Annotated in this window: 61 protein-coding genes, 1 tRNA gene, 1 other RNA gene, 1 pseudogene and 1 other annotated feature (2 of these 65 running past the window's edge); of the genes and pseudogenes, 14 read left to right on the top strand and 50 right to left on the bottom strand. The window is 56.5% G+C overall.

Annotation, left to right across the window (positions count from 1 at the left end; translation table 11 throughout):
• The 10 genes from yabN to glmU form a co-directional block, all read right to left on the bottom strand.
• Window positions 1–292: the beginning of a bifunctional methyltransferase/pyrophosphohydrolase YabN gene (gene yabN, locus Q7F15_RS20050; RefSeq protein WP_171567209.1), read on the bottom strand. Its footprint begins 1184 nt before the window's first position; 292 of the gene's 1476 nt are visible here — the first part of the coding sequence; it begins with the start codon at window positions 290–292; its stop codon lies off the left edge, out of view.
• A gap of 30 nt (window positions 293–322) precedes the next feature.
• Window positions 323–1960: a putative polysaccharide biosynthesis protein gene (locus Q7F15_RS20055; RefSeq protein WP_171567208.1), complete on the bottom strand. Its 1638-nt coding sequence runs from the start codon at window positions 1958–1960 to the stop codon at window positions 323–325.
• A 142-nt stretch (window positions 1961–2102) separates the two neighbouring features.
• Window positions 2103–2645 (bottom strand): stage V sporulation protein T, encoded by a 543-nt coding sequence (spoVT, locus tag Q7F15_RS20060; RefSeq protein WP_171567207.1) that lies wholly within the window; start codon window positions 2643–2645, stop codon window positions 2103–2105.
• 273 nt (window positions 2646–2918) lie between these two features.
• On the bottom strand, window positions 2919–3977 hold the full coding sequence (locus tag Q7F15_RS20065) for a peptidylprolyl isomerase (protein ID WP_171567206.1): 1059 nt from the start codon (window positions 3975–3977) through the stop codon (window positions 2919–2921).
• Between the two features lie 36 nt (window positions 3978–4013).
• Complete coding sequence (gene mfd / locus Q7F15_RS20070; RefSeq protein ID WP_304414838.1) at window positions 4014–7562, bottom strand: transcription-repair coupling factor; 3549 nt, start codon at window positions 7560–7562, stop codon at window positions 4014–4016.
• 143 nt (window positions 7563–7705) lie between these two features.
• Window positions 7706–7936: an anti-sigma-F factor Fin gene (locus tag Q7F15_RS20075; protein ID WP_171567204.1), complete on the bottom strand. Its 231-nt coding sequence runs from the start codon at window positions 7934–7936 to the stop codon at window positions 7706–7708.
• 115 nt (window positions 7937–8051) lie between these two features.
• Window positions 8052–8618: an aminoacyl-tRNA hydrolase gene (gene pth, locus Q7F15_RS20080; protein ID WP_171567203.1), complete on the bottom strand. Its 567-nt coding sequence runs from the start codon at window positions 8616–8618 to the stop codon at window positions 8052–8054.
• A 295-nt stretch (window positions 8619–8913) separates the two neighbouring features.
• Window positions 8914–9537 (bottom strand): 50S ribosomal protein L25, encoded by a 624-nt coding sequence (locus tag Q7F15_RS20085; protein WP_304414839.1) that lies wholly within the window; start codon window positions 9535–9537, stop codon window positions 8914–8916.
• A gap of 89 nt (window positions 9538–9626) precedes the next feature.
• Window positions 9627–10577 (bottom strand): ribose-phosphate diphosphokinase, encoded by a 951-nt coding sequence (locus Q7F15_RS20090; RefSeq protein WP_171567201.1) that lies wholly within the window; start codon window positions 10575–10577, stop codon window positions 9627–9629.
• A gap of 24 nt (window positions 10578–10601) precedes the next feature.
• A complete protein-coding gene (gene glmU / locus Q7F15_RS20095) occupies window positions 10602–11984 on the bottom strand; it encodes a bifunctional UDP-N-acetylglucosamine diphosphorylase/glucosamine-1-phosphate N-acetyltransferase GlmU (protein ID WP_171567200.1) in 1383 nt (460 codons plus the stop codon).
• Window positions 11985–12251: 267 nt separating this feature from the next.
• On the opposite strand from glmU, the gene Q7F15_RS20100 reads away from it, so the two are divergent.
• Window positions 12252–13268 carry a CobW family GTP-binding protein gene (locus tag Q7F15_RS20100; protein WP_171567199.1) on the top strand — a complete coding sequence of 339 codons (1017 nt, stop codon included), beginning with the start codon at window positions 12252–12254 and terminating at the stop codon, window positions 13266–13268.
• A gap of 121 nt (window positions 13269–13389) precedes the next feature.
• On the opposite strand, the gene spoVG is transcribed toward Q7F15_RS20100, so the two are convergent.
• From spoVG to metG, 12 genes and pseudogenes are all read right to left on the bottom strand, one after another.
• Entirely contained in the window at window positions 13390–13677 is a 288-nt protein-coding gene (gene spoVG / locus Q7F15_RS20105; protein ID WP_029098031.1) for a septation regulator SpoVG, read from the bottom strand.
• Window positions 13678–13866: 189 nt separating this feature from the next.
• Window positions 13867–14250 (bottom strand): RidA family protein, encoded by a 384-nt coding sequence (locus Q7F15_RS20110; protein WP_171567198.1) that lies wholly within the window; start codon window positions 14248–14250, stop codon window positions 13867–13869.
• Window positions 14251–14257: 7 nt separating this feature from the next.
• A complete protein-coding gene (gene purR / locus Q7F15_RS20115; protein WP_171567197.1) occupies window positions 14258–15088 on the bottom strand; it encodes a pur operon repressor in 831 nt (276 codons plus the stop codon).
• 58 nt (window positions 15089–15146) lie between these two features.
• A complete protein-coding gene (gene ispE, locus Q7F15_RS20120) occupies window positions 15147–16025 on the bottom strand; it encodes a 4-(cytidine 5'-diphospho)-2-C-methyl-D-erythritol kinase (RefSeq protein WP_304414840.1) in 879 nt (292 codons plus the stop codon).
• Window positions 16026–16113: 88 nt separating this feature from the next.
• On the bottom strand, window positions 16114–17271 hold the full coding sequence (locus Q7F15_RS20125; protein WP_171567195.1) for a YdcF family protein: 1158 nt from the start codon (window positions 17269–17271) through the stop codon (window positions 16114–16116).
• Window positions 17272–17542: 271 nt separating this feature from the next.
• Complete coding sequence (locus tag Q7F15_RS20130; RefSeq protein ID WP_029098035.1) at window positions 17543–17725, bottom strand: small, acid-soluble spore protein, alpha/beta type; 183 nt, start codon at window positions 17723–17725, stop codon at window positions 17543–17545.
• A 171-nt stretch (window positions 17726–17896) separates the two neighbouring features.
• Window positions 17897–18169, bottom strand: coding sequence for a biofilm formation stimulator Veg (gene veg, locus Q7F15_RS20135; protein ID WP_029098036.1), 273 nt, complete (start codon window positions 18167–18169; stop codon window positions 17897–17899).
• Window positions 18170–18433: 264 nt separating this feature from the next.
• Window positions 18434–19335, bottom strand: a pseudogene (rsmA, locus tag Q7F15_RS20140) (16S rRNA (adenine(1518)-N(6)/adenine(1519)-N(6))-dimethyltransferase RsmA).
• A complete protein-coding gene (gene rnmV / locus Q7F15_RS20145) occupies window positions 19332–19886 on the bottom strand; it encodes a ribonuclease M5 (RefSeq protein WP_171567358.1) in 555 nt (184 codons plus the stop codon). Before rnmV ends, rsmA begins: the two are co-directional and overlap by 4 nt.
• 151 nt (window positions 19887–20037) lie before the next feature.
• Entirely contained in the window at window positions 20038–21123 is a 1086-nt protein-coding gene (locus Q7F15_RS20150) for a resuscitation-promoting factor (RefSeq protein ID WP_171567359.1), read from the bottom strand.
• Window positions 21124–21568: 445 nt separating this feature from the next.
• Window positions 21569–22348: a TatD family hydrolase gene (locus Q7F15_RS20155; RefSeq protein WP_171567361.1), complete on the bottom strand. Its 780-nt coding sequence runs from the start codon at window positions 22346–22348 to the stop codon at window positions 21569–21571.
• Between the two features lie 20 nt (window positions 22349–22368).
• Window positions 22369–24399 carry a methionine--tRNA ligase gene (gene metG / locus Q7F15_RS20160; protein WP_212132618.1) on the bottom strand — a complete coding sequence of 677 codons (2031 nt, stop codon included), beginning with the start codon at window positions 24397–24399 and terminating at the stop codon, window positions 22369–22371.
• 44 nt (window positions 24400–24443) lie between these two features.
• Window positions 24444–24697, bottom strand: a binding site (T-box leader).
• A 446-nt stretch (window positions 24698–25143) separates the two neighbouring features.
• Between metG and Q7F15_RS20165 the strand changes: the two genes are divergently transcribed.
• On the top strand, window positions 25144–25395 hold the full coding sequence (locus tag Q7F15_RS20165) for an AbrB/MazE/SpoVT family DNA-binding domain-containing protein (protein WP_029098042.1): 252 nt from the start codon (window positions 25144–25146) through the stop codon (window positions 25393–25395).
• Window positions 25396–25867: 472 nt separating this feature from the next.
• On the opposite strand, the gene rsmI is transcribed toward Q7F15_RS20165, so the two are convergent.
• The 12 genes from rsmI to Q7F15_RS20225 form a co-directional block, all read right to left on the bottom strand.
• On the bottom strand, window positions 25868–26752 hold the full coding sequence (gene rsmI / locus Q7F15_RS20170) for a 16S rRNA (cytidine(1402)-2'-O)-methyltransferase (protein ID WP_212132619.1): 885 nt from the start codon (window positions 26750–26752) through the stop codon (window positions 25868–25870).
• On the bottom strand, window positions 26749–27054 hold the full coding sequence (locus Q7F15_RS20175) for a GIY-YIG nuclease family protein (RefSeq protein ID WP_171567364.1): 306 nt from the start codon (window positions 27052–27054) through the stop codon (window positions 26749–26751). The genes rsmI and Q7F15_RS20175 overlap by 4 nt, the downstream gene beginning before the upstream one ends.
• A complete protein-coding gene (locus tag Q7F15_RS20180) occupies window positions 27005–27772 on the bottom strand; it encodes a tRNA1(Val) (adenine(37)-N6)-methyltransferase (RefSeq protein ID WP_029098045.1) in 768 nt (255 codons plus the stop codon). The genes Q7F15_RS20175 and Q7F15_RS20180 overlap by 50 nt, the downstream gene beginning before the upstream one ends.
• Before the next feature lie 114 nt (window positions 27773–27886).
• Window positions 27887–28252, bottom strand: coding sequence for a DNA replication initiation control protein YabA (gene yabA / locus Q7F15_RS20185; RefSeq protein ID WP_171567365.1), 366 nt, complete (start codon window positions 28250–28252; stop codon window positions 27887–27889).
• 49 nt (window positions 28253–28301) lie between these two features.
• Entirely contained in the window at window positions 28302–29117 is an 816-nt protein-coding gene (locus Q7F15_RS20190; RefSeq protein ID WP_171567366.1) for a PSP1 domain-containing protein, read from the bottom strand.
• Window positions 29118–29120: 3 nt separating this feature from the next.
• Window positions 29121–30101 (bottom strand): DNA polymerase III subunit delta', encoded by a 981-nt coding sequence (holB, locus tag Q7F15_RS20195; RefSeq protein ID WP_171567367.1) that lies wholly within the window; start codon window positions 30099–30101, stop codon window positions 29121–29123.
• A gap of 10 nt (window positions 30102–30111) precedes the next feature.
• Entirely contained in the window at window positions 30112–30558 is a 447-nt protein-coding gene (locus tag Q7F15_RS20200) for a YaaR family protein (RefSeq protein ID WP_171567368.1), read from the bottom strand.
• Window positions 30559–30648: 90 nt separating this feature from the next.
• Window positions 30649–30978 carry a cyclic di-AMP receptor DarA gene (gene darA / locus Q7F15_RS20205; RefSeq protein ID WP_029098050.1) on the bottom strand — a complete coding sequence of 110 codons (330 nt, stop codon included), beginning with the start codon at window positions 30976–30978 and terminating at the stop codon, window positions 30649–30651.
• A gap of 140 nt (window positions 30979–31118) precedes the next feature.
• The gene (tmk, locus tag Q7F15_RS20210; RefSeq protein ID WP_171567369.1) at window positions 31119–31760 is read right to left on the bottom strand and encodes a dTMP kinase; all 642 of its coding nucleotides are present in this window, start codon (window positions 31758–31760) and stop codon (window positions 31119–31121) included.
• A gap of 7 nt (window positions 31761–31767) precedes the next feature.
• A complete protein-coding gene (locus Q7F15_RS20215; RefSeq protein WP_304414841.1) occupies window positions 31768–33255 on the bottom strand; it encodes an aminotransferase class I/II-fold pyridoxal phosphate-dependent enzyme in 1488 nt (495 codons plus the stop codon).
• Window positions 33256–33360: 105 nt separating this feature from the next.
• Entirely contained in the window at window positions 33361–33537 is a 177-nt protein-coding gene (locus Q7F15_RS20220) for a sigma factor G inhibitor Gin (protein ID WP_171567371.1), read from the bottom strand.
• Between the two features lie 48 nt (window positions 33538–33585).
• Complete coding sequence (locus tag Q7F15_RS20225) at window positions 33586–34596, bottom strand: Rossmann-fold NAD(P)-binding domain-containing protein (RefSeq protein WP_212132620.1); 1011 nt, start codon at window positions 34594–34596, stop codon at window positions 33586–33588.
• A gap of 427 nt (window positions 34597–35023) precedes the next feature.
• On the opposite strand from Q7F15_RS20225, the gene Q7F15_RS20235 reads away from it, so the two are divergent.
• Window positions 35024–35542: a hypothetical protein gene (locus Q7F15_RS20235; protein ID WP_304414842.1), complete on the top strand. Its 519-nt coding sequence runs from the start codon at window positions 35024–35026 to the stop codon at window positions 35540–35542.
• Between the two features lie 4 nt (window positions 35543–35546).
• On the opposite strand, the gene Q7F15_RS20240 is transcribed toward Q7F15_RS20235, so the two are convergent.
• The 10 genes from Q7F15_RS20240 to hmpA form a co-directional block, all read right to left on the bottom strand.
• Complete coding sequence (locus Q7F15_RS20240) at window positions 35547–35813, bottom strand: pro-sigmaK processing inhibitor BofA family protein (RefSeq protein WP_171567375.1); 267 nt, start codon at window positions 35811–35813, stop codon at window positions 35547–35549.
• Window positions 35814–35816: 3 nt separating this feature from the next.
• On the bottom strand, window positions 35817–36053 hold the full coding sequence (locus Q7F15_RS20245; protein ID WP_171567376.1) for a DUF2508 family protein: 237 nt from the start codon (window positions 36051–36053) through the stop codon (window positions 35817–35819).
• Between the two features lie 15 nt (window positions 36054–36068).
• Window positions 36069–37043, bottom strand: coding sequence for a CPBP family intramembrane glutamic endopeptidase (locus Q7F15_RS20250; protein WP_304414843.1), 975 nt, complete (start codon window positions 37041–37043; stop codon window positions 36069–36071).
• Window positions 37044–37151: 108 nt separating this feature from the next.
• Complete coding sequence (gene recR, locus Q7F15_RS20255) at window positions 37152–37748, bottom strand: recombination mediator RecR (protein WP_171567378.1); 597 nt, start codon at window positions 37746–37748, stop codon at window positions 37152–37154.
• A gap of 13 nt (window positions 37749–37761) precedes the next feature.
• Window positions 37762–38073 (bottom strand): YbaB/EbfC family nucleoid-associated protein, encoded by a 312-nt coding sequence (locus tag Q7F15_RS20260; RefSeq protein ID WP_212132622.1) that lies wholly within the window; start codon window positions 38071–38073, stop codon window positions 37762–37764.
• A gap of 33 nt (window positions 38074–38106) precedes the next feature.
• Window positions 38107–39804: a DNA polymerase III subunit gamma/tau gene (gene dnaX / locus Q7F15_RS20265; RefSeq protein ID WP_171567380.1), complete on the bottom strand. Its 1698-nt coding sequence runs from the start codon at window positions 39802–39804 to the stop codon at window positions 38107–38109.
• A gap of 125 nt (window positions 39805–39929) precedes the next feature.
• Window positions 39930–41363 (bottom strand): PAS domain-containing sensor histidine kinase, encoded by a 1434-nt coding sequence (locus Q7F15_RS20270; RefSeq protein WP_171567381.1) that lies wholly within the window; start codon window positions 41361–41363, stop codon window positions 39930–39932.
• 199 nt (window positions 41364–41562) lie between these two features.
• Window positions 41563–41828, bottom strand: an RNA gene (gene ffs / locus Q7F15_RS20275) — signal recognition particle sRNA large type.
• A 70-nt stretch (window positions 41829–41898) separates the two neighbouring features.
• The gene (locus Q7F15_RS20280; protein ID WP_171567382.1) at window positions 41899–43644 is read right to left on the bottom strand and encodes an HD-GYP domain-containing protein; all 1746 of its coding nucleotides are present in this window, start codon (window positions 43642–43644) and stop codon (window positions 41899–41901) included.
• Window positions 43645–43893: 249 nt separating this feature from the next.
• Window positions 43894–45114, bottom strand: a complete 1221-nt coding sequence (gene hmpA, locus Q7F15_RS20285) for an NO-inducible flavohemoprotein (RefSeq protein WP_171567383.1) — start codon at window positions 45112–45114, stop codon at window positions 43894–43896.
• 262 nt (window positions 45115–45376) lie between these two features.
• On the opposite strand from hmpA, the gene Q7F15_RS20290 reads away from it, so the two are divergent.
• Window positions 45377–45685, top strand: coding sequence for a DUF4870 domain-containing protein (locus tag Q7F15_RS20290; protein ID WP_171567384.1), 309 nt, complete (start codon window positions 45377–45379; stop codon window positions 45683–45685).
• A 137-nt stretch (window positions 45686–45822) separates the two neighbouring features.
• A complete protein-coding gene (locus tag Q7F15_RS20295; RefSeq protein WP_304414844.1) occupies window positions 45823–46386 on the top strand; it encodes a hypothetical protein in 564 nt (187 codons plus the stop codon).
• 50 nt (window positions 46387–46436) lie between these two features.
• Here Q7F15_RS20295 and Q7F15_RS20300 read toward each other — a convergent pair.
• Window positions 46437–46528: transfer RNA gene (locus tag Q7F15_RS20300), tRNA-Ser, on the bottom strand.
• Window positions 46529–46670: 142 nt separating this feature from the next.
• On the opposite strand from Q7F15_RS20300, the gene Q7F15_RS20305 reads away from it, so the two are divergent.
• Entirely contained in the window at window positions 46671–47405 is a 735-nt protein-coding gene (locus Q7F15_RS20305; RefSeq protein ID WP_212132626.1) for a pseudouridine synthase, read from the top strand.
• On the opposite strand, the gene tadA is transcribed toward Q7F15_RS20305, so the two are convergent.
• Together tadA and Q7F15_RS20315 are read right to left on the bottom strand one after the other, a co-directional pair.
• Window positions 47402–47881: a tRNA adenosine(34) deaminase TadA gene (gene tadA, locus Q7F15_RS20310; RefSeq protein ID WP_212132637.1), complete on the bottom strand. Its 480-nt coding sequence runs from the start codon at window positions 47879–47881 to the stop codon at window positions 47402–47404. The genes Q7F15_RS20305 and tadA overlap by 4 nt on opposite strands.
• Entirely contained in the window at window positions 47881–48477 is a 597-nt protein-coding gene (locus Q7F15_RS20315) for a nitroreductase family protein (RefSeq protein WP_230077862.1), read from the bottom strand. The genes tadA and Q7F15_RS20315 overlap by 1 nt, the downstream gene beginning before the upstream one ends.
• Before the next feature lie 130 nt (window positions 48478–48607).
• Between Q7F15_RS20315 and Q7F15_RS20320 the strand changes: the two genes are divergently transcribed.
• The 6 genes from Q7F15_RS20320 to Q7F15_RS20345 all read left to right on the top strand — a co-directional run bounded on the left by Q7F15_RS20320 (window position 48608) and on the right by Q7F15_RS20345 (window position 54325).
• Window positions 48608–49111, top strand: a complete 504-nt coding sequence (locus Q7F15_RS20320; RefSeq protein WP_304414845.1) for a DinB family protein — start codon at window positions 48608–48610, stop codon at window positions 49109–49111.
• Window positions 49112–49277: 166 nt separating this feature from the next.
• On the top strand, window positions 49278–49778 hold the full coding sequence (locus Q7F15_RS20325; protein WP_171567388.1) for a ribonuclease H-like YkuK family protein: 501 nt from the start codon (window positions 49278–49280) through the stop codon (window positions 49776–49778).
• Between the two features lie 249 nt (window positions 49779–50027).
• Window positions 50028–50885, top strand: coding sequence for a glucose PTS transporter transcription antiterminator GlcT (glcT, locus tag Q7F15_RS20330; RefSeq protein ID WP_212132628.1), 858 nt, complete (start codon window positions 50028–50030; stop codon window positions 50883–50885).
• Between the two features lie 147 nt (window positions 50886–51032).
• Window positions 51033–51530: a PTS sugar transporter subunit IIA gene (locus Q7F15_RS20335; protein WP_171567390.1), complete on the top strand. Its 498-nt coding sequence runs from the start codon at window positions 51033–51035 to the stop codon at window positions 51528–51530.
• A gap of 330 nt (window positions 51531–51860) precedes the next feature.
• Window positions 51861–53303 carry an N-acetylglucosamine-specific PTS transporter subunit IIBC gene (gene nagE / locus Q7F15_RS20340; protein ID WP_171567391.1) on the top strand — a complete coding sequence of 481 codons (1443 nt, stop codon included), beginning with the start codon at window positions 51861–51863 and terminating at the stop codon, window positions 53301–53303.
• Between the two features lie 107 nt (window positions 53304–53410).
• Window positions 53411–54325, top strand: coding sequence for a DUF7916 family protein (locus tag Q7F15_RS20345; protein WP_304414846.1), 915 nt, complete (start codon window positions 53411–53413; stop codon window positions 54323–54325).
• A gap of 64 nt (window positions 54326–54389) precedes the next feature.
• Here Q7F15_RS20345 and Q7F15_RS20350 read toward each other — a convergent pair whose 3' ends face one another.
• Window positions 54390–54584 carry a hypothetical protein gene (locus Q7F15_RS20350; protein WP_171567393.1) on the bottom strand — a complete coding sequence of 65 codons (195 nt, stop codon included), beginning with the start codon at window positions 54582–54584 and terminating at the stop codon, window positions 54390–54392.
• A 62-nt stretch (window positions 54585–54646) separates the two neighbouring features.
• The gene (locus Q7F15_RS20355; RefSeq protein ID WP_171567394.1) at window positions 54647–54865 is read right to left on the bottom strand and encodes a helix-turn-helix domain-containing protein; all 219 of its coding nucleotides are present in this window, start codon (window positions 54863–54865) and stop codon (window positions 54647–54649) included.
• Between the two features lie 164 nt (window positions 54866–55029).
• Between Q7F15_RS20355 and Q7F15_RS20360 the strand changes: the two genes are divergently transcribed.
• Together Q7F15_RS20360 and Q7F15_RS20365 are read left to right on the top strand one after the other, a co-directional pair.
• On the top strand, window positions 55030–55386 hold the full coding sequence (locus Q7F15_RS20360; RefSeq protein ID WP_230077596.1) for a helix-turn-helix domain-containing protein: 357 nt from the start codon (window positions 55030–55032) through the stop codon (window positions 55384–55386).
• Between the two features lie 105 nt (window positions 55387–55491).
• Complete coding sequence (locus Q7F15_RS20365) at window positions 55492–56028, top strand: ImmA/IrrE family metallo-endopeptidase (protein ID WP_212132630.1); 537 nt, start codon at window positions 55492–55494, stop codon at window positions 56026–56028.
• A gap of 129 nt (window positions 56029–56157) precedes the next feature.
• Here the strand turns inward: Q7F15_RS20365 and Q7F15_RS20370 are convergent, their stop codons facing one another.
• Window positions 56158–56369: the 3' portion of a winged helix-turn-helix transcriptional regulator gene (locus Q7F15_RS20370; RefSeq protein WP_304414847.1), read on the bottom strand. It continues 121 nt past the right edge of the window; only the last 212 of its 333 coding nucleotides appear in the window; its start codon lies off the right edge, out of view — the gene reads right to left on this strand; it ends in the stop codon at window positions 56158–56160.

Raw genomic sequence — 56369 nt, forward strand, 5'->3', positions numbered from 1 at the left:
GCGGATGACCGGGCACAGCGTAGACAATGCTGCCCTCCTCTGCCGTTTTTGCCAGAAGCGTCTCGACAATCCGTTCGTACACCTCTGCAAATGTCCCGTGCTGTTCGTAAATCTCGTCGAACGACTCGTAGGCGACACCCTCCGCGGCCAGACTGGCCACCACCGGGTGCTCCCGGGTTCTGAGGTAGAGCTTTTTAGCCTGCTTCAATGTACGGTAGACCCCGTACGGCAGTTGTTCCAAATCGCCCGCGCCGAGTCCGACGACCGTAATCGTGCCCGCCGCATCACTCATGCGCCGTCCCTCCTTGTTTTCCTTCTCAACTCATTGTCCGCGCAGCAGACCAATCCGTTCCAGCAGCGCAACGATCCGTGCCCCCTTCGGCAGGAAGCGGAGATCGTCCCGCGTCAATCCGCCCGTTTTCAACAGCGCCAGCAAATAGACCACTGCGCCACACCCGACCGCTAACAGGGCCGTAAGCGTGTAGGCAAGCCGGCTGGACGAAAGCGCGCCGGGCGCCAGCATCATGCATCCCCATTCCACCACAAGCACGACGACGGACATGATCAGCACCGACAAAAACGGCTTCTTGGCAATCTGCCGCAAACCGATGCGCGCCTTGGTGTACTTGACGACTCCCAACACGTTGAGCCCCATGGCGACCAGATACGCCATCACAGTGGCAAACGCCGCCCCGGCAATGCCCCAGAACGGCACCAGCGCCAGGTTCAGCACCAGTTTGAAGACGACTCCGATCAGCAGGTTGCGGGCCGGGCGCATCACCCGTCCCATTCCCTGCAGGATGCCGGCACTGGCGATGCTCAGCGTGGCAAACAGGATGGTAAAGGCCTGGATGGCCAGCGCTTCCGTCCCTTTGTCGTCGCCGTAGAGCATGATGTTGACCGGCTCTGCCAGCAGCGCCAGTCCGACCGAAGCCGGCAGTCCCAGCAAAAAGGTGAGCCGGATCGCCACTTCCGAACGGCCGGCAATCAGCCGGTACTGCCGCTGTGCCGCCGCCTCGCTGATCGCCGGAACCAGCGCCAGCGAGAGGGAAGTGGCGAAAAACGTGCCAAACTGAATCAACGGCTGCCCCCGGTCATAGGCGCCCTTTGCCACTTTCGCCAATTCTTCCTCCATGCCGCTCCACTGCAGCATGTTGACGACGGTCAGCGAGTCCACCAGCGGGATCAGGGGCAGCACCAGCGCCCCCATGCAGATTGGCAGGGCGTAAAACAACAGGCTTTTCAGCACCTGCCGGTTGCCCCAGACAGCCACGTCGGCCGATTGGGTCACGCCCTCCCCGATCGGTCCGGACTGCTTGTCCCTTTTCCAGTACCACAACAGGACAAGCACCGCCGCCACCGCCCCGGGAAATGCGGCGAAAACTGCGCCCGTTCCTGCCAAATAGGCGTCCTGGTAGACGCTCATGGCCCAGAAAGCGGCCAACAGAATGAAAACAACCCGGATCAGCTGTTCAATCACCTGCGATACCCCGGTCGGCATCATGTTTTGATGTCCTTGAAAGTACCCTCGCAAAATGGCTGCCATCGGCACGATCGGCAGCGACCAGGCGACCGCCCGTAGTGGGGTGACCAGGTGTTCATCCCCCATGAAGCTGGCGATCAGCGGTGCTCCGCCGTACAGCAGCGCAAAGAAAAAGAACCCCAGCACCACAAGTGTGACGCTGGCAACGCGAAACGCCTTGCGCGCGCCAAGCACATCCCCGACCGCGATGCGTTCGGAGACAATCTTGGAGATGGCGATGGGAAACCCGGCCGTCGCCAGGATCAACAGCGTGGTATACAGCGGATACACCTGCATGTAGACGTACAAGCCGATGTCGCCGGCAATATTTTGGTACGGGATGCGGTACACTGCACCCAGCAGTTTGGAGACCAGCCCGGCTGCCCCCAATATGGCCGCTCCTTTTACAAATTGGACGGATGCCTTTTCCTGAGCCATGCGCGTGATGTTCTCCTCTCAAAACACAAACTGCGTCCATTATATCACAACCGATCAACGGGAAGAAAAGCGGGGGATTGACGCGTCCTCCACCTCCGGACGTAAAAAAAAACAGCCCCGCCGCACGAGGCTGTTTGACGTGTTACTGCTCCATCTGCTTGGCCAGGAAACCGGCCGCTGTCTCTGCCATTTTCATTTCCAGATCGCCCATCTTGGTCCCCTCGTTTTTCGTGAGGAGAATCACCGCACCAATCGGGTCGCCGCCGGCCACGATCGGCGCGATCACAAAGGACCCGTACGTTTCTTGCAGGTCGCGGCAAATTTCATACGTGCCCGAATTCTTTTCGACGCGCGTCTTCCGCTCTTCCAGGCATTTTTCCACGATGCTGCCGATCGGCTTCTCCAGGTACTCCTTCTTGGATGCGCCGGACACGGCGATGACGCTGTCGCGGTCGGAAATCAGGATGATATGGTTCAGGCTTTCGTACAGCGAGTCAGCGTATTCCTTGGCGAAATCACCCAGTTCTCCGATGGGCGAATACTTCTTCAGGATAACCTCCCCGTCGCGGTCCACGAAGATCTCCAGCGGATCGCCTTCGCGAATGCGCAGGGTGCGACGAATCTCCTTTGGTATCACGACCCGGCCGAGGTCGTCGATGCGACGAACAATACCAGTTGCTTTCATGTCATGTTGCCTCGCTTTCGTGAGAAGTGGGTTGTGAAAGAGTTGGTGGTTACCTGTATTTTTTCCTCAGATTCTCATTTTAACGACGAGTGACGACTGCAACATTTTCCAGTTTGATTTTGTTACTCTCCCCCGGGCGGTAGCGAGTGACTATAGTATTCGCCGGAGCTTCAAGAATATGCGAGAAAACGAAAAAACAGGGAACCTGAGTTCCCTGTCAGACTGAAGACGTTGCATTTCCAGGCCAAAAGGCCTGCACTCAAAAGACCCGTCCTATTTGGCCTGTTCCGCAGGCTGTTTCACTTCCGGAAGGTTGTACTTGGTAATCAGCTTGTCCAGCTCGGTATTGCCGAATTTGTCGTACTCCTGCTCCAACGCCTGCGCGCGAAGCTGTTCCTTCATCTCGTCAAAGCTCTTTTGTTTCCGGCTTTCCACCTTCATTACATGGTAGCCGTAATCAGTTTTTACCGGATCACTGATTTGCCCGATTGGCAGTTTCAGGGCCGCGTCCTTGAACTCCGGCACCCATTGGCTCACGTCGGCGTCTTCGTACAGACCGCCCGTGTCCTTGCTGCCCGGGTCGTCGCTGTGCTCTTTGGCCAGTTTGGCGAAATCCTCCCCTTTTTTCAGGCGGGCCGCCAGATCGTTGGCCAGTTTGAGCGCTTCTTCCGGTTTCCGATTTTCGGTGGAGATCAGGATGTGGCGGACAGAGGCGACGGTCAGCGATTCCTTGCTCATGCCGTCGTACATCTTTTTCAACGCCGCGTCATCAATGTTCTTTTTCAGCACGTTGATCGAGTTGTTGATGAGCGTCATCTGATCGATCACGAGATTCTTGGTGACGCCCTGATTCTCCATCAGCTTGTCAAACTTGGCATTGTCGTTGCCCAGGAGGCTGAGATACTGCTCTTTGATCTTGTCGAAGCTCTTCTCAGCCGTCTCCCTGGACTCTTTCTCGATCGCAGCGTCGGCTTTGGCGGCCAGGATTTTCGTCGCCGTGAATTCACGGGCGAACGTTTTTAACATCTCCTGATCCGCCACTTCGATCATTTGCCCCTGCATCGGATTGAGGAAGTTAATCACTCGCAGGAACGTCTCAAATTCCTTCCCGCTGAGCGTGCCTCCCTGGTACTCGACGACAGCGGCATTTTGATCCACTTTGAACGGCAGGTTCAGCTTGGGAAACTGCGCCAGCGGATCGTTTGCCTGGTCACCTGCTGCTTGGTTCTGGTTGGTCTGGTTGGAAGCATCTGTGTTGTTGTCTCCTCCGCATCCGGTCAGCAGTGCCACGACCAGGACGGCGGAAGACAAAATGGCTACAGATCGTTTCATGGAATGGCTCTCCCTTCCCGAAAAGCCCGTTCTCCCTCAGGAGACGGTGCTTTCCGTACTGGTGTCCTTGCGCACCAAGTGAAATTGACGCAGCAGCTTTTCGACAAGCTGCACGCCTTCATCTTCCCGTAACCCTTTTACTTTAACAGTAATGACGATCTGTTGTCCACCCGAGAGCCCCAATCGCCTGTTCCAATTGCTGGCCAGTGCGAACAACGCGCCGCCGTCGATGTTGTTGTTCTGGCTGGGATGCAGATACAGTTTGATCTCGTCCGGATTTTTCTGGCTGATCTCGGTGATGTGGTGCTTGAGCGCGTACACCCGCAGGCGTGAGATCGTGAGCAGGTTCTCCACCGGTTTCGGCACGGGGCCGAAGCGGTCCAGCAGTTCCTCGGCCAGGTCGTCCACGTCCTCCAGGGAGGAGACGGCCACAAATTTTTTGTACATCTCGATTTTCTGCCGGCTGTCGGTGATGTAGAGCGACGGGATGTAGGCGTCCAGCTGCAGGTTGATCTCCACCGGGGAGACGCTCTCCTGCTTCACTTCCCCTTTCAGCTCGTCAATCGCCTCTTTCAGCATCTGGCTGTACAGGTCAAACCCGACCGAGTTGATGAATCCGTGCTGCTCGGCGCCCAGCAGATTCCCGGCGCCGCGGATGGAGAGGTCGCGCATCGCGATCTTAAAGCCAGAGCCGAGCTCGGTAAACTCCTTGATCGCCTGCAGCCGCTTCTCCGCCACTTCGGTCAGCACTTTGTCCCGCTGGTAGGTAAAGTAGGCATAGGCAATCCGGTTGGACCGGCCAACCCGTCCGCGGAGCTGGTACAGTTGGGACAAGCCCATTTTGTCCGCATTGTAGATGATCAGCGTGTTCACGTTGGGGATGTCCACGCCCGTTTCAATGATCGTCGTGCTGACCAGCACATCGTAATTGCCTTCCAAAAAGTCCAGGATGATGCCTTCCAGCTCGCTCTCGTTCATCTGGCCGTGCGCCACGGCGACGCGGGCGTCCGGCACGAGCGCAGCGATTTGCTCCGCCATCTGCTCGATCCCCTGCACCTGGTTGTAGAGGAAAAAGACCTGACCACCGCGGGCCAGTTCCCGTTCGATCGCCTCCCGCACCAGCGCCGGGCCGTACTCCATGACATAGGTTTGCACCGGGAAGCGGTTTTCCGGCGGCGTCTCGATTACGGACAGGTCGCGCACGCCGATCATCGACATGTGCAGTGTCCGTGGAATCGGCGTCGCGGTCAGGGTCAGCACATCCACGTTGGTCTTCATCTGTTTCAGTTTTTCCTTGTGGGTGACACCAAAACGCTGTTCTTCATCGACGATCAATAGTCCCAGGTCGCGAAACTGGACGTCTTTGGACAGCAGTCGGTGCGTCCCGATGACGACGTCCACCGTGCCTTCCTTCAGCCCTTTCAGCGCGGCGTTCTGCTCTTTGCGCGAGCGGAACCGGCTGAGCACTTCGACACGGATCGGGTAGTCGGCAAAACGCTCGCGGAAGGTCTCGTAATGCTGCTGCGCCAAAATGGTGGTGGGCACAAGCACGGCCACCTGCTTGCCGTCCATGACCGCCTTGAAGGCCGCCCGGATGGCCACCTCTGTCTTGCCGTAGCCCACGTCGCCGCAGACGAGACGGTCCATCGGCCGACGCTTTTCCATGTCCTGCTTGACTTCAGCGATCGCCCGGAGCTGGTCGGGCGTCTCCTGGTAGGGAAACATCGCCTCAAACTCCCGCTGTTCCGCCGTGTCAGGCGAGAAGGCGTGGCCCACAGCCGCTTCCCGGGCCGCGTAGAGCTTGATCAGGTCTTCCGCAATGTCTTTGACGGAGGACTTCACCTTGTTCTTGACGCGCTTCCACTCGCTGCCCCCGAGGCTGTAGATTTTCGGCTCCGACTCTTCGCTGCCCACGTATTTCTGCACGTGGTCAATCTGGTCGATCGGCACAAACAGGCTGTCTCCGCCGGCATACTGAATATGCAAGTAATCTTTATGAATTCCGAGAATTTCTTTGGTTTCGATCCCCAGGTATTTGCCGATCCCGTGGTTGACGTGCACGACGTAGTCGCCCGGTTTTAGCTCCAGGTAGTTTTTGATCCGCTCGGCGTTGGTCATCGTCTGTTGGACTTTGCGCGCCTTGCGCTGTTTGGGGGTAAAGACTTCCCCCTCGGTGATGACGACGAGCTTGTTCAACGGCAGTTCAAACCCGGTTTGCAGGTTGCCGATAATAATGGTCGGACGACCGGGTGGAACCGATTCCACCGACTCGGTCAGCAGGTCGGCTTCCATCTCGTAGTCATGCAGCACCCGTTCCAGACGCTTGGCCCGCTCCAGATCGGCGGCAACGAAAACGATCTGGTCCTGCGATTTTTTCCAACGGGCCAGCTCCGTCTTCAGCACGTTCATCTGGCCGTGGAAGTTTTGCATCGTCCGGCAGGTGAGATTGACGATGTTTTGCGGCTGCGTTTTGGGCGATTGGCGCAAAAACAAAGACAGGTAGACGATCTGCCGCTTTTTCGCGCCCACGGTCTCCTCGTAGGAGCGGGACAAGCTCAAATTGGCCATGTACTCCCCTTCGGCGATCCGGCCGGTCAGCCACTCCGCCTCCTCTTTTTGAAGCTGCGCCGCCGTATCCAGCACGCGGGACGGTTCGTCCACGATCAGCACCGTGTCAGCCGGCATATAGGAAAGCAGCGTATCGTTCGTCGGGTAAAGGACCGAGATGTAGGAATAGAGATGGGAAAACCGCTGTCCCTGCATCATCCGTTCCACGTCGGCGCCGATTTTTTGCACCACTTTTTCCTTGGCCGCCCCGTCCTTCAGTTTGGATACGGTTTCGCCCAGCTTTTGCTCCAGCCGGACAGCTGCCTCCTGCAAGAGTGCGGTCGTGGCAAAGACCTCCTTGGCCGGCCCGATTGTAAACGACTGGACGGACGTAAGCGAGCGCTGCGTTCCCATGTCAAATGTGCGGATCGAGTCGATTTCCACATCAAACAGCTCGATCCGCACCGGCCATTCCGAGTCGATCGGGTACAGGTCAATGATCCCGCCGCGCACGCTGAATTCACCTTTTCGCTCCACCATGTCGACGCGCTCGTACCCCAACTCCACACAGCGGAGCAAAAACGCGTCAATGTCCAGTTCTTCGCCGACCCGCAGTTCGATCTGCGCGTCCCGCCAGATGTGAGGCGGCACGACCAGACGGCGTACGCCGGCGAACGGCGCAACCAAAATACCCGTAAAGCCTCGGGCTAAACGGTTGAACACGTGTACGCGCTGCGCCAGCATCTCGGGACTGGCGATCGCCAGTTCGGAGCCTATCAATTCGTTTCCGGGAAAGAGCAGCACCTCGTCGGCGGGGAGGAGTTCGATCAGATCCTCGTACACTTTTTGCGCTTGAAACATGTTATGGGTGATGACGCACATCGGACGGCCCGCCATCTGTTTGAGCGCCACCATCAGCGCTTGCCGGGCGGAACCGGCCAGACCGGAGACGAGCTGTTCGTGCAGCCCCTTTTCCAGGCCGGCGACAATTGTCCCGATGTTGGCGTCCCGTTTTATCGGGTTAATGATGACTTGCATTCATTAGTCCCCTCTCTGGATTTTCTGTCATGCGAAAAGAAGCCTTAGCTCAAGAAGCCAAGGCCTTGTCCTTGCAAGCCTTACACCGAAAGCATTTCGCTTCCTCCATATATTATTTATAAGAGGATGCAGCTGTAGGAGTGTTATTGGAGCGGATTACCGATCAGGGAAAGCTCCGGATGCAGATCCAGCGCCTCACGACAGTAGGCGCACGTGATGCTGACAACCGTGTCCCCCTCAGGTTCTTTGGTTATTATAAGAGCACGTTCTTCCGGGGTCAAGGAATCCAACCCCAACTGTGCTTCCGTCACACGCGCATCGTCAAATTCCGCAATCCTGATGCCGCAGCAGCGGCAGACATAGCGAATGCTCACTCGCAATACACCCCCAGGCGAATCTACCGCTTAGTATGGTCGAGGGGGTGGAAAAACATACTTGATCAAGCCGCATGGCGTGAGCGGTTTTTTGACGTTCAGACGCTTAACCGTGTTACTTCCGACTGTTGTAGCGGTTCATCACGAGCTCAAACGGTTCTCTCGTCCACATCGCGGCAGCCTCAGCTGCCTGCTCCACGGCAGCGTTGATCACCGGGCGCTCGGCGGCAGAAAAAGTCTGCAAAACGTAATCGCTTACACTCCTTCCCGGTTCGGGGCGACCGATGCCCACCTTGATTCGCTTGAACTCCTGGGTACCCATGTGCTGGATCAGCGATTTGATGCCGTTGTGTCCGCCAGCGCTGCCCTTTAACCGCAGGCGAAGCTGGCCGCAAGGCAGATCCAAATCGTCGTAAATTACCACAATATCATCCGGCGTCAGCTTGTAAAACGACAGCACCTCGATAACGGACTCCCCGGACAGATTCATGTAAGTCTGCGGTTTGACCAGCAGCACCTTTTCCCCTTCGATCCGGCCCTCGCCAACAATGGCGCGAAACTTGTGCTGTTGTACGGGAATGTTCCACTTATCGCTAATTTTATCTATGGCCATAAACCCTGCATTATGTCTTGTATCTTCATATTTTTTGCCGGGGTTGCCCAGCCCAATGATCACTTTCACGGTTGTTCCCTCCTAACCTCCCCTCATTGTACATAGAAAACCAAGCTCCGCCAAGGCGGTGACACCTACATAAAAAAGCCCCGAACATCCGGGGCACAGACTGAAGACAAACGGTTCATTGAGTTAGCGTCCACAAAAAATGATTTCCAGGCCGAAAGGCCTGCCCATTCATCAACCGAAGCGGAAGACAATGTGCATCGCATGGAGGGATGGGCCAAGCGAGCGGGCCCGATCTCCCCTGCGCCGCGGACTTTGTCTACACGCTGAGCCCCAAACATCCGGGGCAGGAGCCACTCTATGTGGTTTTGGCTTTCTCTGGCGGCGATCCGGCCTCTTCGGCCACAGCCTCGGCCGACTGTTCCGCCTCCACTGCTTCGTCCGACTTGGCCTTCACCGGCAGGATGCTTACAACCACTTCCATCTCGTCAATCCCGAGATCGACGTCGGGCGGAATCTCCAGATCTTTGGCCAGCACCACGTCGCCGATGTTGAGGCCGTCGACATTGACGGTAAACGCTTCGGGAATGCTGCCGGGCAGGCAGGAGATTTCCACGCTGTGGCGGACCAAGGTGGCCACCCCCAGTTCCGGGTCACCCTCCAGCAGCACCGGGACGCTGGTGTGCACTTTTTCATTCATATTGATTTTTTTGAAGTCAGCATGAAGAATGATGCCCTTCACGGGATGACGCTGCAGTTCGTAGACCATCACGGGGTGTTCGTTGCCGTTGACCACCAGCTTGAATGGCTTGTTGGTGGACTGATGGCGCAGGGCCTGATCCAGTTCCCGTCCATTCACCTGGATCGCCAGGTTCTGGACGTCGCTTCCGTAGACGACAGCCGGGACCCAGCCCTGGCGTCGCAGTTCGTTGTTCGTCGGCTGTTCTCCCTTGCGGCGGATGATCGCCTTGATCGTTTCCACAAAAAAACCTCCTCTGGACAGCTAGCAGATTCTTCCTTCTCCCTAGCTTGTCCAGCGGAGGCGTATTTCAATCGTCTGACCGGGTTGTACTAATCAAACAGCTTGCTGACAGACAGCTCTTCGTGAACGCGGATGATCGCTTCCCCGATAATCGGTGCCACAGACAGCACCTTGATCTTGTCGATCATCCGATCCTGGCTCAACGGGATGGTGTTGGTCACTACCAATTCGCTAATCTTGGAATCGTTGATTCGCTGGATGGCCGGGCCGGACAGCACCGGATGCGTGCAGCACGCGTACACGTCACGCGCACCTGCTTCCACCAGCGCGTTGGCCGCCAGCGTAATCGTGCCAGCCGTATCGATGATGTCGTCAATGATGATTGCTGTCTTACCCTCGATGTTCCCGACGATGTTCATCACTTCTGCAACATTTGGCTCCGGACGGCGCTTGTCGATGATCGCAATCGGCGCTTCCAGGCGCTCCGCCAGCCTGCGGGCACGGGTTACGCCACCGTGGTCAGGCGAGACGACGACGATGTCCTGCAGGCCTTTTTCGGCAAAGTATTTCCCCAGAATCGGTACGCCCAACAGGTGGTCGACCGGGATGTCGAAAAAGCCCTGGATTTGCGTCGCGTGCAGGTCCATCGTGATGACGCGGTGCGCCCCTGCGGTCTCGATCAGATTGGCGACCAGTTTGGCCGTAATCGGATCGCGCGCGCGGGCTTTCCGGTCCTGACGGGCGTACCCGTAATACGGAATCACGACGTTGATGCTCTTGGCAGAGGCGCGTTTCAGCGCATCGACCATCACAAGCAGTTCCATCAGGTGTTCGTTAACGGGAGCACATGTTGGCTGAATCACAAACACGTCACAACCGCGAACGCTTTCGTTCAATTTGATTTGACACTCGCCGTCGCTGAAGCGGACTGCTTCCGCATTGCCCAGCGGTACACCGATGTGCTCCGCAATCTCTTTTGCCAGTTGGCGATTTGCGTTGCACGTAAAGACTTTCAGTTTGGGATCGCGGTAGTTAGCCATGATAGTTAAAAAAACCCCCCGTTGTTAATCCTTCTTGCCTTTGCGTGGCAGTTTGTTAGCATAACCCGGCTTGTTTATCTGTCGCTCTCGAGCAATGGCCAGCGCTTCGTCCGGCACGTCCTGTGTAATGGTGGAACCCGCTGCTACATACGCTTGTTGTCCCACAGTAACCGGCGCAACGAGATTGGTGTTGCAGCCGATAAAGGAGCCGTCCATTACGACTGTTTTGTGTTTGACGGCGCCGTCATAGTTGACCGTAATCGTACCGCAGCCGATGTTGACACCCTCGCCAATCTCGGCATCGCCTACGTAGCTGAGGTGCGGTACCTTGGTGCCTTTGCCGATTTTCGCATTTTTCAGTTCGACAAAGTCGCCGATTTTGACACTCGGGCCAATTTCCGTTCCCGGCCGCACATAAGCAAACGGTCCGACCGTGGAGTCTGCTTCCACACGAGCGTCGACCATGACGGAGTAGGAGATGGTGACACGGTCTGCCACCTGCACATTGCTCAAATCCGCCTGCGGACCAATCACGCAATCGGCGCCGATGGTTGTCCCTGCGCGCAAATACGTTCCGGGCTGAATCACCGTATCCGCACCGATCACCACGTCCGCTTCGATGTACGTGGATGCGGGGTCGACAATGGTCACGCCGTTTTTCATATGGCGCACGGCGATGCGTTTGCGCATGTATGCTTCGGCTTCGGCCAGCTGCGAGCGGTCGTTGACGCCCATCGTTTCATCCGGGTCAACCGCTTCAAACGCGGCCACCTTTTCTCCTGCTTCCCGCAGAATGCCGATACAATCCGTCACATAGTATTCACCTTGAGCGTTGTCATTTTTCACTTGTGCCAAGGCTTTCAATAATTTTTGATTGTCAAAACAGTATATGCCTGTGTTGATTTCTCTGATCACCCGTTCCTCTGGAGTTGCGTCCTTGTGCTCGACGATCGCCTGCACCTCACCTGTTTCACTGCGCACGATGCGTCCGTAACCGGTCGGGTCCGGGACGACAGCAGTCAGTACAGTTGCAGCTGCCTGCTGCTCTTCGTGATAGCGCAAGAGAGCAGTGAGCGTCTCCTCGGACAGGAGGGGTACATCTCCGTACAAAATAAACGTAGTTCCTTCTTTCGCCTGCAAAAACGGTACCGCCTGCTGTACGGCATGAGCCGTACCCAACTGTTCCTTCTGCAAAGCGTACGTGACGCGGTCGCCCAATCTGGAACGAACAGCGTCAGCACCATGACCTACGACGACGATGACATCCTCCACCCGCATGGAAGCCAGCGTGTCCACCACATGCTGGACCATGGGCTTGCCGCAGACGGGGTGAAGAACTTTGTACAGCTTCGATTTCATCCGCGTTCCCTGACCGGCAGCCAGTACCACGGCATGGATCTTAGACATGTCAACCCTCCAACGTATAAGTTCCACAATGACTATATCTTAATCAAATGGTGATTTCAAGACGGTAGGCACTGGTTTCCCATGGCGATTTTTAGTCGTTTGACGCCTGTTTCCCACCTGGATTATGATGGGAAGTGAACCGAGAGCGGGTCTTCAAGGGAATTGTCAGTCTCTTGCGAAAATATAAATGTAACATTTTTGACATTTTTCCCAACTCCGCCCTCCGTGTTCTGACCGTTACATGACAAGGCAAGGGGGATGGTGGCGTTGAGCGCTGGCGTATACATGTTGACCGGGTATCTGGGCAGCGGAAAGACGACGCTGTTACAAAAACTGCTGGCCTATCTGCAAAGCCAGGACGGTCGGGTCGTGGTCCTGATGAATGAAATGGGCGATGAAGACATCGACGGCGAGCAGATTCAGGGTTTTGGCTTTCCGGTAAAAAAGCTTCTGGACGGCTGCATCTGCTGCTCCATTCGCGGGGAGCTGACGGAAGGTCTGAAGGACATTCTCGCTTCCTTTGAGCCTGACCACATCCTGATCGAAACCACCGGCGTGGCCGATCCGGTCGATGTAGTGGACGCACTGACACATCCGGAGCTGTACGACAGATTGGAGCTCAAGGGAATCATCAGCGTCGTGGACGCGTCCCGCTTCCGCAGCCTTATCTCCCGTTTTCAGTCGAGCAGCACGCTGGTCAAGACGATCCGCAACCAGGTGAAGTACGCCGATTTGCTTCTATTAAATAAAATCGATCTGGTCACCCCGGATGTGTTGGAAAAAGTAAAGGCCAAGCTGCTGGAGCTGAATCCGCACGCTCCGATCCACCAGACGATCCAGAGCGACATGGACCTGCGGGAACTGTTGAACATCAAACGCGCCGCCGAACGCAGTGCAGCCATACAGGCCCGTGACAAGGCCGGCACTCCTGTGCAAAAAAGCATAGGACGAATGTCCACCCTGGATAAAGTAAAACGATCGCTCGGCTTCTCAGCCGGTCAGCCGTCGCTGTACAACAGCATCGAAACCTTTTCCTACCATTTTACTGGACCGGTAGACGCAGACAAGTTTGAGGATTTTCTCTGGGATCTGCCGAAAAACGTCTACCGCGCCAAAGGGTACGTGCTGTTTAAAGGAAGGGAGGAACTGATTTCATTTCAGCACACCGAAAACCAGGTGCACCTGTTTCCGTTCGAAAACTTCGGTCCGAAGATGGTAGCCGTCTTTATCGGCGAAGGATTGGACAGGGAAAAAATCATAGCCGATCTGGAGGCCTGCTATTAGCGGCGAAAACGGCAACAGGACCGGGACCGGTGGAACAGCCTCGCTTGGCTTTTCGTCCGGCTGCTTCGGCAAGAACAAAGCACCCAGTCGTCGAGACCGGGTGCTTTTTGCTGGACTTGAATCAAGCGCCTGCTTCGATGGTGTTCTCTTCTTCCTGACCGACGCGCTCGTATTCAGCCAGCACAGCAGCCTGAATCTTTTCGCGCGTGGCAGAGGAGATCGGATGTGCGATGTCGCGGAACTCCCCATCCGGGGTGCGTTTGCTGGGCATCGCAACAAACATGCCATTGTTCCCGTCAATGACACGGATATCATGAACCACGAATTCATGGTCAATCGTAATGGACGCAATGGCTTTCATTCTACCATCCGTATTCACTCGGCGAAGTCTTACGTCTGTTACTTCCATTAAGTTCACTCCCTTTATCTATCAAAGCGTTTAGGATTATTTCCACGCTCTGGGTAAATATTCCTGCTGGGTTACCGAATTTTTGAAAAAAAAACGATAATTTTTCTCTCCCCTGGGGGACAAATGCGCAAAAAACAAGTCCGACACGGCCTGGTGTCGGACTTTTTGATTATACTACACGATTCTCCATTATTCTCCTGCGTACGCAATGACTTCGATTTCCACCTTGACGTCGCGCGGCAGACGAGCCACTTCCACCGTAGAACGGGCCGGTTTGTGATCGCCAAAGTATTCGGCGTACACGTCGTTCAGCCGGCCAAAATCGTTCATGTCCTTGATAAACACAGTCGCTTTCACCACATCAGCGAGCGACAGCCCGGCTTCGGCCAGGATCGCCTTGATGTTGGCAAACACCTGGTGCGCCTGGTCCACGATATCCCCTTCGACCAGGGTGCCGTCCGGGCGCAGCGGGATTTGACCGGATGCATACAGAAACGGGCCTGCCTTGACCGCCTGGCTGTACGGACCGATTGCCGCCGGCGCCTTGTCCGTCGAAACAAATGAAATCGCCATCTGTTCATTACTCCTCTCTGTTGTGAAAATAACTGCCCAGCTCGATCTCGATCTGCTTGCCCTTCACATCCACATCGCGCAGCTTGGCCAGCGAAACGTACTCGTCCACGAGACGATCCGTGACGTCAGCCGTCTCCACCAACACGCCGCAGCCCACCACAGTGGCGCGGAACTCCTGCAGGAGATCGATCATGCCGCGAATCGTGCCGCCGGCCTTCATGAAATCGTCGACGATCAGGACACGGGACTGTTCGGCCAGCGCGCGGCGGGCAAGCGACATCGTCTGAATGCGCTTGCTCGAGCCGGACACGTAATTGATGCTGACCACGGATCCTTCCGTCACCTTGTTGTCGCGCCGAACGATCACAACTGGCACGTTCAGATAGGCGGCCGTTGCGTAGGCGAGCGGAATCCCCTTGGTTTCCACCGTCATGACCACTTCCACGTTCTTTTCGGCAAAGGCGGTGGCAAACAGCTTGCCGATCCGGGCCATGGTGGCCGGATGGCCGAGGATGTCAGACATGTACAGGTAGCCGCCCGGCAGCAGGCGGTCGGGATTTTCCAAATGGCCGATCAGTTCGCGCATGAAGTGAAGGGCCTGTTCCGTCTTCATCTGAGGAATGTACTTCACGCCGCCAGCCGCTCCCGCTACCGTTCGCAGCGCACCCACACCCTGGCTCTCAAACGCTTCCTTGATAATGGACAAGTCTTCGCTGATGGACGACTTTGCCGCTCCGTACTGTTCGGCAAACATGGTGAGTGGAATCAGCGTGTGGGGATGGGCGAGCAAGTGCTGCGTCATGTCGACCAGACGCGCACTTCTGCGCATTTTCTTCATGATTCTTCCTCCAAAAAAACCGAATATTATGGTGCTAATTTATCATTTCCATACGGGATCATGCAAGCATTTCCCCATCAGGCATCCCCAGCATGCGGGCCACGAACACGTCTTTGACAAATCCGCGCAGCGCGTTGTAGATACGGTGGACCTTCGCTTCCTTTTGCACGAGGGCGAACACGGTCGGTCCGCTCCCCGACATCAGCACCCCGTCCGCTCCCGACTGTTCCATCAGCTCCTTGATCTGCCGGACCTGCGGGTGCATGTCCAACGTCACCTCTTCCAGCACGTTACCCATGGAGCGGCACATCAGTGAAAAATCCTGTTCGCGAATCGACCTGATCATTTGCTCTGTGGAAGGATGGCAGGCGATCTCCTGAACGCGCAATCGGCCGTACACGTCAGCCGTGGAGACCCCGATCGGCGGTTTCGCCAATATGACCCAGCAAGGAGCGGGAGCCGGCAAATGGGTGATCTGCTCACCTCTCCCCCTGGCGAGTGCCGTGCCGCCGTAGACGCAAAACGGCACATCGGACCCGATTTCCGCCCCGATGGCGGCCAGCTCGTCCAGACTCAGCCCGAGATTCCAAAGCTTGTTTAGGCCGCGCAGGGCGGCTGCCGCGTCACTGCTTCCTCCGGCCAGTCCGGCGGCTACCGGAATCTGTTTGTCAATATGCACATGTACGCCCTGACGTATCTGATAGCGTTCACGCAGCAGCACCGCCGCCTTGTAGGCGTGGTTGCGTATGTCGTCCGGTACAAAACTGGCAGAGCAGTCCAGCGTAATGGCGCCGTCCTGGCGCAAGGTCAGGTCTACGCGATCCGCCAAGTCCACTGTGGTCATCACCATTTCCACTTCGTGATAACCGTCCGGCCGTTTGGCCAGCACGTCGAGAGTCAGGTTGATTTTGGCGGGCGCTTTGACCGAGATACGCATGTTGTTCACCTCTGCCTACGTTCAGATTTTCTAGTCTCTTATTGTAGCACAGGGGTTCTCTGCCGTGCCAGTTGGACGGAAGAAAAGCCTATCGCTGTTTTCCGGGATACGCCCAGATGCCCGAAGCTCTCAACAGGTCACGGTAGGTGACCAGTCGCTCGTCTTTCGTCACCTGCTGCGCCTCCTCGATCGTCGGGTAATCCAGGCTGGCCACATGGCTAAATCTGACGCTCCCGCTGCTGCCGTTCATCTTCGCGTACAATTCGCCGGCTTCGCGAAAGACGGTCAATGCCCGTCTCATATGGCTCGCGCTGGTCACCAGCGTGACGTCGCGGATCCCTTCCCGCTCCAGGATCGCCATCGTAAACAGGGCGTTTTCCACCGTGTCCGTCGACTTGTTCTCCAGGAGGATGCGGTCCTGGTCAATCCCTTGGGAGACCAGCCATCGGCTCATCGCGTCCGCTTCGGTGACGCCCTGCTTTGGCACTCCGCCGGTAACGATGATGTTGGCCTGCGGGTATTGTCTGGCGACCGCCAGGCCCGTTTTCAGCCGGTCCACGAGCGGCTGGCGCATCGAACCGTCGTCCGCCAGCGCGTAGCCCAGGATCACGATCGCGTGCCGGGTTTGCGGCAGCCCGGCCGGAACCGCGGTGTTGAGCCTGCCGGCCAGGATCTCGTCTGTCGCCCGCAGCTTTTCCAGATAGGCGGCCGTCCTTTGCGGATCGATCGTCCGCAGCCTGGACACGGCCTCCTGAAACGCCCGCTCGTCTCCGTTCGCCTTGGAGTAGACGGCGAACAGCAGGGTGGCGTTGAAATTGTCAGGGTCCAGGCGCAGGATCTGCCGGTACGTCTGCAGGGCTTCGGGCAGCTTTTTCTGGATGACCTGCGTCGACGCCAGCGAAAACTTCAGATCCAGATTGTACGGATCGAGGATCGTCGCTTCCCGAAAAGCGTGTTCGACCACATCGTATTTGCCTTTCAGGGTGATGCCCTTGAAGATTTCCTTTTCCGCTTGCTGCAGGTCGCCGCCGTGCCAGTAGTAGTACATGGCCGTGTCGACCAACTGATTGATGCGGACGGATGTGGGCTCGTCGTTTTGGATGACGCTCGCCGGCGCTTCCGCAGACGCTGATGGCGGCGGCTCGGGAGATACCGCCTCCGTTTGGGCCGGAACTGGTGTATAGAGCGCCGTAGAGATGACAAAAGCGGCCACTGTTCCCCGTACGATTCCCTTGCTTTTCCACATACTTCCCATTCCTCCTGTCGCTGATCGATCTGTTTGGTGCGTAACCCTCGCCTGTTCCCGGTCTGCTGCCCGCTTTCACCTCCTGAAAAAAGCATGAGCGTCCAGAGCAGAGGGACTCGCCCCTTGCCGCTTCCGTTCGCTCATGCCTAGTTCGCCTAGTGACACGCGTGTGTATTTTTCTGAATATTCTATCATAATAGGCAATGCGGAGCAACTGCCGCGAAACCAAAAACGCAGGAAGAAGCCGGGTTTCCCCGGCCTGTCAACGAGTTTATTTGGCATTCTGTTTGGCTAACGCTTCCTCGGCAATCTGAATCGCGCGTTTGACCAGATTCCCGGCATCGCGCGTGGTGATGGCGCCCCAGCCTTCAGTTTTTACCGTGTCGTAAAACCCCAGCTCTTTGGCCAACTCCATCTTGAACGCTTCAGACATGATGCCTCGTCTGCGACCCATAACATCCTCCCTTTCTCGTTGACAGCCTTAGTATGCGCGAGGTCGGACAAAAAAACCCCGGCCATCCTCTCGATTCAGCCGACACAACGATGGCGCCGAATGGATATAATATCGAGTACCAAGCCAGGGAACAGCAGGAGAAAAAAACAAAACAGCAGAGCCGCCAGGGCCCTACTGCTGTACAAAAGTAATACGAATGTGCTCGTTGTCACGGCACACTGTCAATTCTACTGTCTCCGTCAAGATGTCAGCATAGCTGTATGAAACTCGCTCAAACAATTGGTCGTCATCAAGCTTTACTACGAATACAGAGGGGTATGTTTCTTCGAGGATGCCCGTCCGTTCGACGGTTTTGCGGCGACCGCCATTGGCTTTCAGCAGGATGCGTTCGCCAATGTGCTCGTCTAAACTGCGTTTAATGTCAAGTAACGCGTTTCTTGCCATTATCTCATCCACCTCGCTTGATTCCATTATAACAGCCTATGCTTATTTTGTCAAAGAAATAAAAAATTATAGCAACCAACATCAACTCTTGTCAACGGTGTTTTTTTCGTGAAATCAGCAGATTTTTGTCACATGGTTTTGTCAAAAAAAACCACGTCCGGTTACTAAAATCCCAAGCCGCTATCCTCCCCTGATTATCATTTTCCCAAATGGTTGAGACTGTCCCAAAAATACCAAACGCCCCTTGTATCCAAGGGGCGTTCCTCATGGTCGATGCGTGAGCAGATTGCTGCGGCCAATGGCGTTGGCGAGCCGGGCAAATTCCTCGATGCTCAGCGTCTCACCGCGGCGGCCGGGGTCGATGCCCAGCTCAGCCAGCAGTCCAACCACGTCTTCTTTTTGCGTTTTGTCAAACAAGCCGTTCATCAGATTGTTCAGCAGTGTCTTTCTCCGCTGCGCAAAACAAGCCCGCACCACGCGGAAAAACAGCGCTTCGTCGTCCACCTCGACAGGCGGCTGCTTGCGGATCGTCAGCTTGATTACAGCCGAGTCCACATTGGGCCGGGGAATGAACACGCTGGCCGGCACCACCATCGCCACTTCCGTCTCCGCGAAAAACTGTGCGGCGACGCTGAGCGAACCGTAGTCCTTTGTACCCGGCTTGGCTGCGATTCGATCCGCCACCTCTTTCTGGATCATCACCACGATATGCTCCAGCGGCAGCCGTTCCTCCAGCAGCTTCATCAGAATGGGCGTCGTCACGTAGTACGGCAGGTTGGCCACGACGCTCACCTGTTCGTAGCCGGCCAGCTTGTCCGCCAGGAGCGCCCGCAGATCCAGCTCCAGCACATCCCCGTGCACCACTTCCACGTTTTCATAGGGAGCCAGTGTTTCCGCCAGGATGGGCAGCAGCCGTTGGTCGATTTCGACCGCCACGACACGGCCGGCCGCTCTGCCCAACTGTTCGGTCAGCGCACCGATGCCAGGGCCGATCTCCAATGCCGCCTTCCCCTTGTCCAGTTCGGCCGCTGCCACGATGTTGTGCAGAATGTTGGTGTCGATCAAAAAGTTTTGTCCCAGGCTTTTTTGAACGAAAAGCCGTACTTCTCCAGGATTTCCCTGGTCCGCGTTGGCGTGGCGATATCTTTGCCGACGGCTCGGGTCATGGCTGCTCCCCTCCTTCGTCAATGGCCTTCATCGCGGCGAGAAACTCCGCCCGACTGATTTGAAAGGCGTTCAGGCGTTGCAGCATCTGTTTGGCATTGGCGTACCCGATGCCCAGCCGTTCACCCAGTTTGATGCGCCGCTGTTTGGAATCCGGACCCGAGGTCAACCCGTAGGCGATCATGTCGTCGGGCGTGATCTCCCCAGCCTGATCCGCCATATCGGTACGCACCTCGGAAAGCGCGCGAACGATCACTTCGGGAGAGGCGTTTTCCACGCCGATGTCCCCTTTTTTCGTCCCGTCTTCCTGGGTGATAAATGCGTGCTTGCAGCCCGGCACCGCCCGGCTGATGATCTTGCGGATTCTCTCCCCCTGATAATCGGGGTCGGTAAAAATAATAACGCCGCGTTTTTGCTGGGCCAGGCGAATCTTTTCGATCGTTTTCGCGTTGATGGCAGACCCGCCCGTCTCGATCGTGTCCGCCTGCACGGCCCGCTTGATGGCGGCCGTGTCGTCCCGCCCTTCCACGACGATGACTTCTTTGATCTTCATGTCGCTGCTCCCGCTTTCCTACCGTGTTGACATGGTATTAGTATACCAAAATCACGTACTGTTTCTGTGCGTGCGGCTGAAACGTTTCCGTTCCCCGCCCGTCATAATGGTAAGACGGCAAACAGAAGACAGGAGCGCAGGCTCCTGTCCTTTAAGGCTTGTGTGGTCCGATAATGTAAACCGTGCGATTTCGCTTGCGGCCGAATCGGATCGCTTCCGCTTCTGTGCTGACAAACACGTCAATCTTGTGACCTTTTATCGCACCGCCTGTGTCCTCTGCGCGACGATACCCGATTCCGTCGATATACACCCACCATCCCAGCGGAATGACTTTGGGATCGACGGCTATGGTATGTCCGGCTTCTGCCTTGACACCGGTAGCCGTTCGACCATAACCCGGCGATCCGACAGGCTTGCCTCCCCCTGCCGGAGAGTAGGCGGTCAAGGTAACCCCGTTCAGTACCTTTTTCGGCCGGAACACTTTGCCACCGCGGGAGACCAACCCCGCTGCGGCAACGACCCGTTTTGACGTGTCGGCTTGAACGGATGCGGCCGTTCCTACCGCGACAATACGGTCTTTTTTCGGTGTGATGACATCTCGTTTTACCAGTTCACGGGATACTTGTTTTCCGTTTTCCGTAACCAGTCTGTAGTGCGCGATGACTTTCCCTTCCTGCCCGCTTTGCAGTACGCGGGTCTGTCCCTTTGTCAGAGAAGCATCGCCTTTGCGAATTTCCTGATATGGTACGCGCTCCTCAACCTTGACGATCTGTTCGCTGACCCGCGTGACAAAGATCGTCGAGTCTTTGGAGAGAGACGCTGTCAGTGCCGGTTCCACCCGGTCCTGTTTGCCCAGTGTAATGCCTGCGTCCTTCAAGACACCGGCCACATCACGGCTGAGCGTTTGCACGAGTTTTGTCTGCCCGTCCACGTGGACAGGGATTGCCCAGCGTGTATGTAAGGTGATGTTTATTCCGTCGGAAATTTTGGTGTCTGCTTCTGGCTGCAAGTTATCGTTATCTGTCACCGCAATCTGTCGTTCTTCCAAGAACTCTTTAACGGTTTTCGCCTTGGTCGCCACCTTTTTGGTGACACCGTCCAAGGTAAACGTGACCTGCTTCGGTTGCTTTGCTTGGGCAGATAAATAGCCAATCATGGGCACCAGCACCAGAGCGAGACAGCCCAGTATGGCAATTGCTCGCTTCTTTTGCCGTTCCCATATCGTGCGTAACTCCATTTCCCACACTCCTTTTTCCTGGAAAAGCACGAGGCTTTTCCCGTCTGGTCAGGCAAGGGTGATGAAATCGCACCAATATTTTGGAAATTGGCCAGTTCTGAACAAGGTCGGTCTTGATTGTATGCTACTTTCTCCGGTTTGTCAAATTACCCCCTTCCTAGAACCAAATAATCGCTACCAGCCTAGCAAAAAGCTCATGGCGAATGGAAGCACGTTTGTGTCGAGCAGTTCTGTCGAGAGAAATGGAATCGTTCGACACATGGACTATGGTATGCAGGAGAAAACTGCGGGAGAACCTGGCTTGGCAGAAAATACTCGGCCACCTGCCGGAAAAACGCCGCCGGATGTGCGCAATCAACAAGTCGGAATTGGCAAAAAAGCCCTTCTGCGATGCGCTGATGCGCGTTCACAGAAGGGCTTTTGTCATAATAATGAGCTTTGAAGGCTATTCGGTACGGGCTTCCAGCCGGAACAGCCGGCGGGCGTTCTCGGCCGTGATCCGGGCCATTTCCTCGCAGGACAGACCGTGGATGTCGGCCATCGCCTCGCAGACGTAGCGGACGTATCCGCTCTCGTTTCGCTTGCCGCGATACGGATGCGGGGTCAGGTACGGGCAGTCGGTCTCGATCAACAGCCGGTCGAGCGGCACCTTGGCCGCCACCTCTTTCGGCTGCTTTGCGTTCTTGAATGTGAGCGGACCGCCGAACGAGATGTAGAAGTTCATGTCGAGCGCCATTTTGGCCGTCTCCCAGCTCCCGGAAAAGCAGTGCATGATGCCGCCCACTTCAGCCGCCTTCTCCTCCCTCAGAATCGTGATGACGTCCTGATGAGCGTCCCGGTTGTGAATGATGATCGGCAGGCCCAGCTTTTTGGCCAGGCGAATCTGCTTGCGGAACACCTCCGCCTGCACATCCCGCGGCGAGGTGTCCCAGTAGTAATCCAGACCCATTTCTCCCAGTCCGACCACTTTCGGGTGGCGGCTCAGCTCCTCCAGCCACTCCAGATGCTCGTCTTTCATGTCCTTGGCGTCCTGCGGGTGCCAGCCGACCGCGGCATAGATGAAGTCGTAGCGCTCCGCCAGCTCCAGGCAGGTGGGGATCGTCTCGGCGTTGAAGCCGATGTTGACGATGGTGCTCACGCCGTTTTCCCGCGCGCGGGCAATCACCTCTTCTCGATCCTCGTCAAACTCCCGGGCATTGAGGTGTGCGTGCGTATCGAATAACACGGGATCTACCTTCCTTTCCCCTACTTTACGACCGCTCCGTTCGGCATGCTCGGGTCAACGGTCGCCAGCGTCAGTTGATCGCCTGCGGACGCGGCCAGGATCATGCCCTGCGACAGTTCGCCGCGCAGTTTCACCGGTTTCAGGTTGGCCACCAGGATCACCTTTTTGCCGATCATTTCTTCCGGCGTGTAGTACTTGGCGATGCCGGAAACCACCTGGCGCTTCTCATAGCCAAGGTCCAGCTGGAGTACCAGCAGTTTGTCGGCGTTGGGGTGTTTCACGCATTCGACGACTTGCGCCACGCGCAGTTCCACTTTGGCAAAATCGTCGATCTTGATTTCCTCTTTTACGTCCGCCGGTTTTTCGGCTGCCTGTGTTTCGGTTTGGTTCGCGGTTGTCTCGTTCACAGACACTTCTCCTTTCAATGCTTCCTGTTTTCGCTTGTTCTCTTCTGCCTGACGGCGCGCTTCCGCCGTGGATTCGTCGATGAACGCCAGCTCCGCCTGCACGTCCAGACGCGGGAAGAGCAGCTCCTTGCGGCTGACCGTGCTGCCGACCGGCAGACCTCCCCAGACGCCAGCCGACTCCCAGGTCAGCGCTTCCGGCTTGTCGAGGATGCCCAATTGGTCCCAGATTTTCGCCGGGGCTTTTGTCATGAACGGCTGAATCAGGATGGAGGCAATGCGGATGCTTTCCGCCAAATTGTACATGACCGTAGCCAGGCGGCCCCGGGTCTCTTCCGATTTGGCCAGGTTCCACGGCATGGTCTCGTCGATGTACTTGTTGGTCCGGCCGATCAGCTCCCAGATGTGGGCCAGTGCATTGCTGAAGCGCATTTCGTCCATGTGCTCCTCCACCAGTGCTTTCGTCCTGGTGGCCAGTTGGATGAGGCTGTCGTCCGGTTCGCCCGCCTCCTGCGGAGCAGGCACGATGCCGTCAAAGTATTTTTCAATCATCGTCGTGGTGCGGCTCAGCAGGTTGCCGATGTCATTGGCCAGGTCATAGTTGAGCCGTTGGATGAAAGCCTCCGGTGTAAAGACCCCGTCCTGACCAAAGTTGATTTCCCGCAGCAGGAAATAGCGCACGCCGTCGGAGCCGTAGCGGTCGATCAGGAGCTTCGGATCGATCACGTTGCCTTTAGATTTGGACATCTTTCCGTCCGGCATCAGCAGCCAGCCGTGGCCAAACACTTTTTTGGGCAGCGGCACGTCCAGCGCCATCAGCAGAATCGGCCAGTAGATGGTGTGAAAACGGAGGATATCCTTGCCCACCAGATGGACGTCTGCCGGCCAGTATTTGCGAAACTTGCTGTCGTCGTCAGACAGGTAGCCCAACGCGGAGATGTAGTTGGTGAGCGCGTCAATCCAGACGTAGACGACGTGCTCGGGATCGTTCGGCACCTTGATGCCCCAGTCGAAGCTGCTGCGAGAGACGGAGAGGTCCTGCAGTCCCGGCTTGAGGAAGTTGTTGATCATTTCATTGCGGCGGGACTCCGGCTGGATGAAGTCCGGATTTTCCTCCAGGAACTTCAGCAGCTTGTCCTGATACTTGGACAGGCGGAAGAAGTAGTTTTTCTCCTTCACCTTTTTCACTTCGCGGCCGCAGTCCGGGCAGAAGTAGCCTTTGTCCGTCTTGCACTGCGTCTCGGTCCAGAACGCTTCGTCCGGCACGCAGTAGTAGCCCTCGTACTCACCCAGGTAGATGTCTCCCTGGTCCAACAGCCGTTTGAATACCTTTTGCACGACTTCCTTGTGGCGCGGCTGAGTCGTCCGGATAAAATCGTCGTAGGAGATGTCCAGCTTTGCCCACAAATCCTTGATCCAGTCGACAATCGGGTCGATAAATTCAAGCGGCTGCTTGCCGTCTTCGGCCGCACGCTCCTGCAGCTTTTGCCCGTGCTCGTCCGTACCGGTCAGGTAGTAGACATCGTAGCCGCGCAGCCGTTTGTAGCGGGCCATGGCATCGGCTGCAATAGTGGTGTAGGCGTTGCCAATATGCAGTTTGTTGCTCGGATAGTAAATCGGCGTGGTAATGTAGTACGTCGGTTTCATGCAGCAAAACCCTCCTGACATACAAAAAATAAAAGCCCGCCCCAGATTGGGACGAGCATACTTCTCGTGGTACCACCCAAATGCTCCGCCTTCTCACGAACAGCGGACTTGTCGAGTCAGACTGCTGCTGACTCACCCGTAACGCAGGTATGCGTCGCGAACTACTTGGCGCCGGAAACGGCGGTTCATCCGCGAAACTCAGGGGCCATGTTCGGCTTGATCGCTTATACCGGATCGCAGCTACCCCGGCTCTCTGTCATAAGGATGGCAAGCCTACTCTTCCCGTCATGGTCGTTCGCTATGAAATACCTGATTCATCCTCTATTGTACACAACCGCCTCGTTTTGTAAACCACCCGCCTGCAACTTTGCGGAAGGACAGACGGAGCTTGAATAGACGGGACCAGGTTGAGGGGGAAAAAGGAATCGGTAGAAAAAAAAGCCACATTTGTCGAATCACCTCTCTATCATTCGACATAAGGTGTCGAATTCGACCTTCCATGCTTCCAGTTACTTTTTTCCAAGAATTCGATGCACATTAAGATAAAGCGCACCCAAACAATGGTCCTGTCATATCTACTAAATTCGCACCAGATGCAAATTCAAAGAATTGTAAAATTCATATTGACACCTTTGGGAATCGCTGGTATGATGGGAACAACGGAAATTGTCGAATATTGACGATTTATGATCCGATTTGCACAATAAACGACACTGGGCAACATTGTGAGAGGAGAGACGATTTATGATGAAATCGACGGGGATTGTACGTAAGGTGGACGAGCTGGGCCGCGTGGTGATTCCGATCGAACTGCGCCGCACCCTGGGCATCGCCGAAAAAGACGCGTTGGAAATTTACGTGGACGGAGAGCGCATCATCCTGAAAAAGTACGAGCCTGCTTGTATTTTCTGCGGTAACGCTGACCGTGTTTCCTATTTCAAAGGCAAAATCATTTGCCAGGACTGCCTGAACGAACTGCCTGCGGTCAAGCGCTAATCGTCCGCTCAACCATATAGCGCCGCTTTTCGTTGAGCAGATTGCTGCCATAAAAACGAAAAAGGCCGGGGATGACTCCCCGGCCTTTTTAGACTGAAGACAAAATGTACTTCGTTATCAATGAGATTCCGCAAGGAAACCATTCCATCATTGTCAGGCCGAAAGGCCTGCATATTGATCAACCGAAGGTGGAGATAAAGTACAGGCATGGAGTGATGGGCCAAGCGAGCTCCTTTGACGACCTGCTCAGCGGAAAAACGAAAGACGCGGGAAAAAACAGGGGGCACAAGTCTCACTTCATTGAAATACCCAGATGTTTGCCCCCTGCCCGCGTCGCGTTTTTGAGCGGACATCTTCCACTTCTTTGCTGGTCGTCAAGAGAGCGAGCGGGCCCGATCACCCATGCGCCACGGACTTTGTCTACACGCTGAAAGGTCGGGGATGACCCCCCGGCCTTTTTTCATGCGTGCGATCACGCTTGCGGATCGCGGTGGTATTCATTGTAGACGTCCCGCTTTGACAGGCCGCGATCCTCTGCTGCCTGTTTGATCGCTTCCTTTTTGCTCATGCCTTGCTCGCAGTAGCGGTCGACATGCTCCCGGATGTCAAGCGGCTGCCACCAGGCCGCTTCTTCTTCCGGAACGACCGGCTCGCCGCGGTATCCTTCCACGATCAAGCAGTACTCGCCTCGCGCCTCCCCCGCCGCCAGCAAGTCAATCAGATCGCCCAGCGTGCCGCGGGCAAACTCTTCGTAGCGCTTGGTCAATTCCCGCGCCAGCACGGCACGGCGATCGCCCCAGGCTTCCCGGATGGCCTGGAGCGTTTTCACGATACGATGGGGCGCTTCGTAAAACAGCAGCGTCTCCGGATAGCGCTCCAACCGCTGCAGTTCTTCCCGGCGCGCTTTGTTCTCGCGCGGCAAAAAACCGCAAAACACGAAGCGGTCTGTCGGCAGGCCGGAAGCAATCAGCGCGGTCAGCGCGGCGTTTGCACCGGGGACAGGAATGACGGGAAAGCCGGCCGCCACAGCATCCCGCACCAGATCGGCCCCCGGGTCGGAGATGGCGGGCAGTCCGGCGTCACTCACCAGAGCAATCCGCTTTCCTTCCGCCAGCCATTGCAAGAGACCGCTGCCGCTGGCCTCCTTGTTGTGCTCGTGGTAGCTGACCGTCCGCTTCTCAATCTGAAAATGGTTCAGCAGCTTGCGGGTTTGCCGGGTGTCTTCGCAGGCGATCACATCGACAGTCCGCAGCGTTTCCAGACAGCGAACCGTGATGTCGTCCAGGTTGCCGATGGGCGTGGCCACCAGGTAGAGGACCCCTGTATGTTCGTCGGTGAAACTGCGCTGGACGTTCATGACGTACGACCACCTTCCTCGATCAGTTCTTCCTTTTGCGAGCGGGTCAGGCGTTTGATCGCTTCCTCCCGCCTGATTCCCCACGAGCGGTCCGTTCCTTCTTCCCAATACATCAGCTCCACCGGCCCTCGGCCCCGCGTGTACTTGGCCCCTCTGCCCTCATTGTGCTCCCGGATGCGGCGGGCCAATTCCGTGGCATACCCGGTGTAATAGGTCCCGTCCACGCAGCGCAGGATGTAGACAAAGTGGCTTTTATGCGAGGGAATCTCGCTTTCCGAAATAGATTTCCTGCAGTTCTTCACAGTATTCCTCTCCGTTTTCGTAGACAATCAACGGCGGCTGAATGCGTAGTTCCGGTCTGCCGTTGCGCATTCCCTCGATCAGCAGCATGTTGGGCTCAGCGTCGCGGCGCGGGTAGACCAGCCGCATCCGTTTGGGCTCGATACCGTACTGGCGCATCAGTGTGATAATGTCCACCAGTCGCGTCGAGCGGTGCACCAGGGCGATTTTCCCGCCGTTTTTCAGCAATTGGCTGCCCACCCGAATGACGTCTTCCAGCGACAGCAAGATTTCGTGGCGAGCGATGGCAAAATGTTCGCTGACGTTTTTCTCGCCGCTGGTGGCCGGCATGTACGGCGGATTGCAGGTAATCAGGTCAAACTTGCCGTGCCCGAACAACTGCACGGCGTCCTTCACATCGCCGTGGTGCATCGTAATGCGCGATTCCAGCCTGTTCAGCTTGACGTTTCGACTGGCCATGTCATACAGCCGCTCCTGGATTTCGATGCCTTCAAATACGGCTTCCGGCGACCGCGTCGTCATGATCAGCGGGATGGCGCCGTTGCCCGTGCACATGTCGAGCACCCGTCCCCGTTTGGGCACCGATGCAAAGCGGGCCAGCAGCACCGCATCCATGGAAAAGCAAAACACTTCACGGCTTTGGATGATTTTCATCTCATGGGTGAGCAGGTCGTCAATGCGCTCCGTCTCGTAGAGCGGCACGTTGATTTCCGGTTGCATCCGTTGTTCCAAACTCCTTTTTTCACTATCAGTCTCAAACGGCCTCTGCCCGTTGTCTGCAAAAAGCGACCTGCCGCAATGCTCAGGTCGCTTCGGTACAGGCCGTGTATCCTGTTATTTGTGAACACCACCGCTGAGGAAGGAGAGGCAGAACAAGCAATCTCCTTCTTTGCGCAGGCTGCCGAAATGAACGTTGCAAATGTGAAAACCTTCCGCATACAGCCGCGCCAGATTGTCATAGCCTTCTCCGACCACTTTCTTTTTGGCGGTTTCCTGCTTGTGTGTTTCTTTTTGTTTCGGCGGCGGACTGGCTGGCTTCTTGTCCAGCCGATTGCGAAGGTGTTGGTTCTCCACGAGTAATTGGGCGTTTTCCTCCATCAAGACAACAATGACGTCTTTCAGTTCGCCAATTTCCCGATACAGATCGCCAATTCGTTCCTCGATGCTGGCCATCTTGACGAAGATTTCCCGTTTGTCCACTTGCTCACCTCATCCCCGCTACCCAAATCTAACCTGCTCTGTCCTCTCGTCAGTCAAACGTCGGATGACCTACGACAATCTCATCGAGCGCAAATTCGATGGTGTGCTTGTTTTCCAAAAGCTCTACCTGAACGGACTGGTCGAGCACGTTGACGGAAACGACACGCCCCTCGCCCATCGGCGTGGTTACCATCGCGCCAATGTCCGGCATTTCATCCCGGGTGCTTTCGTAGTTGTCGTTTTCGTATTTCAAGCAGCACATCAACCGGCCGCAGAGACCGGAGATTTTGGCCGGATTCAGCGAAAGGTTTTGGTCTTTTGCCATCTTGATCGACACCGGCTCGAAGTCGCCCAAAAACGTAGAGCAGCAGAGCAGCCGTCCGCACGGGCCGATGCCGCCCAGCATTTTCGCTTCGTCGCGCACGCCGATCTGGCGCAGTTCGATACGAGTGCGGAAGACAGAGGCCAGGTCCTTGACCAGTTCGCGGAAATCCACCCGCCCATCCGCAGTAAAATAAAAGATGATTTTGTTGCGGTCAAACGTGTATTCCACGTCGACCAGCTTCATCTCCAGATTGTGTTCCTTGATTTTGGTCTGACAGATGGAAAACGCGTTCTTGGCAGCCTGTTTGTTCTCCTCCACCTGCTTGGCATCCCGCTCGTTCGCCATCCGGATTACCTTCTTCAGCGGCAGTACGACATCCTTATCGGCCACTTGCTTGCGGCCGATCACCACTTTGCCGTATTCGACCCCTCTCGCGGTTTCCACGATGACATGCGAATCCTTTTCGATCGGCAGTCGGTCGGGGTCGAAGTAATATATTTTGCCCGCTTTTTTAAAGCGGACGCCCACAACCTCGTACAAAGGTTATCCCTCCTGGATTTGAAGAACCAACCGCTCAAGGGCCAACTGTGCGTTGGCGTTTCGCTCTATCCGATTTTTCGTTTCCATGACCAGATCGATCCCATGCAAGAGCTCGGATTTCGTCCAGACCAGGGCTTGTCCTTGCAGCACATCCTGTTGGTCGCTGTTGATGAGATGGGCATGCCTGTCTACTTGCACGTACAGGATATCGCGCAGCCAAAGGATGAGCAAATCCAAAAAGAGGGGCAGTTCCTCCTTTATTTTGTCGCTTTTTTGCAACAAATCATGAATGGTATAGAGTGCAGCAGCATTGCGCTGTTTGCACTCCTGCACCAATTGTATCACTACATTTCTCAGCTGTGCAAACCAATCTGCCTGGCTGAGCGCACGAGCTTCTTCCAGATTTGTCGTGATATAGGAAGCTGCCCGAGCGATCCCGGCCGGCACGCCTTCTGTTTGCAGCTGCTCGGCGATGACGTCTGCGGACAGCGGCGTAAACGAGACAATCTGGCAGCGCGACAGAATGGTCGGCAGCATGGCGTGACTGTGTTCCGTCAAAAGCAGCGCGACCACTCCAGCCGGCGGTTCTTCCAAAAACTTGAGCAGACTGTTGGCAGCCTGGACGGTCATCCTGTCCACGTGCTCGACGATGTACACTTTGTGGGTCGATTCCACCGCCCTCATCGCCATTTCCTTTTGCAAGGCACGGATCTGGTCGATCTTGATCGAGGCCCCGTCCGGCTCGATCAACAGCACGTCGGGATGGTTGCCTGCCTCGATCCGCCTGCATGTGAGACAGGCCCCGCAGGCGTCCGCCTCCCTTTCTGGACAAAAAAGAGACTTCGCCACATGCAGGGCCATCCGTTTTTTTCCTGCACCTTTGGGGCCGGCGAACAGGTAAGCGTGCGCCAGCCGCCCGTTTTGCAGACTATGATGCAGCAGTTCCGCTGCACGCGGCTGCTGCGCAAACATCTCCCATGTCATCTTGTTCCACCTAAAAGTACAAGTTGATCAGCATGCCGCGAATTTCGCCGATGCGGGCCAACAGGTCGATCATTGGCGCCTGATCGCTCAACAGTTCGTCGGCAAGCTTGAGCAGTTCCGCGTCCACTTCCTTGACAATCTTGTACAGCCGGCTGCGACCCCGGCGGTTTACACCCCGTCTGTCGTCCAGCGCGATGCCGTGCTTGACGGCCTCTTCCATAAACTGCTTGACCAAATTTTTATAATGGTAAAAGTCGCGGATGGAGCGGGAACGGGCCAGAATCTGTCCCTGTTTGTCTATGTCCTGCAAAAGCCGGGTCAGCCGCTCCTGCGACATGCGTTGGTCTTCGCCTTTGATCAATTCCCCGAAATTCGCCTTTTCCACCTGCGGCCCTTTGCGCATGTCGGCCGCTTTGAGCAGATCTACCTTTGGCCTAAGCCCTTCTCCGATTTTCATGCCGCTCCCTCCGTCCCTGTCCGATCGTGTTTCTTCCTTACAGTATAAACGAAAGCAGGCTGAAAAAGGAGGGGGCTCTCCATCTGACGCCTAGAACGAATGGAATTGCTCGACGTCCAGCACAAACACGGCGGCACCGCCCACCTGCACCTCGAGCGGATACGGCATAAACGAATCGACGGCATTGCTCAACGGCGAGACAGGTGTGACCATCTGTTTGCGGGACTTGCAGTGCTGCTGAATGATCTCGATCACTTCCGGCACGTTTTCGTCGCTCGTTCCGATCAAAAACGTCGTGTTGCCGGCACGTAGAAAGCTTCCCGTACTGGCCAGCTTTGTAGCGCGAAATCCTTTTTTCACCAACTGCTGCGACAGACGACCACTGTCTTTGTCCTGAACAACAGCAACCACCATCTTCATCGGCTCTCACCCTTTCCGCACGCATATGGTATCTGGGGGTACCTGTCTTTCTTCATTGTATGAAGGAAGGCTGGACGGTGTAACGATATTCTTCTTAATCATAGTATACAGCATGTACGTACCCGGACGGTACCTAAACCTTACAGACGCGCCTCCAGCGCAGCCAGCGCCTCTTCAAAGACGCGCTCCATCGGCTGTTCCGCGTCAATGACGACAAACCGCTCGGGAAAACGTTCCATCACCAGCCGGTAGCCTTCCCGCACTTTTTCGTGGAACCGCAGGTCTTCCATGTCGAGCCGGTTTACCTCCCGCCCCTTGGTCGCGTTAATGCGGGCCAGGCCTACTTCTGGCCGCACGTCGAAAAACAGCGTCAGGTCCGGCATGCAGTCCTCCACGGCAAAGCGGTTGATGGCAAACACTTCGTCGATTCCCAGGCCGCGTGCATACCCCTGGTACGCCAGGCTGCTGTCGATGAAGCGGTCGCACAAGACGAGCTTCCCCGCTGCCAGTGCCGGCAGCACCTTTTCCACCAAATGCTGCCGCCGTGCCGCCGCGTACAGCAGTGCCTCCGTCCGCTTGTCCATGGTGACGTGCTCCGGATCGAGGATGATCGACCGGATTTTCTCCGCGATCTCGATGCCGCCCGGTTCGCGGGTAAGGATCACGTCCCGTCCCCGTGCCCGCAGTTCGTCGCAGAGGCGGGCGATGACGGTAGACTTGCCCGCTCCGTCGCCTCCCTCGACGGTAATAAACCGGCCTGTTCCCTTCGTAGCCACACACATGCTCCTTTCACTCTTGTTGTCTTTCATCAATTACCCGTATCGTTTGCAGCCGGGCATCCTGCACCCCGTGGAAGCGGGTCTGTCCCTTGCGAAGCTCCAGCAAAAGCTCCAGCAAATCGGCATCAATGCGCTCACCTGGCACCAGCAGCGGGATTCCCGGCGGATAGGGGATCACCATTTCTGCGGCAATCCGGCCAAGCGCCTGTTCCAGTGCCACCGTCTCGCGGGGAGCGTCTATCGCTGCGTGCATCGGCATCGCCTGTTCGCGCAAAAAGCTGGAAGCCACCACACCCGGCTCCACCATACGCACTTTTCCCGATCGTCTCTCGGGGGAGACGGATTCCAGCAGCCTGGCCAGTGCGTCGAGATCGTCCGCTGAGGTCCCGGCAGAAGCCGCCAACAGCACGAGTCCGTTCTCGGCCAGTTCGGGATAGATGCCTTGTTCTTCCATCAGCCGCATCAGTTCAAAGCCGTCCGCGTCGGCGGTGCGCAGCACCAGCAGCAGTTTGAGCGGGTCCCATGTCGCACAGACGCTGTTTGGCACTGGTCGCGCCAGCTCCACCCACGAGACGCGATCCAGCCGTTCGCGAAGCTTGTCCAACTGCAGCAGCAGCCGTTCCCACTCCCGGGATGCTTCCATCACCAGGTGACGGCGCGCCAGGTCGAGCGAAGCCATCAGCAAATAGGACGGGCTGGACGACTGGATCATCGCCAGATTGCGCGCCAGACGTTCCCGGTCGATCCGCTCGCCCTGGATATGCAGCATGGACGACATGGTGAGCGCTCCGGTCATTTTGTGGGTGGACTGCACGGCGGCATCTGCTCCGCTCTGCATGGCCGAACGGGGAAACGCAGGATGAAAGCCGAAGTGGGCCCCGTGTGCTTCATCGACGAGAAGCGGCACACCAAACCGGTGGACGGTCGCCGCCAACTTGGCCAGATCAATCCCCATGCCGTAGTAGGTGGGGTTGGTCAAAAAAACCGCTTTGGCATCGGGATGGGCCTGCAGGGCGCGTTCCACGTCCTCCCGCCGCAGTCCGACGGCAGTGCCGGTCGCCGGGTCCACCGCCGGCACGATGTACACCGGCGTTGCCCGGGCCAGGATGATGCCGTGAAATACGGATTTGTGGCAGTTGCGCTGGACGAGAATCTTGTCTCCCGGACGGCAGACGGTCATGATCAGCGCGATGTTGCCCGCCGTGCTTCCGCCGACGAGAAAACGCGTCTCCTCCGCGCCAAACGCTTCCGCTGCCAACGCCTGCGCCTCGGCAATCACACCATCCGGCTGATGCAGGTCGTCCATGCCGGTAATCTCCGTCATGTCCAGTTCGAGCACAGGCCCAAACCGCTCCCTGCCGTGATGGTCAAAACTTCGACCCATCTTGTGACCGGGCACGTGAAACGGGTGGGGACGGCGCATGGCGTGCCGTACCAACTGTTCGTACAAGGGTGCCTGCCGCTGCCTCTCCCAGAAGTCGGCGCTTCTTTCCCGCACGGTCATTCACGTCCTTTTTTCAGAGTACCTCTTATTGTAACACGATTTGCACCCGCAAAACGGAAAAAGGCATCGGGGGTGCCGATGCCTTTTGGCCGAACGTGTCTAATCCGTGAGCCAGATGCGCCGCATCTGATGAATAAAGAACGTGTATTTTTTATCCTGTACATCCGTGTTGACCATTTCCTGTTCGCATTGCTGGCAGATAAACTGCTCACAGATGGCGATTCCGTCCGTCCGTTCTTCTTCACAGACGATACATCGCTGAGCAACTCTTTCCATTGTACAAACGCCTACCCTTTTCCTCAATCTACCAACCATTATACCCCATTATAATCCACTCCATTCCCAAACGTTCGTCTTTTCCCCGATGGTTCGGTAGATCATTTGCAGCGCCTCCGCTTCCGGCAGCGGAAAGCAGCCGCAGGCATCGACGACAATGGGTTGGCGCATGTGCCTGATCAACTCGGACAGGGGGAGTTCCATGAGTTCGGGGTCAGGCGAAGCGACAACCAGCAGATCGGCTTCGGCAAGCGCTGTTTGCCAGGTGGTGCACCGCTCCCCCAGGGTACCTTTACCGTTCGGAATTTGCTCGTCCCGAGGAACGTACAGCCGCACCTCTTTGTCCGCCATCCAGCCTGGCGGCATCTGCTTCCACAGGCTCGGCGGCCCCCACAAGGCGACGCGGCGCACGTTCGTCTTTCGCATGACAAAGCGACACTGGCGGACCAGCCATCTTCGCAGCGCTGCCCGCTCCATTCGCTGCGGGTCCAACCAACCCTGTCCGATGCGGCTGTCCATGCCCAACGCACGCGCGACCGTCTGCAGACGGACGCCGCGCCGGTCACAGCTCTCTCCCAGACGGAGGTAAAACCGCTCCTTCCAGGCCAGATACCGCGGCAGCTGGCGGATGACCTCCTCCGCTTCGCGCATCCCGCACACCATCGCGACCACGTCATGCTTCGCCAGTTGGCGGCTGATGATGCGGGTCCAGGGGCTGCGGAGATTACCGCCGACCAGCGCCCGCTCGCCGCCGGCAAAGCGATACAGACGGACAACTTCCCAGCCGGGATGCCGGGCAGCCAGTGCTTCTGCCGCTGTGCCCGCAACCCGGTCGCCGTATACGAGCAACAGTCCGGGACGGTCCCACTCGGCCAGGCTCGTCGACAGCCGTCCTGTATCCGACTCTCTTGCGATCAAAAAACCGCACGCCCCGGCCGCTTGTTTACGGTCTTTGGCCGGCACGACGGATATGCCGATTTCCTCCAATTCGCCCGCCAGTGTGTCAGGGAACGGTGCCTCTGACACCTGTACGATCACTTTCACATCTGTGCTGGACACCTCAAGCACTGCCTCCTCTTTTCGCCGCCTGCTCCTGTTCGACCGCGCCTGTAAGCCCCGGCCATGCCTTTTGATTACGCGTCAGTCTGGCGGGGAGAGACGGCCGGCGCGTCAGCATCTGCAGCGCAGTAAACAGGTAATTGCCAAGACGGCGGTGCCAGTTCCTCCCTTTTATCGTGCCCATAAATCAGGGGCCCATGACGTAACGGGCTCTCCGCACCGGCAGCGTCGCGAATCGCCGCACACGGGCAAACGCGCGTCCGGTTGACAGCTTTTCCGGCGCCAGCAGATTGTGCGATAATCATCTCAGCGGGAAAAACATAGGGAGAACCCTGCCCCTGTCCATTGGACAAAGCCAGGTTCTCCCCAGACACGGATCGGGTCTAGCCCGCTTGTACACCTGTAATCGCAAGAGGTCATAGACAAGATGAAAGAGCAAACCATTTACAGCTACAAACTGCTTCGCCGATTTCGCTGGCGATTGGCGGGCTGGCTGTTCCAGCTCCTGCTGATCTGCCTGTTTCCGCTCGCCGCCTCTGTCTGGCTGAAGATTCCGGCTGATCGCCTGGTGGTGACGCTTACCGTACTTCCGGCCATCGCCGCAGGTCATCTCTGCCTGTTCCGGCTTTACGCCGGCCTGCGCTCACACCACCCGCATACCACGCCGGACCTGCTCGTCTCTCCCTGGTGGGGCGCCGGTTCCCGCCATCCTGTTTCGCTCCGGGCATACCGCGGAGCGGAGGCGACCGTCCTCGCCGGCAGTCTGTTTTTGGCCGCCGCTGTCTTCGTCTGGGTGCCGCTGCCGTACGGAATGGCGCTGCTCTGGGGGACAGCCGTGCTGGGCTTGCCCCGGCTGCTGGCCCTTATCGCTTCACTGCGCCAGCCTCCGCACTGCCGGGTCAAGTACGAAAGCGGCAGTGTCGCCTTTTTGCTGACTGACGGCTAACCGCCTACATCACCCACAGCTTGATGATGATCAGCGCGGCCAGACCCGGCAGCCGCAGCAGCCCGGTCAATAACGCCGTTACCGGATTAATCGGGATGTGGAAGTCGGCCAGTTCTCCGACCAGATTGGCGAAAAACAGCAGCACCGCGCCAATGACCAACTGCATGGCGACAAACCCCGCCCAGCGAATCGGCCCCATGACCGACCTGCTGGCGGCAATCACCAACAACAGACCTGTGACAATCAAGGCGATGACCCATCCCGTATTCATTACTCATCCTCCCTGCGCGTGCCGACGTTCCCGCTCCCGTTTTGCTTGCGCGAGCAGGAACATGTAACGTTTTTCCGTCAATTGCAGATAGTAAATGGCATCCTCCAGCCCGTCGTCCGGTTCGCTGATATCCATGAGATGACGGGCGTGCTGCCAATCCAACCGCGCGCGGTCGACAGCTTTATCCAGCGCCTCCGGCCCCCAATGCACGGCCGCTCGCGGTTTTCCCCACAATCTCACTTCTCCCACGCCCCTTCAGTGAAAGTAGTGCAGCACACCGGTCAGATTGTTGATCACATGCAGCACGACAGCCCCCCAGATGGACTGAAACCGATGCCGCAGGTAGCCCAGACACAGGCCGATGACAAACAGCGGAGCCAGCAGGGCGACATCCACATGCATCAACGCAAACCAGAGGCTGCTCAGTACAATGCCGACAAACGCTCCCAAACGCTGAACCAGAATCGTCTGAAACACACCGCGGAACAGCAGTTCCTCGGCAATCGGCACCAGGATGCCGATGACCAGCACGGATGCAGCGACGGCCCAGATATCGCGGTTTTTGGCCTGAATGATTCCCTGTTCGATTTGCCGCTCCCGCTCCGAGTCCAGCGACAGGTGGAACCAGTCAGCCAGCGGGGTGGTGACGACCGCATCCAGCACCCACATGATCAGCAGAAACATCACCGTCAGCACGGCGATCATGCGCCCGATGCGGCGGGGACGGCACACGCCGATCTCGTCCATCCGGCCATGAAACCAAAGCGGCACCGCGATCAGGATAAACAGTTGAAGCGACGCCGACTCAAAAAAGCTGCCGACCGAGCCCTCGACAAACAGAGGGTACGGCAGTATCAGGCCGTACAGCAGCAGCGTGCAGGCGTGAAACACCTGCAGCCAGGCGACGACATGCAGCAGATCCGACCACGTCGGTGCGTCGTCATTGAGCAGCCAGGCCGTCCGCTGCCTGTCCCGCCAGACGTTGACGGCAAAGCCGATAGCCGCGACAAAGCTGATGACCACCACAGCCAGCACCGTCAGCGACAGCCACAGTTCAGGAACCTCCGCAGTCGACACGATCCACCGGCCATCCGGTCCGCGATCAAAGCGGAGCATCATCAATTCGGCGGCAAACACGATCCAGTATCCGACAAACAGCGGGATCGCCCAAGGCGCAGACCTGCGCTTCTCCGTCCCGCCCCGCAGCGACATCCCCGGTCCTGTCAGCATCTCCTCACACTCCTACTTCAATCTATGTCTTGTCCGGACAAAAAAGTCCTCCTGCTCCCATCTCCTGCAAACACAAAAAAGACAGGGAGTCCCCGTCTTTTTCTTGTCCTACAATTCCCGGCGACCTTCCAGGGCTTTTGTCAGCGTCACCTCGTCGGCGTACTCCAGATCGCCGCCCACCGGCAGTCCGTGCGCAATCCGCGTCACGCGAATGCCGAACGGCTTGATCAGCCGGGAGATGTACATGGCGGTGGCCTCGCCCTCGATGTTCGGGTTGGTCGCCAATATCACTTCTTTTACTTGATCGTCGCTCAACCGCTTCAAGAGGTCAGGGATGCGGATGTCCTCCGGCCCGATGCCGTCCATGGGAGAAATCGCTCCGTGCAGGACGTGGTAGTACCCGTCGTACTCCCGCGTCTTTTCCATCGCCACCACGTCCTTGGGCTCCTGCACGACGCAGATGACGGAAGCGTCACGCCGCTTGTCCCGGCAGATGTGGCAGGGGTCGATATCCGTGATGTTGTTGCAGACGGAGCAGTAGTGGAGCTGCCGTTTGGCGTTGACCAGCGCTTTGGCCAGATCCAAAACGTCGTCCTCTTTCATGTTGAGCACGTAAAACGCCAGACGGCTGGCCGTTTTCGGCCCGATGCCCGGCAGTTTCATAAAGCCTTCGATCAGTTTTGATACCGGTTCGGGATAAAACATCGGCTCGTACTCCTTAGAACAGACCCGGGATGTTCAATCCTCCGGTGAATCGGCCCATTTCCTTGGCGATCATCTCATCGGCCTGGCGCAACGCATCGTTGACGGCGGTCAGCACGAGGTCCTGCAGCATTTCCACGTCATCCGGGTCGACCACTTCCGGCTTGATCGTGATGTCGACAATCTGCTTGTGGCCGTTTGCCTTAACGGTAATCGCACCGCCCCCTGCAGAACTTTCCACCACTTTTTCCTTCAGGGCCTCTTGCGTCTTTTGCATTTCTTCCTGCATCTTTTTCACTTGTCGCATCATTTGTTGCATGTTTTTCATCGGGGTGTCCTCCTTCTTTTTTGCCGGTTCAGCTTATTCTTTCACTTCAATCAGTCCCTCACCGACCAGCCGAATCGCCTCGGCGACAAACGGGTCCTGCTCTTCCTGGGCGGGCTGTTCTTCCTGCCCGGCCTGCTGGCTCACGCTCTGCCACTCCTCCTCCATCACGGAGAGCAGCTGCAGCGGCCGCCCCAGAACACCCAGCATCACCCGTTCCACGACGCCCTTCAATTCCGGCTCCATGGTCTTCTCACAGTGAATGGGACTGGTAAAGGTGACGACGACAGCGTCGCGGCCGGCAGCAGCGGGCTGGCCGTTCACCAACCAGGCTTGGTATTGAATCTTGATTTTTTTGACATCGGCCAAAATCTGGCTCCACTGCCCGCGCACCTGCCGCGTCAGCGCTTCGTCCACCGCCTTGGCCACCTCCCGCACCTTGTTCATCGGCGTGCGGGAACTTCTCGCGGCCGCAGCCGGACGGCGCGTTTCCGCCCTGCGCGGCTCTTCCGTTCGCGGCTGGGCGCTCACGTGCGCCTGTCCCTGCATCAGTTGGGCCAGCCGCTCTTCCAGTGTGCGGACCCGGTTGGCCAGTGCGGCCAGCTCTGCTCCTCCGGCTGCGGCTGCCTCCGGCGCAGCGGCAGCCTCTTTGACCGGCTGGCACAGTTTGACCAGCGTCAGCTCCACCAGTACGCGGGCGTACGTGGACCACTTCAACTGGGCCAACGCCTGATTGCAGATTTCGATCGCGGCGTACACGTCGGGCAGGGCGTACATCCCGGCCACCTGGGCAAACTGGTCGTCCAGCATCGTCCGCTCGACGATCTCTTCCAACTGCGGCGCAGTCTTGAACAGCAACATGTCGCGGTAGTAGTAGAGCAGATCCTGCAAAAACTGTTCGGGATCTTTTCCCTGCACCATCACCCGGTCAAAATGCTCCATCACCCGGGACACGTCTCGTTCAGCGACGTATTTGGCCAGAACGGAAAAGTGCCCCTGTGAGACGGTGCCGGTAATCTGCATGATGTCAGCAGCCCGAACCTCGTCTTTGCTGTAGCTGATCGCCTGGTCCAGCAGGCTGAGTGCGTCCCGCATCCCCCCTTCGGCCATTTTGGCGACTAGGTGGAGGGCCTGCGGTTCGACCCGCACTCCCTGTGCCTCGCAGATGTATGTGAGCCGCTTCACCATTTCCTTTAGGGGAATCCGGTGAAAATCAAACCGCTGACAGCGCGAGATAATCGTCGCCGGCAACTTGTGGGGCTCGGTGGTAGCCAGAATAAAGATGACGTGGGAAGGCGGTTCCTCCAGCGTCTTCAACAGCGCGTTGAACGCCTCCGTCGTCAGCATATGCACTTCGTCGATAATATACACCTTGTACCGGACGTCACTGGGGGCGAACCTGACCTTGTCGCGGATGTCGCGAATTTCCTCGACACCGCGGTTGGAAGCGGCGTCAATCTCCAGCACGTCGGTAACGGAACCGTCGGTAATGGCCCGGCAGGTGGGGCACTGGTTGCACGGCTCTCCGTCCTGCGGCTGTTCGCAGTTCACCGCTTTGGCCATGATTTTGGCTGCACTTGTCTTGCCCGTACCACGGGGACCGTTGAACAAATAAGCGTGGGACAACCTGCCTTCACGCAACGCGTTGCGCAAAGTGGTCGTCACATGCTCTTGTCCCACCACGTCTTGAAAGGTTTGCGGTCGGTATACGCGATACAGCGCGGTATAAGCCATGATGGTGTGACACTCCAATCTGCACAGTCCTCTTCCGAATCCTAACTATTATACACCATCCGCCCTTGCTCTTACAAAGAAAACGCCCCGTACGGATGACGGGACGCCGGGCCGGATAACCGTTGTCAGAGATACGGGAGCAAGATGTGAAAAGTGGTGCCATATCCTTTGGACGAAACGCGGATTTGGCCGCCAATGTCGTGAATGATTTTCTGACATACGGAAAGACCCAGCCCCGTTCCCTCCTCCTTGGTCGTAAAAAATGGATCAAAAATTTTGTCGATGATGTACAGCGGAATGCCCGGCCCCGTATCGTGGATGTCGATGCTGACCTTGTCCCCTTCCGGATCGATGTGATGGGAAATGTGCAGCGTCCCCTTCTCCCCCATGGCCTCGATGCCGTTTTTGCAGATGTTGATGAAGACCTGTTTGAGCAGTTCCGTGTCCCCCACCACCAGCGGAAGCTGTCCCCGCGAGGAGAACTTTACGTCGATGCCGAACAGAAGCGCCTGCGACTCCACGATCGGGAGAATCTCCTCAAACACCGTGTTTAAATCGACCAGGGAATACTGGACGTCGCGCTGCTTGCTCAGCAGCAAAAATTCGCTGACCAGCGAATTGATCCGATTGATCTCCGTCAGCATGATTTCCGTGTAGGTTCGCTCCCGCTCCATGCCGTTGTCGCTGAAGGATTGCAGGAACATCTGCAAAAAGCCCTTGATCGACGTGAGCGGGTTGCGGATCTCGTGAGCCGTGCCGGCGGCAATCTGTCCGATCATCGCCAGTCGCTCGTTGCGCTCGATTTTTTGTTCAAACGAGCGCAGGTTGGTAATATCCTTGAACAAGACGAACGCGCCGACGGTATTACCGGCCTCGTCCTGAAGCGTGTGGGCGTCCACGATTAATTCGTAGCGCTGGTTGTCGTTTGTCCAGGACGTGGCGATATTGTGAAGCTTCACCCCGTCGAGCAGTTCCCGCTTGATCAGGCGATGCTCTTCAGGTATGCCGGCAAACACATCGTCCACGTGCCGGTTGAGCACATGCAGCCGCTCCATTCCGAGGAGCTTGCAGGCCGCGTGGCTGGCTTCGACGATCTGTCCCTGCTTGTTGAGCACGAACAATCCCAGGCTGGTATCGGTAGTCAGTTTTTCCACAAGCCGCTGTGACAGCCCGTAATCCGTCTCTTTGGTCAACTGATACAGGTGAACCAGATACAGCAGTTCCTCCTCCGTCTGCTGCCCCAAAATCATCGCCGGTGTTTTACCGCTTCTGCCCTGCCTGTCACGCCATTCCACTTCTGCGGGCATATCTGTCTCCGCTTCCCGGCGCAGCAGATCCTGATACAGTTGTTCGATCGTGCCCCGGTACGGCAGCAGGACGTGAAACGGCTGGTTCACGAGTTCTCCGCGTTGGTATCCGGTAACGCGAAGAAGCTGTTCATTCACTTCCACGATACATCCCGTTTGCGTCACCAGAAATACGGCCGTCGGGAAGTATTGCAAAAATTTCGTCAATCGTTTGGACGAACCGGCGAGATGTAACGAGAATGATGCACTCACAGCTTGTCCCCCCCTGACCCTTGACGTTTTTACAGGCAATCATCGCATTCTGCACATTCCTACACATTCGTCACCCTATCAGGAATGCCCTGCCTGTACAGAATGATTCTGGAAGGAAATGTTTCGCTAGAGATCGTCAGAAATCAACAAAAAATGGCCTGTTCCTCATGAACAGGCCACTTGATGTTCTTCGAGAAGACCGTGCACCTATCTTCGATACTCCCCATCCAAGCGTTACATATGGGGGCAGCTCAGACCAGGCTCCCCTGCGGCACACGCGATGATCCACTTATGGCTGCTTCCTTCCGGACCTGACCAGGTTCATGGGTTCGCGTTGCACAGGACCCGATCCTCAACACCGCCGCCCATATGGCAGCCTTACATGAGAAGACCTCTGATAGGAATTCGACCCTGCTATTGCGGATTGCAGGTTACAGGGCACCGCAACCTCCCCGTCTAGCACGGCACATTTAGCATACCAAAGAACCGGAATGATCGCAAGGCAAAAAGCCATCCATAACAGGAAAGCGTCCCCTCACGTGACGTGGGCTGCCGCTTTCTGCACTTCATGCCCGGCGTCGGATGAAATCATGCTGGCGGCAATCGCCTGATACGCCCGGCAAAACGCCCGGACAATCTCCGGATCGAATTGAGTGCCGGAGCAGCGGACAATTTCCGCATACGCTTCTTCTGCTGTCATCGCCTTGCGGTAGGAACGCGTTGAAGTCATGGCGTCAAAGGTGTCGGCGACGGCCAAAATACGCCCCAGCAGGGGGATATCCTCCCCTTTCAGTCCGTCCGGATACCCGTATCCGTCCCAGCGCTCGTGATGATGACGGACACCGGGACTGACGTGGGCCAGGCTCTCGATCCTCTCCACGATGTCGGCTCCAATGGTGGTGTGCAGCTTGATCAGTTCGTACTCCTCGTCATTCAGCTTGCCTTCCTTCAACAGCACCCGGTCGGGAATGGCCACCTTGCCGATATCGTGCATCAGCCCGGCATAACGCAGATCGTTCCGGGATATGGTTTGCTTTTTCGCATCATCCAAATAATCGTAGATAAGCAGCGCGTACCGGGTAACCCGCTCGCTGTGGCCGGCCGTGTACGGATCTTTCATCTCCACAGCCAGGTAAAAGCTGCGAACAATCTGGTCCATCCCCTTCTGCATGTACTCCCGTTCCCTTCGGATCAGAGTGTCCAACTGCTCGGCCATCTGATTAAATTTGTTTCCCAAGCGCGCCATCTCTTCCATTCCGTCCACCGGCACGCGAATGGAAAAATCCCCTTTCTGCAAAGCCTCCGTCGCTTCGACAAGGGTGGAAATCGGCCGGTCCATCCACCGGGCGACCAGCCGGGTCTCCATAGCGGCAAACAGCACCACCAATAACGTGACGATCAGCAAAATCAGCTCCAGACGGCCGAGATGACGGTCAATCACTTCGGCCGGCAGCAGTTCCACGTAGGTGTTTCCCGTATGCGGGGAGACGTATCGAAAGAGATGCACCATCCCGTTCAGCCGGCTGTCATACCGCACTTCCTCCGTTAGGCCCGCATTGTGCACCTCTCTTACATCTGCATAAGACTCCACCAGCAGCCGCGCACCCGAGGACTCCGGTTCGACCTGAATCAGCGGGTGCCCGTCGGAGGTAAACACCAAAAGCGTACAGTCGTGCCGCTCGGTGTCTGTTTTCAGCCACCTTTCCAATAAATCGGGCTTCCATTCTGCCACAAGCACGGCGAACGGCCGCCCCTGCTCGTTCGTTACCGCCTGCACCGCGTACAGCCGAGACGGATCGGCCCCCGCTTCCGCTCCAAGCAGCAGCCGGGGAGCGATGTGCCACGCCTCCAGTGTGTCGCGGTACCATGACAGACTGCGGACATTTCCGTCCATCCATTGCTCGTCGGTAAACAGGGAGAGACGTCCACCATCGACGGCGAGCAGATGAACATTGCGGACAGAGGGATTTCTGCGTTGAAAGTCCCGGAACAGCTTCTCCGCCGCAGCCGTTTGTGCGCTGCGCGGCAAAAGCGCCAACTGTCCCTCCGTGCTGCGCACGGCTGGTTCGTTGGCCAGCCGTTGGACGCTGTCCAGCAAGAGCTGGGCATACAGCGAAAACTGCTCGTCCGTGTGGCGCAAACGCTCGCGAATGCTGGTGGCGTACTGTTCGTACACCACCGTTCTTGCCGCGTCGTAATTGACAAAGCTGACGACGAGTATCGGGATCAGGCACAAGCACAGCAGTGCTGCAAATAAGCGGTCTCTTACCTTGGTAAACACGGGCCTCCCCCTTGCTTCTTTCCCGAGGTGGACGGGCACAAGCTCCCTCCTGCTTCGTGCACGCTGTGAATCTCCAACCGACTGGGAACAATGCCCATATCTATGACATTCTTTACCTACCACGGGGAAGCAGCGCCTAAACCTCTTTCAGGGGTTTTTGCAGAAAAGTTTCCTCCCTATGCTTTCATGCCGCCACACACAGCAAAAAATCCTCCGTAAAGTACGGAGGATTTTGGCGATCATATTCGATTACTCACTCAGACTGCCCTTTGGCCCGAAGAATTCAAAATGGATGCGTTCTTCCGGCACGCCCCAGTCTTTCAGCGCCTGGTAAACGTTTTTCATGAACGGCACCGGTCCACAGAAGTAGAAATCGGCATTGTTGTCGGGCAGAATCGACTGCAACCACGGCAGGTCGATGAATCCTTCCTTGTCAAAACGGCGCTCAGCCCGGTCTTCTTCGGTCGGTTCCGAATATGCTGCATGGAAAGTCAGCGCTTCGTGCTTATCGGCCAGCGCGGCCACGTGCTCCTTCATCGCGTGCACCCGGCTGTTGCGTGCAGCGTGGATAAAGTGAACCCGTCGCTGCGGCTGCCGCTCTACCAGCGTATTCAGCATGCTGATCATCGGCGTGAGACCAACGCCTCCGCTCAACAGGACGACCGGCGTCTCTTTTGACGTATCCAGGACGAAGTCGCCTGCGGGCGCGCTGATCGGCAGCACGTCTCCCTCCTTAATGTGGTCGTGCAGGTAGGTGGAGACGATCCCCGCCGGTTTGCCATCTACGGCATCTTCCCGTTTGACGCTGATCCGGTAGTAATCCTTGCCCGGGCTGTCCGACAGACTGTACTGACGGATGTGCGTGTAGGTTTCACCCGGGATATCCAACTTCACACTGATGTACTGCCCTGGCTGGAATGGCGGAATGAGGCCGCCGTCCTGCGGTTTCAGGTAGAAGGAGGTAATCACGTCGCTCTCTTTTACTTTTCGGTCCACGACAAAGTTGCGGAAATCCCGCCAGCCGCCGGGCAACTGTTCCGCTTCCCGGTACAATTCCTCCTCCAAATTGATGAACACGTCGGCAATAACGCCGTACGCTTCCGCCCATGCGTTGATGATCTCGTCAGTCGCTGCGTCGCCGAGCACGTCCTTGATCGCCGCGAGCAGGTTTTTCCCGACGATCGGGTAGTGTTCCGGCTTGATGCCCAAACTGCGGTGTTTGTGCGCAATTTGCTTGACGACCGGCAGGATGGCTTCCAAATTCTCAATGTTGGCCGCCGCCGCATAGACGGAGTTGGCCAGCGCGGTCTGCTGCCGCCCCTGTTTTTGGTTGGCGTGGTTGAAAATGTTCAGCAGTTCCGGATGGTTGGTAAACATCAACTGGTAAAAACGTGTCGTAATCGTCCGGCCATGCTCCTTCAGGACGGGAACGGTCGACTTGATGATGTCTATCGTATGTTGACTCAGCATGTTCGCTCCTCCTTGATGATACCGTGATGGTTCGTGTCGCCTTTAGTATAAGGCGCTGTGATTTTGTTCACTGTGATTGCAATCACATCGCCGGTGGAGGTTTTGTGAACACCTGTACCGAGCATGTGTAGCCGTCCTGCGCTGTCCTCCGTCTGCGGTCGGACGTGCCGATCGCGCTTGCGTCGGTTGGAGGGTTTGGTAATATGAGGTACAATAATTATGGGGGCAGTCATAACGCTTCTCAATACAGGGAGGTAGCAGAATGGATCACAAGGGAGTCAAGGCGATCACCCATGCCAGTTTGTTCTTCGCGCCAATCCTGGTGCCGCTGGTTGTCTGGCTGCTGATTCAAGACCGGCATGTAAAAAACATCGCCTTGCAGGCATTGCTGTTTCATGTCATCATGAGCATTCTTTTCTCCATTTCCCTCTTTCTGTCGTTTTTCGTGATCGGCATTCCGTTCGTGCTGGTATTCGGCTTTATGATCCTCTACTATCCGATCAAGGGGATCGTTTACGCGCTGCAGGACAGACCGTTTCGCTATCCGGTCATCGGATCGCTGATCGGGTAGACGAATACCATAACACAAGGCGGGAGTGAGCAATTCACTCCCGCCGCTTCGTTCTCGGCAATGAACAAATGACCTATTGTATAATTATTACATATTTGGTGATGTAATCATGTTGGAAAAGAGGTGGAAGAATCAACATGAAAAAAGCTCATTGGTTTACACTGATGGCGTTCATCTTGGTTTGTTCCCTGCTTGTCATCATGATGAACAGCAAGCAATCACATGTTGTTCCAGAGATCACATTGAAAGTCGGAAACGATGATATCAGCTCGACATTAAAGTCAAGAACATTGGAAGATCCAGCAGATTTTGAAGATGCGTCACTGTTCCGAGCGATCATGAATGATCCCGCGATAACGATTCCATACGTCAAGCTTGGTGAGACCGTACATATTTCGCTTCATCCAAAACCAAAATCATTTGAAGTAAGGGAGAGCATTCTTCTTACAGATGGCGATTTTAAATATAAACGTCAACCAGCGCAGCAACAGCCAGTAACGCTTAATTTTAATGATAATGAAAATGAAGCAACATTTACTCTGAATGAAAACGTCTTTGCCCTCTTAAGTTCTAACAGTCAAGATTATCAACCGGGCGGGACCATCCGAGGTTATCGCCTGGTATGCAAATGGGAAGACCGCACACAGGAATATGCATTTGTCATCAAAACGGATGCCCACAAACCTTCCACTGCCAAGTAAATCAAAAAGCACAGGCTGGCTGCCAACCTGTGCTTTGCGTACGATTTGTATGGCGGAGAGAGTGGGATTCGAACCCACGCACGCCTCACGACGCCTAACGCATTTCGAGTGCGTCCCCTTATGACCACTTGGGTATCTCTCCACTGTATGCTAGAAGCAAAATTAACTATAGCAAAAGATTGCCCAATGCGCAAGAGTAAATCTCTACCACCCCTTGATTTGCCGTCAGCGTTGGGCCAATATAGTAACAGCACAGCGAAAACGAGCAGAAACGGGGAATTCAATTGAAGCGAGAGCGTTTGGACAAGGTCCTCGCCAACATGGGCTTGGGGACGCGCAAGGAAGTGAAACAACTGGTAAAGCAAGGGCTGGTGGAAGTAGACGGCTCCGTCGCCACTGACCCCGGCATGCACGTGATACCGGAAACGCAGGAGATCACGGTCGAGGGGGAACCGCTCAACTACAAACGCTGGCTGTACATCATGTTGAACAAGCCGCCCGGCGTCGTCTCTGCCACGGAAGACAACCTGCACATGACGGTGGTGGATCTCCTGCCGTACGAATGGGCCCACAAGGTACACCCGGTCGGCCGGCTGGACATCGACACGGAAGGACTGCTGCTCCTGACCAACGACGGACAGCTCTCCCACAATCTCCTGTCGCCAAAGAAAAAGGTGGAAAAGGAGTACTTCGCCCGCATCCAGGGCCGCGTCACCGACCAGCACGTGGAGGCGTTCGCCCGGGGCGTCGAGCTGGAAGATTTTACGACCCTGCCGGCCAAGCTGGAGATACTCTCTTCCGGCGACGTCTCGGAAGTCCGGGTCACGATCATGGAAGGAAAATTTCATCAGGTGAAGCGCATGTTTGCCGCATTTGGCCTGCAGGTGGTCTACCTGCAGCGCGTCCGCATGGGGCCGCTCCATCTCGACACGACGCTTTCCCCCGGGGAATACCGGGAATTGAGCGAGGAAGAATTGGAACAGCTTCGCAGCCATATCCAGAAGAACAGCCCGGTTTAATCCTGACCGGGCTGTTTTTTCATCCGCAGACCGCGAAAAAAGTCTTTCAGCATCTGGCCGCATTCCTCCGCCAGCACCCCTTCCACGACCGGCACCTGGTGGTTGAATCGCGACTCATCCAGCAAGTTCATCAAGGTGCCCGCGCATCCTGCCTTCGGATCACGGGCCCCGTACACCACCTGCTCGATGCGGCTCTGCACAATCGCTCCTGCACACATCGGACACGGCTCCAGCGTCACGTACAGCGTGCAGCCGATCAGCCGCCAACCGCCGAGCCGGGCGCTTGCCTCCCGAATGGCAATCATTTCCGCGTGCAGGGTGGGATCTTTTTTCGTTTCCCGCAGATTGTAGCCGCGGCCGACGATTTCCCCGTCGCGAACGATGACCGCCCCGATCGGCACCTCGCCGATGGCCGCTGCCTTTTTCGCTTCTTCCATCGCGGCTCGCATGTATGTCTCGTGTTCCTGCATCTCCATCACGTGCGTCCAAATACTCCTTTAAACACAGTCTCAGACAGTTCCCGACGCCCCGACGGTTTTTCCCGCTCCTGCAATTGCTCGGGCAGCGCGTCCTTTTCCCCTTGGTAGCCAATCGCGATGACCGCGTGCAGCTCGTATTCGTCCGGCACTTTCAGCACCTCGCGTGCCTTGTCCGGATCAAAACCGCCCATTGCGTGGGCAATCAGGCCGCGCCGGGCTGCTTCCAGAGCCAGGTATCCCCATGCCGCACCGGCATCAAACGCATGCGCCAGGTTGTTCACTCCTTTGGCATTGACCGTTTTGGACAAAATCAGCGCCAGCACCGGCGCTTTTTCGCACCAGACGCGGTTGCCGTCGGCGATGAACGGGTAAAAGCGCTCCCTCTCCTCTTTGCTGCGGGCCAGGATAAACCGCCAGGGCTGTTCGTTGTTGGCCGACGGTGCCCAGCGCGCCGCTTCGAACAGGCTGAACAAAACCTCGTCGGGAATCGGGTCTGACTTGAACGAACGGGGCGACCAGCGATTGAGAAATACCGGGTCCACCTCGTAGGATGCTTTCCGGTATTCTGCCACCTGGGGCAGATACTGATTCATCATGGTTCGCAAACCTCCTTCATAGTTTTTCATTTTTATAGAATAGGGCTGGATAAAATCAGCCAACCTGGCGTATAATGGGAACTGAAGGGAACACATGTTCCCAGAACTATTGGAGGGAGGGTTTTTCATGTTTTCAAGCATTTCCACTTTTCTGAAGGTATGGGAAGACGAGGCACAGATGACCCAGCGCATTCTCGACGCCTGTACCGACGATTCCCTGCAGCAGCGCGTCTCCGCCGATGATCGTACGCTGGGCAGGATTGCTTGGCACATCGTGTGCACCGTGCACGAAATGATGTCCCGCACCGGCCTGCAGTTTGAAGCGGTCGGTGAGCACCAGCCCGTGCCGTCCTCCGCGCGCGACATTGCCGAAGCGTGGCGCAACACCAGCGCTTCCTTTGTCGAAGCCATCCGTTCCCAATGGAGTGAAGCCACCCTGCAGGAAGTGCGCGAGATGTACGGCGAGCAATGGTCCAACGGCTATACGCTGCAAATGCTGATCCTGCACATGGTCCATCACCGCGGGCAAATGACCGTCCTCATGCGCCAAGCTGGTCTGCGTGTGCCGGGCACATACGGACCCGCTCGCGAAGAGTGGAGCAATATGAGCATGGAGCCGCCTGCCCTGTAATCGCCCATTCAGTCCGCCGCCTCGACCGTCTCACTCGGCAGTTTCGGTAAGCACGCAGCATTCCGCGCGAGGATTTGTCTCTTCCATTCACATACTCTCTTCGTGTTTACATACATTAACAGTGTAAGCGCACGTATGTATACAACCTCTGTGAGGGGGGATGTGAGTGGGAGTAACCCCTGTTAGCCCCGTCCTGTTCGACCGATTTTACAGTCCAACAATCGGCCTACTGGACAAGGCAGCCGTTTTTTCCAACATCGAGCAAACCGTATCCTCGACAGCCGGGACGTGCGAAATCATTGTCGGCGCCGACTCGAAACTGCGGAACCGCAGCACGTCCTTTGCCATCGTCATCACGCTGATCCGTCACGGTCGCGGCGGCAATTTTTTTTACCACACGTTTCAGGAACGACATTATGCTTCGCTGCAGCAGCGCATTTTCCAGGAGGCGATTTACGCTGTGGGGTTGGCTTCCGAACTGCGCCACTATCTGCGTGAACGCAATATCGACATCCCCATCAGCCTGCATTTCGACATCGGCAAGAACGGTCCCACCCGCAAGTTTATCCAGTCTTTGCTAAGTCTGGCAAAATCAAACCACTTCCGGGCGGAAATCAAACCATACGCGTACTGCGCTTCCTCCATTGCAGACAAGTTTACCAGATAAGAAACATCTGTTGCAGAACGCTGCCCCAACCTTGCCGTTTTTTTGGACGGCAGGAACGATTTCGCTTCGCCCGCGTCTTTTCCCTGCATGATTGACAACGGAAAGCCAGTGCGTTATCATGAAATTGACAATGAAGCGTTTTCACATAAGCGTGTTACTGGTAATGCAGGCATGAGCTGAGAAGATCTTTTTTTCACCCAAAAAAGGTTTTTTCAGCTCTTTTTTGTTGGTAAAGGTGGGTGGTAACGGGTGTCTCGTGAAAAACCGTATACGATCACACGCGTCCTCAACCACAACGTGGTCCTCGTCGAAGAACCCGACTCCGGCCAGGAGATTGTGCTGTTCGGAAAAGGCATCGGCTTCGGCACCAAACCTGGGAACACCATCCTTCCCCACGATGCACGTGTCGAAAAACGCTTCCGCTTGGAAAATGAGAGCCACCAGCAGCAGTATCAAACCCTGCTCAGCCAGATCGACCCGGCCGTAGTGGGGATCGCCGAAGAAATCATCGCCCTGATTGCCAAGGAAATCACGCCGCACGTAAACGAACACGTCCATGTCGCCCTGCCGGACCACATCCAGTTTGCCATCTACCGCCTGCGCAACGGCATGGATATCGTCAACCCGTTCCTGTTTGAGATCCAGACCTTGTACAGCAAGGAATACGCGTTGGCCAAACGAGCGGCCGAGATGATCAAAACGGCGTTTTCCCAAGAGATACCGGAGAGCGAGATCGGCTTTCTGGCCCTGCACATCCATTCGGCCGTCAGCTCCATGCCGGTGAGCAAAACCGTTCAATTTACCAACATCATCGCCGAGCTGGTCGGCATCATCGAGGAGCAGACGGGCAGATCCATCGATCGCAACTCGATTGATTACGTCCGCCTCATCACACATCTGCGGTTTGCCTGCGAGCGCATCCGGCAGCAGAAATCGATTTACAATCCGCTGTTGGACCGGTTGAAAGAGACCGCTCCAGAGGCCTACGCCGTGGCCGAAAAATTGGCCCGGCACATCTCGAAGCGGCTGGACATGAACGTGCCCGACGATGAGATCGGTTACATGGCGATGCATGTATTTCGGCTGACCCAGCAACCATACGAATGAACAGAATACCTTACCTGCGTGTTACTAGTTCGACTAGGCATGAGCGGTGAGAGCATGCGGACATGGCAAACGATGCCGCATTGTTTCCCCGTTCATGCCTTTTTTCATACACCTTATTTCATACAGCAGACGCAAAAGGAGGAGCTTATGTTACGCAGTTTGTTTTCCCGCAAAAAAAAGCAGCAAGAAGTGACGATCCTGGCCCCCTTGACGGGCGTGATGGTGCCGTTGAGCGAAGTGCCTGACCCGGTCTTCGCACAGCAGGTTGTCGGTGACGGCGTAGCAATCGACCCGACTGAAGGGGTGCTCGTCTCCCCCGTAGACGGGAAAGTGACCCATTTGTTCCCCACCCATCATGCGATTGCCCTGACCAGCGACAACGGTCTGGAAATTCTCCTCCACATTGGCATTGATACAGTGAAGTTGAACGGAGAAGGATTTACGCCGTTCGTGTCTGTCGGCGATCAGGTAAAAGCCGGCGACAAGCTGATCGAGTTTCAACTGGATACAATCCGGCAGGCAGGATGCGCAACAGTGACGCCTGTTGTCATCACCAACGGCGATGTGGTCGCCGAGAAACAGGTGATTGCTCCGCCCAACGTGCATGCCGGTCAGGAACCGGTGATGAACGTCGTAGTAAAGTGAGGCACCGCATAATGTAGTTTCAGGTAAGCATCACGGGGAATGGCGGGCTGCACGCCCGCCCCCTGTTGGTAAATTGTTCCGCCCAGTCCCGCTCGACCGTCACGCTGAACCCATATTGCACTCTGTCACGGCAACAGAGGCATCCCGTCAGCGGGAAGGCAGAACCGCATCACAGGTTTCGCCAGCTTCGAATTGCAAACGCTTACAAACCGCGATTCTCCCTTCGTCAGATGAGTCACTCTCCGGCCGTGTCCTAATTATCGCTCCTAATTGAACGTACTCCGGAGAGCGGCTTTCTGAATATCACTTTCATCCAAGGAGGTTTTATCCATGCTTGCTTTCATGCAAAGGCTCGGGAAAGCGCTCATGCTCCCTGTAGCCGTACTGCCTGCCGCGGCGCTGCTGGTGTCCTTTGGTCTTCTCGACTACGAGAAGAACATCCCGCTCGGCTCCGCAGTGGGTGGTTTTCTGAACACGTACGTCGCTCCCTTCCTCAATGCCGGCGGTACTGCGATTCTCGGCAACCTGGCCTTGATTTTTGCGGTGGGTGTCGCCATCGGTTTTGCAGGTGACGCGATTGCCGCCCTGGCGGCGGTCCTGGCCTACCAGGTGCTGGTGGGAGTACTGGCCAAAGTGCCTGCCGCCATGCCCTTCATCGATGACAAGGTGGAACTGAACATGGGCGTTCTCGGCGGATTTCTCGCCGGCGGCGTCGCCGCTTACTGCTACAACAAGTACCGCGACATCAAGATGCCGGATTGGCTCGGTTTCTTCAGCGGCAAGCGGTTTGTGCCGATCGTGACCTCGCTGTTCATGGTGGTCATCGGGATCATCATCGGCTGCATCTGGGGGCCGATCCAATCCGTACTGGACGCCTTCGGGAACTGGGTTGTCGGACTGGGCGGCATTGGCGCGGCCATCTTTGGCTTCTTCAACCGTCTACTCATCCCGTTTGGCCTGCACCACGTGCTCAACGCCATCGCCTGGTTCCAAATCGGCAGTTTTACCGATCCCGCCGGAAATGTGGTTCACGGCGACCTGTGGCGCTTCTTTGCCGGTGACAAATCGGCCGGCATGTTTATGACCGGCTTCTTCCCGATCATGATGTTTGCCCTGCCGGCAGGTGCTTTTGCCATTATCCACACGGCAAAACCGGAAAAGCGGAAAACCGTCGCCGCCATCTTCCTTAGCTCGGCCCTTGCTTCCTTCCTGACAGGGATTACGGAGCCGATTGAGTTTGCGTTCATGTTTGTGGCTCCCGTCCTCTATGTGATTCACGCTGTCCTGACGGGCATTTCCGGCTTTGTTGTGTACGCCTTGGGCATCAAACACGGCTTTGGCTTCTCGGCCGGCCTCATCGATTACCTGGTCAACTTCCACCTGTCGACCAACGCGCTGTTGATCATTCCGGTCGGCCTGGCCTTTGCCGCGGTGTACTACTTCCTCTTCCGCTTCCTGATCGTCAAGCTGAATCTGAAGACACCGGGCCGCGAAGACGACGAAGAGGAGACGGCATCCCACGCGTCCGGCAGCGATGCGATGCACGAAAAGGCACAAAAAGTGCTGGCCCTCATTGGCGGCAAGGACAATATCGTCAGCGTGGACGCCTGCATTACCCGCCTGCGGCTGGTCTTAAAGGATGACAAGGTCGTCGATGAAAAAGGCCTGCGCAGTCTCGGGGCGGCCGGCGTGATGAAACTGGGGCAGGGCAGCGTGCAGATCGTCTTCGGTCCCCAGTCGGAAGCGCTGAAGGACGAGATCAAAAAGATGTAAACCTGTCGTCACCGCTCGCCTGACGGCACGATTCCACCCGGCCGCGCCCTGACGTGCCGGGTGGACTGCTTTATAACGGCACAATATTTGTTACTGGGAGGAAGACGATGAAACGATTGTTGGACTGCACAGCTTCCGATTTCTCACGGATGACCGGGCAGGATGTAAAGCGGGCAATCAAGGCCTCTGAAGGGCGAGTGCTGGTAGCCGAAGTGATCTCCTCCGTCTCCCCGCTCTACCCCAGTGTTACCAATGCAGAATTGGCCGCCGCTTTTGGTGCCGACATGATCCTGCTCAACCTCTTTGACGTATTTCAGCCAAACGTGGAAGGACTGACCGCTGCGCCCGATGAGACGGTACATGAGTTGAAACGGCTCATCGGACGGCCCGTCGGCCTCAACCTGGAACCAGTCGACCCACAGGCCAGAGCGGCAGAACAACTGCTCCCCCTGCCCCCAGGGCGGCTGGCCTCGGCGGAAACCTTTGTCGAGGCAAAACGGCTCGGTTTTGACTTCCTCTGCCTGACCGGCAACCCCAAGACCGGAGTGACCAACCGGGAAATCAGGCAGGCGATCCGCACCGCCCGTGAAGTCATGGGCAAAGACGCCTTGATCATGGCCGGGAAAATGCACGGCGCTGGCGTAGCAGATGAAGCCGGTGGCAATTTGATAGAAGAGCAGACGATTGTCCAGTTTATCGAAGCAGGGGCGGACATCATCCTGCTCCCCTCGCCCGGCACAATTCCCGGCATCACGCTTGATGCGGCCAAATCCATGGTCGATCTGGCCCACCGCCACGGCGCATTGGCCCTATTGGCCACCGGCACCAGTCAGGAAGGGGCAGACGAGGCGACCATTCGCCAGATCGCGCTGAACAGCAAAATGGCCGGGGCCGATCTGTATCACATCGGCGACGCCGGTTACAATGGCATCGCTATCCCGGAAAACATCATGCACTACTCCATCGCCGTGCGCGGAAAACGGCATACCTATGTGCGGATGGCCGCATCGGTCCTGCGGTAACGCCAGACAGCACAACGAAGCGGTTTCCCCCGTGGGCTCGTCCGTTTGGGGAAACCGCTTTTTCTCACGGCACCTGCCCGGCAATCGGGGCGGTCAGTGCCGCGTCGCTCTCCCTTTGCAGTTCCCGCTCAAACGACTCCAAGCGACGAAGGAAATCCTGACAGGCAGAAACGCTTTGGGGCTCCATCATCGCTAGCTCGTATGCCAGTGTCCTTTTCCAGATTTCCAACTGCCGCATGTTGGCTTCCCGGACTTCCACCTCTTTCCCCCCTGACCGATCTCTTGCCATATCGCTCTGTGATCTGTTTGTCTCTGTATTTGTCATATCAGCAAAATCAAGCACTGAAACAAGTCGCGCAGTTCGCATTTCAGCTTTCTGGCCAACACCGGCAGGTGATTCGCCTTGAAGTCGTACTCGCCCTTTTCGTATTTCAGATAGGTAGACGCGTTCTTGAAGCCCAGTGATTCCGCCATGTCCTGCAACGTGATTCCCGTTTCGAGCCGTCGCCTTGCGATGAATCCCAGATTGACTTTGTTCAATCAGCATCCCCCTTTATTTGCCAAATTAGCAAATCTTTAACCATTATAATACCGTTTCAATTTTCACAAAGTCAACACGTTCTTTGTTAAATTAACAAAAATTGTGTTTTCCGTTATGGAAAATTGTTAGAATAATTATTGCCATAGCGGAAAGGTTGTGACGAATGATGTCAACAGTCGGTCAACGGATCAAATGGCTCCGGGAACAAAAGCGGTGGTCCCAAATCCAATTGGCCGAAAAACTGCAAATTCACAACACGGTGCTCTCACGGATTGAGTCGGGTGAGAAAAAGAGTGTGGACAACCATCTGCTCTCGAAAGTTGCCGATGTGTTCAACGTCTCCGCCGATTTCCTTCTCGGCAAGACGAATGACCCGACGCCCTCATGGGGAACCCGGAAAAATCCGGAGGAGCATATTTCGTTCTTTGACTTGGAGGGATTGAGCCCATCCGAGATTGAAGAAGTGAAAAAGCACATCGACTATTTGCGGTGGAAAGCCCGACAGTCGGACAAACCATGACCGGCAGGGGCAGGACGTGTCTTACCAAACACTGTCCCGTGCACGGCGTTTTCTTTTCGCACAATACCGAACATATGTTCTGTTTCTTGCAAAGGAGGAATGCACATGCTCCGCGATTACAAACAAACGGAACTGGAAAAATGGGTGGGCGCTTTTTATGCCAGACTGGGGATGCGACATGCGGGAGATTTGCGCGAGGAAACGGTCGCCGAAGCCCTCGGCATTGAGCTTGTGTACCGTCCTTGTCCATCGATGCGGTACGAAGCCGGCGGCTATCGCTGCATCACGATCAATTCCGCCCTGCCCCGGCCAATCCAGCGTGAGCAGTTTTTTCATGAGCTGGGGCATATATTGCGCGGACATACCGGGAAACAGCTGGAGATGAGAAAATCGTTCCGCGACCTGCAGGAGGCCCAGGCTTCGCAGTTTCAACTTTACGCGGCTCTGCCGTTTTTCATGGTATCCAGGTTGAGACTGACCGACTGCCAGACTCATCCGGCCTGCTTGCTGGCCCAGGAGTTTGGCGTAACCCGGCAGCTGGCGGAAAAGCGGCTCGCTCAGATTCGCCGCCGCATCATCAGCGAACGCCTGCACCGCCAGTTCGTCGCCCGCCTCCACGGCAGGGGCCCGCGTCCGGCTTGAGATGCGCGGCGCAGCCGAAGCACGTCCGAAACAGTCCCTTGCAGGGAACGGCCTCGCATTGAACGATGCGGTCCTTTCCAAGCAAATCAGCGCCGTACACAATGTCCGGCGCTTTGTTCGTAAGTCCGTTCAGTTGACTGTTTTCTGATCCAGTTCGATCCACTCTTGTGCCCATTTCTCGATGCCTTTGATGATCGGTTCCAGTGCGCGTCCTTTATCCGTAAGCGAATATTCCACCCTCACCGGAGCGGAATCCGTATAGACTTCCCGATGCACCAGTCCTTCCTTCTCCAGATCCTTCAGCCGTTCCGACAAAAGCCTGCCGCTGATCGGAAGCGCCA

Source organism: Brevibacillus aydinogluensis (genome assembly GCF_961514395.1).
GTDB lineage: Bacteria > Bacillota > Bacilli > Brevibacillales > Brevibacillaceae > Brevibacillus > Brevibacillus aydinogluensis.

Bases quoted from the DNA above. Each gene is read 5' to 3' on its own strand.
- dnaX (WP_171567380.1), bottom strand. From the start codon at position 39,804: ATGGCTTATACCGCGCTGTATCGCGTATACCGACCGCAAACCTTTCAA.
- holB (WP_171567367.1), bottom strand. From the start codon at position 30,101: ATGACATGGGAGATGTTTGCGCAGCAGCCGCGTGCAGCGGAACTGCTG.
- spoVG (WP_029098031.1), bottom strand. From the start codon at position 13,677: ATGGAAGTAACAGACGTAAGACTTCGCCGAGTGAATACGGATGGTAGA.
- Q7F15_RS20295 (WP_304414844.1), top strand. From the start codon at position 45,823: ATGAAAAAAGCTCATTGGTTTACACTGATGGCGTTCATCTTGGTTTGT.
- Q7F15_RS20110 (WP_171567198.1), bottom strand. From the start codon at position 14,250: ATGGCGATTTCATTTGTTTCGACGGACAAGGCGCCGGCGGCAATCGGT.
- Q7F15_RS20240 (WP_171567375.1), bottom strand. From the start codon at position 35,813: ATGAATACGGGATGGGTCATCGCCTTGATTGTCACAGGTCTGTTGTTG.
- rnmV (WP_171567358.1), bottom strand. From the start codon at position 19,886: ATGAAGATCAAAGAAGTCATCGTCGTGGAAGGGCGGGACGACACGGCC.
- rsmI (WP_212132619.1), bottom strand. From the start codon at position 26,752: ATGAACGTCCAGCGCAGTTTCACCGACGAACATACAGGGGTCCTCTAC.
- Q7F15_RS20360 (WP_230077596.1), top strand. From the start codon at position 55,030: ATGATGTCAACAGTCGGTCAACGGATCAAATGGCTCCGGGAACAAAAG.
- metG (WP_212132618.1), bottom strand. From the start codon at position 24,399: ATGAAACCGACGTACTACATTACCACGCCGATTTACTATCCGAGCAAC.
- Q7F15_RS20125 (WP_171567195.1), bottom strand. From the start codon at position 17,271: ATGTGGAAAAGCAAGGGAATCGTACGGGGAACAGTGGCCGCTTTTGTC.
- Q7F15_RS20315 (WP_230077862.1), bottom strand. From the start codon at position 48,477: ATGAATCAGTATCTGCCCCAGGTGGCAGAATACCGGAAAGCATCCTAC.
- Q7F15_RS20180 (WP_029098045.1), bottom strand. From the start codon at position 27,772: ATGCAACCGGAAATCAACGTGCCGCTCTACGAGACGGAGCGCATTGAC.
- Q7F15_RS20345 (WP_304414846.1), top strand. From the start codon at position 53,411: ATGAAACGATTGTTGGACTGCACAGCTTCCGATTTCTCACGGATGACC.
- Q7F15_RS20235 (WP_304414842.1), top strand. From the start codon at position 35,024: ATGAAAGAGCAAACCATTTACAGCTACAAACTGCTTCGCCGATTTCGC.
- Q7F15_RS20320 (WP_304414845.1), top strand. From the start codon at position 48,608: ATGTTTTCAAGCATTTCCACTTTTCTGAAGGTATGGGAAGACGAGGCA.
- Q7F15_RS20150 (WP_171567359.1), bottom strand. From the start codon at position 21,123: ATGGAGTTACGCACGATATGGGAACGGCAAAAGAAGCGAGCAATTGCC.
- spoVT (WP_171567207.1), bottom strand. From the start codon at position 2,645: ATGAAAGCAACTGGTATTGTTCGTCGCATCGACGACCTCGGCCGGGTC.
- hmpA (WP_171567383.1), bottom strand. From the start codon at position 45,114: ATGCTGAGTCAACATACGATAGACATCATCAAGTCGACCGTTCCCGTC.
- Q7F15_RS20290 (WP_171567384.1), top strand. From the start codon at position 45,377: ATGGATCACAAGGGAGTCAAGGCGATCACCCATGCCAGTTTGTTCTTC.
- Q7F15_RS20130 (WP_029098035.1), bottom strand. From the start codon at position 17,725: ATGGGTCGCAGACGAGGCATCATGTCTGAAGCGTTCAAGATGGAGTTG.
- purR (WP_171567197.1), bottom strand. From the start codon at position 15,088: ATGAAGAAAATGCGCAGAAGTGCGCGTCTGGTCGACATGACGCAGCAC.
- Q7F15_RS20250 (WP_304414843.1), bottom strand. From the start codon at position 37,043: ATGCTGACAGGACCGGGGATGTCGCTGCGGGGCGGGACGGAGAAGCGC.
- Q7F15_RS20335 (WP_171567390.1), top strand. From the start codon at position 51,033: ATGTTACGCAGTTTGTTTTCCCGCAAAAAAAAGCAGCAAGAAGTGACG.
- Q7F15_RS20200 (WP_171567368.1), bottom strand. From the start codon at position 30,558: ATGAAAATCGGAGAAGGGCTTAGGCCAAAGGTAGATCTGCTCAAAGCG.
- tmk (WP_171567369.1), bottom strand. From the start codon at position 31,760: ATGTGTGTGGCTACGAAGGGAACAGGCCGGTTTATTACCGTCGAGGGA.
- Q7F15_RS20165 (WP_029098042.1), top strand. From the start codon at position 25,144: ATGATGAAATCGACGGGGATTGTACGTAAGGTGGACGAGCTGGGCCGC.
- mfd (WP_304414838.1), bottom strand. From the start codon at position 7,562: ATGCAAGTCATCATTAACCCGATAAAACGGGACGCCAACATCGGGACA.
- veg (WP_029098036.1), bottom strand. From the start codon at position 18,169: ATGGCAAGAAACGCGTTACTTGACATTAAACGCAGTTTAGACGAGCAC.
- ispE (WP_304414840.1), bottom strand. From the start codon at position 16,025: ATGCGTATCTCGGTCAAAGCGCCCGCCAAAATCAACCTGACTCTCGAC.
- Q7F15_RS20365 (WP_212132630.1), top strand. From the start codon at position 55,492: ATGCTCCGCGATTACAAACAAACGGAACTGGAAAAATGGGTGGGCGCT.
- Q7F15_RS20055 (WP_171567208.1), bottom strand. From the start codon at position 1,960: ATGGCTCAGGAAAAGGCATCCGTCCAATTTGTAAAAGGAGCGGCCATA.
- Q7F15_RS20065 (WP_171567206.1), bottom strand. From the start codon at position 3,977: ATGAAACGATCTGTAGCCATTTTGTCTTCCGCCGTCCTGGTCGTGGCA.
- Q7F15_RS20260 (WP_212132622.1), bottom strand. From the start codon at position 38,073: ATGAAAAACATGCAACAAATGATGCGACAAGTGAAAAAGATGCAGGAA.
- darA (WP_029098050.1), bottom strand. From the start codon at position 30,978: ATGAAGATGGTGGTTGCTGTTGTTCAGGACAAAGACAGTGGTCGTCTG.
- nagE (WP_171567391.1), top strand. From the start codon at position 51,861: ATGCTTGCTTTCATGCAAAGGCTCGGGAAAGCGCTCATGCTCCCTGTA.
- glmU (WP_171567200.1), bottom strand. From the start codon at position 11,984: ATGTCTAAGATCCATGCCGTGGTACTGGCTGCCGGTCAGGGAACGCGG.
- Q7F15_RS20090 (WP_171567201.1), bottom strand. From the start codon at position 10,577: ATGGCTAACTACCGCGATCCCAAACTGAAAGTCTTTACGTGCAACGCA.
- tadA (WP_212132637.1), bottom strand. From the start codon at position 47,881: ATGGAGATGCAGGAACACGAGACATACATGCGAGCCGCGATGGAAGAA.
- Q7F15_RS20220 (WP_171567371.1), bottom strand. From the start codon at position 33,537: ATGGAAAGAGTTGCTCAGCGATGTATCGTCTGTGAAGAAGAACGGACG.
- recR (WP_171567378.1), bottom strand. From the start codon at position 37,748: ATGTTTTATCCCGAACCGGTATCAAAACTGATCGAAGGCTTTATGAAA.